At 56.9% G+C, this 57,671-nt stretch carries 38 protein-coding genes (1 of these 38 running past the window's edge); 12 read left to right on the plus strand and 26 right to left on the minus strand.

The window, feature by feature from the left end:
- The 3 genes from H8709_RS10185 to H8709_RS10195 all read right to left on the minus strand — a co-directional run.
- The coding region (locus H8709_RS10185; RefSeq protein WP_262398276.1) for a cadherin-like beta sandwich domain-containing protein at positions 1–2,240 on the minus strand (2,240 nt) is incomplete at its 3' end.
- Positions 2,156–4,195 carry a cadherin-like beta sandwich domain-containing protein gene (locus H8709_RS10190; RefSeq protein WP_262398277.1) on the minus strand — a complete coding sequence of 680 codons (2,040 nt, stop codon included), beginning with the start codon at positions 4,193–4,195 and terminating at the stop codon, positions 2,156–2,158. The genes H8709_RS10190 and H8709_RS10185, both read right to left, overlap by 85 nt.
- 93 nt (positions 4,196–4,288) lie before the next feature.
- Complete coding sequence (locus tag H8709_RS10195) at positions 4,289–9,256, minus strand: cadherin-like beta sandwich domain-containing protein (protein ID WP_262398278.1); 4,968 nt, start codon at positions 9,254–9,256, stop codon at positions 4,289–4,291.
- A 364-nt stretch (positions 9,257–9,620) separates the two neighbouring features.
- Between H8709_RS10195 and H8709_RS10200 the strand changes: the two genes are divergently transcribed.
- The 5 genes from H8709_RS10200 to gatB all read left to right on the plus strand — a co-directional run bounded on the left by H8709_RS10200 (position 9,621) and on the right by gatB (position 15,834).
- Positions 9,621–11,159: an FGGY-family carbohydrate kinase gene (locus H8709_RS10200; RefSeq protein ID WP_262398279.1), complete on the plus strand. Its 1,539-nt coding sequence runs from the start codon at positions 9,621–9,623 to the stop codon at positions 11,157–11,159.
- 27 nt (positions 11,160–11,186) lie between these two features.
- Positions 11,187–12,230: a 2-hydroxyacid dehydrogenase gene (locus H8709_RS10205; RefSeq protein WP_262398280.1), complete on the plus strand. Its 1,044-nt coding sequence runs from the start codon at positions 11,187–11,189 to the stop codon at positions 12,228–12,230.
- A 351-nt stretch (positions 12,231–12,581) separates the two neighbouring features.
- Positions 12,582–12,950, plus strand: a complete 369-nt coding sequence (gene gatC, locus H8709_RS10210; protein ID WP_262398281.1) for an Asp-tRNA(Asn)/Glu-tRNA(Gln) amidotransferase subunit GatC — start codon at positions 12,582–12,584, stop codon at positions 12,948–12,950.
- An 11-nt stretch (positions 12,951–12,961) separates the two neighbouring features.
- Positions 12,962–14,407: an Asp-tRNA(Asn)/Glu-tRNA(Gln) amidotransferase subunit GatA gene (gene gatA, locus H8709_RS10215; protein ID WP_262398282.1), complete on the plus strand. Its 1,446-nt coding sequence runs from the start codon at positions 12,962–12,964 to the stop codon at positions 14,405–14,407.
- Complete coding sequence (gatB, locus tag H8709_RS10220; protein WP_262398283.1) at positions 14,407–15,834, plus strand: Asp-tRNA(Asn)/Glu-tRNA(Gln) amidotransferase subunit GatB; 1,428 nt, start codon at positions 14,407–14,409, stop codon at positions 15,832–15,834. Before gatA ends, gatB begins: the two co-directional genes overlap by 1 nt.
- Before the next feature lie 519 nt (positions 15,835–16,353).
- Here gatB and tig read toward each other — a convergent pair.
- Positions 16,354–17,388 carry a trigger factor gene (gene tig, locus H8709_RS10225; protein WP_262398284.1) on the minus strand — a complete coding sequence of 345 codons (1,035 nt, stop codon included), beginning with the start codon at positions 17,386–17,388 and terminating at the stop codon, positions 16,354–16,356.
- Positions 17,389–17,718: 330 nt separating this feature from the next.
- Here tig and H8709_RS10230 point away from each other — a divergent pair, with 330 nt between their 5' ends.
- Together H8709_RS10230 and H8709_RS10235 are read left to right on the plus strand one after the other, a co-directional pair.
- A complete protein-coding gene (locus H8709_RS10230) occupies positions 17,719–18,951 on the plus strand; it encodes an immunoglobulin-like domain-containing protein (protein ID WP_262398285.1) in 1,233 nt (410 codons plus the stop codon).
- Positions 18,948–19,418: a DUF4358 domain-containing protein gene (locus H8709_RS10235; protein WP_262398286.1), complete on the plus strand. Its 471-nt coding sequence runs from the start codon at positions 18,948–18,950 to the stop codon at positions 19,416–19,418. Before H8709_RS10230 ends, H8709_RS10235 begins: the two co-directional genes overlap by 4 nt.
- Before the next feature lie 444 nt (positions 19,419–19,862).
- Here the strand turns inward: H8709_RS10235 and abc-f are convergent, their stop codons facing one another.
- Positions 19,863–21,329: a ribosomal protection-like ABC-F family protein gene (abc-f, locus tag H8709_RS10240; protein WP_262398287.1), complete on the minus strand. Its 1,467-nt coding sequence runs from the start codon at positions 21,327–21,329 to the stop codon at positions 19,863–19,865.
- A 406-nt stretch (positions 21,330–21,735) separates the two neighbouring features.
- Here abc-f and H8709_RS10245 point away from each other — a divergent pair, with 406 nt between their 5' ends.
- Positions 21,736–21,999: a hypothetical protein gene (locus H8709_RS10245; RefSeq protein WP_262398288.1), complete on the plus strand. Its 264-nt coding sequence runs from the start codon at positions 21,736–21,738 to the stop codon at positions 21,997–21,999.
- A gap of 148 nt (positions 22,000–22,147) precedes the next feature.
- Here the strand turns inward: H8709_RS10245 and H8709_RS10250 are convergent, their stop codons facing one another.
- Positions 22,148–24,679 (minus strand): AMP-binding protein, encoded by a 2,532-nt coding sequence (locus H8709_RS10250; protein ID WP_262398289.1) that lies wholly within the window; start codon positions 24,677–24,679, stop codon positions 22,148–22,150.
- Between the two features lie 229 nt (positions 24,680–24,908).
- Between H8709_RS10250 and H8709_RS10255 the strand changes: the two genes are divergently transcribed.
- Positions 24,909–25,331 (plus strand): hypothetical protein, encoded by a 423-nt coding sequence (locus H8709_RS10255; RefSeq protein WP_262398290.1) that lies wholly within the window; start codon positions 24,909–24,911, stop codon positions 25,329–25,331.
- Positions 25,332–25,543: 212 nt separating this feature from the next.
- Here the strand turns inward: H8709_RS10255 and H8709_RS10260 are convergent, their stop codons facing one another.
- The gene (locus tag H8709_RS10260; RefSeq protein ID WP_262398291.1) at positions 25,544–30,625 is read right to left on the minus strand and encodes a cadherin-like beta sandwich domain-containing protein; all 5,082 of its coding nucleotides are present in this window, start codon (positions 30,623–30,625) and stop codon (positions 25,544–25,546) included.
- Between the two features lie 429 nt (positions 30,626–31,054).
- Here H8709_RS10260 and H8709_RS10265 point away from each other — a divergent pair, with 429 nt between their 5' ends.
- On the plus strand, positions 31,055–31,825 hold the full coding sequence (locus H8709_RS10265) for a DeoR/GlpR family DNA-binding transcription regulator (protein ID WP_262398292.1): 771 nt from the start codon (positions 31,055–31,057) through the stop codon (positions 31,823–31,825).
- A gap of 129 nt (positions 31,826–31,954) precedes the next feature.
- Here the strand turns inward: H8709_RS10265 and H8709_RS10270 are convergent, their stop codons facing one another.
- Positions 31,955–33,571 (minus strand): recombinase family protein, encoded by a 1,617-nt coding sequence (locus H8709_RS10270; RefSeq protein ID WP_002596236.1) that lies wholly within the window; start codon positions 33,569–33,571, stop codon positions 31,955–31,957.
- 225 nt (positions 33,572–33,796) lie between these two features.
- On the opposite strand from H8709_RS10270, the gene H8709_RS10275 reads away from it, so the two are divergent.
- Positions 33,797–33,997, plus strand: coding sequence for a hypothetical protein (locus H8709_RS10275; RefSeq protein WP_002596235.1), 201 nt, complete (start codon positions 33,797–33,799; stop codon positions 33,995–33,997).
- Between the two features lie 64 nt (positions 33,998–34,061).
- Here the strand turns inward: H8709_RS10275 and H8709_RS10280 are convergent, their stop codons facing one another.
- The 10 genes from H8709_RS10280 to tet(W) all read right to left on the minus strand — a co-directional run bounded on the left by H8709_RS10280 (position 34,062) and on the right by tet(W) (position 42,382).
- Entirely contained in the window at positions 34,062–34,256 is a 195-nt protein-coding gene (locus H8709_RS10280; protein ID WP_002596234.1) for a transposon-encoded TnpW family protein, read from the minus strand.
- 14 nt (positions 34,257–34,270) lie between these two features.
- On the minus strand, positions 34,271–35,113 hold the full coding sequence (locus H8709_RS10285) for an ATP-binding protein (protein ID WP_002596233.1): 843 nt from the start codon (positions 35,111–35,113) through the stop codon (positions 34,271–34,273).
- Positions 35,110–35,961, minus strand: a complete 852-nt coding sequence (locus H8709_RS10290) for a replication initiator protein A (RefSeq protein ID WP_002596232.1) — start codon at positions 35,959–35,961, stop codon at positions 35,110–35,112. The genes H8709_RS10285 and H8709_RS10290 overlap by 4 nt, the downstream gene beginning before the upstream one ends.
- Positions 35,962–35,976: 15 nt before the next feature.
- On the minus strand, positions 35,977–36,363 hold the full coding sequence (locus tag H8709_RS10295; RefSeq protein ID WP_002596231.1) for a cysteine-rich VLP domain-containing protein: 387 nt from the start codon (positions 36,361–36,363) through the stop codon (positions 35,977–35,979).
- Positions 36,353–37,978, minus strand: a complete 1,626-nt coding sequence (locus H8709_RS10300; protein ID WP_002596230.1) for a relaxase/mobilization nuclease domain-containing protein — start codon at positions 37,976–37,978, stop codon at positions 36,353–36,355. The genes H8709_RS10295 and H8709_RS10300 overlap by 11 nt, the downstream gene beginning before the upstream one ends.
- On the minus strand, positions 37,950–38,348 hold the full coding sequence (locus H8709_RS10305; protein ID WP_002596229.1) for a plasmid mobilization protein: 399 nt from the start codon (positions 38,346–38,348) through the stop codon (positions 37,950–37,952). The genes H8709_RS10300 and H8709_RS10305 overlap by 29 nt, the downstream gene beginning before the upstream one ends.
- Before the next feature lie 497 nt (positions 38,349–38,845).
- On the minus strand, positions 38,846–39,058 hold the full coding sequence (locus tag H8709_RS10310) for a helix-turn-helix domain-containing protein (protein WP_002586615.1): 213 nt from the start codon (positions 39,056–39,058) through the stop codon (positions 38,846–38,848).
- Positions 39,051–39,473, minus strand: a complete 423-nt coding sequence (locus H8709_RS10315; protein WP_002586616.1) for a sigma-70 RNA polymerase sigma factor region 4 domain-containing protein — start codon at positions 39,471–39,473, stop codon at positions 39,051–39,053. The genes H8709_RS10310 and H8709_RS10315 overlap by 8 nt, the downstream gene beginning before the upstream one ends.
- A gap of 171 nt (positions 39,474–39,644) precedes the next feature.
- Positions 39,645–40,412, minus strand: coding sequence for a class I SAM-dependent methyltransferase (locus H8709_RS10320; RefSeq protein WP_002586626.1), 768 nt, complete (start codon positions 40,410–40,412; stop codon positions 39,645–39,647).
- Positions 40,413–40,462: 50 nt separating this feature from the next.
- A complete protein-coding gene (tet(W), locus tag H8709_RS10325) occupies positions 40,463–42,382 on the minus strand; it encodes a tetracycline resistance ribosomal protection protein Tet(W) (RefSeq protein ID WP_002586627.1) in 1,920 nt (639 codons plus the stop codon).
- 921 nt (positions 42,383–43,303) lie between these two features.
- On the opposite strand from tet(W), the gene H8709_RS10330 reads away from it, so the two are divergent.
- Positions 43,304–43,858: an SIS domain-containing protein gene (locus H8709_RS10330; protein WP_262398293.1), complete on the plus strand. Its 555-nt coding sequence runs from the start codon at positions 43,304–43,306 to the stop codon at positions 43,856–43,858.
- A 226-nt stretch (positions 43,859–44,084) separates the two neighbouring features.
- Here the strand turns inward: H8709_RS10330 and H8709_RS10335 are convergent, their stop codons facing one another.
- The 8 genes from H8709_RS10335 to deoC form a co-directional block, all read right to left on the minus strand.
- Positions 44,085–51,350 (minus strand): leucine-rich repeat protein, encoded by a 7,266-nt coding sequence (locus H8709_RS10335; RefSeq protein WP_262398294.1) that lies wholly within the window; start codon positions 51,348–51,350, stop codon positions 44,085–44,087.
- A gap of 31 nt (positions 51,351–51,381) precedes the next feature.
- Entirely contained in the window at positions 51,382–52,110 is a 729-nt protein-coding gene (locus tag H8709_RS10340) for a hypothetical protein (protein WP_262398295.1), read from the minus strand.
- Positions 52,111–52,196: 86 nt separating this feature from the next.
- Entirely contained in the window at positions 52,197–52,706 is a 510-nt protein-coding gene (locus tag H8709_RS10345; RefSeq protein ID WP_262398296.1) for a hypothetical protein, read from the minus strand.
- Entirely contained in the window at positions 52,703–53,218 is a 516-nt protein-coding gene (locus tag H8709_RS10350; RefSeq protein ID WP_262398297.1) for a signal peptidase I, read from the minus strand. Before H8709_RS10350 ends, H8709_RS10345 begins: the two co-directional genes overlap by 4 nt.
- Positions 53,215–55,365, minus strand: coding sequence for a translocation/assembly module TamB (locus H8709_RS10355; RefSeq protein WP_262398298.1), 2,151 nt, complete (start codon positions 55,363–55,365; stop codon positions 53,215–53,217). The genes H8709_RS10350 and H8709_RS10355 overlap by 4 nt, the downstream gene beginning before the upstream one ends.
- A 92-nt stretch (positions 55,366–55,457) precedes the next feature.
- Positions 55,458–56,027: a hypothetical protein gene (locus H8709_RS10360; RefSeq protein ID WP_262398299.1), complete on the minus strand. Its 570-nt coding sequence runs from the start codon at positions 56,025–56,027 to the stop codon at positions 55,458–55,460.
- 189 nt (positions 56,028–56,216) lie between these two features.
- Positions 56,217–56,849, minus strand: a complete 633-nt coding sequence (locus H8709_RS10365) for a signal peptidase I (RefSeq protein ID WP_262398300.1) — start codon at positions 56,847–56,849, stop codon at positions 56,217–56,219.
- 538 nt (positions 56,850–57,387) lie between these two features.
- A protein-coding gene (gene deoC / locus H8709_RS10370; RefSeq protein ID WP_262398301.1) for a deoxyribose-phosphate aldolase crosses the window boundary here: on the minus strand, positions 57,388–57,671 show its 3' portion. 427 nt of this gene lie beyond the right edge of the window; 284 of the gene's 711 nt are visible here — the last part of the coding sequence; its start codon lies off the right edge, out of view; its stop codon occupies positions 57,388–57,390.

Here is a 57,671-nt window from a genome sequence, read left to right on the forward strand (position 1 = left end):
ACAGTGACTGCCATCTCGCCGGAGTAGAAGGGTTTGACCTGGATGGAGTCCACACTATTTGTGACAGAGGCGCTGTAGGCGTTGACATCCTTGTCGAAGCTGGGCTGTAGGACGCCCTGAGAGAGTTCCAGGCCGTCCAGGAAGGGTTTCTCGGTAACAGGAGGTTTTTTGTCCTCTCTGGTAACCTTGATGGTGTAGGTCTTCTCGCCCGCGACAACGGTGATGGTGTTCTCGCCGACGCTCAGGGAGATATCGGCGGAGTAAGCGCCGGAAGCCACTTCCGTGCCGTTCACGGTGACGGCTGTATCGCCGGTGTAGGTGGGCAGAACTTTGATGGAGCCCACAGAGTTCGCCACGGTTGCCGTGTACTCAGTCACATCGGCGGAGAAGTTGGGGGTGAGGAGGGCCGAGGACAGGGTCAGGTCGGTGAGAACCGTGGGAACCGGAGCAGGCTCCTCTCTGGTAACCTTGATAGTGTAAGTCTTCTCGCCCGCGACAACGGTGATGGTGTTCTCGCCGACGCTCAAGGCAATATCGGCGGAGTAAGCGCCGGAAGCGACCTCGACACCGTTCACGGTGACGGCCGCGTCGCCGGTGTAGGTGGGCAGGACCTTAATGGAGTTCACGGAGTTTGCCACAGTGGCGGTGTACTCTGTCACATCGACGGAGAAGTTGGGGGTGAGGAGGGCCGAGGACAGGGTCAGGTCGGTGAGAACCGTCGGAACCGGCTGGGGCGACGGCTCCTTCCAGGAGGAATCCATGGCGTAGATATTCAGGGAATCGACGGTCACATCGCCGCCCTTCACGTAAAACTCCATGCCGGCGCTGGTGGGATCGGGGAAGTAGACGGAGCTGACTGCTGCAATGCCGTCGTTTCCGAAAGCCTCGATGGCGGTGGAGTCCACCAAGATGCGCAGCTTCACCTTGCCGTTCTCGGGCCTTAGCTCCATGGAGCTAATACCAGTGTAAGCTAACCCAGATTTACTTTTGTCCAGAGTGAGTTGTCCATTGGCGGCGTCATATTTGACCACCGTTTCCTGCGTCCCTCCCTGGCGCAGCTTAAAGCCGAACTCGGTGACCCCGGAGCCGAGTGTAAAAGTGCCCTCGATGTCCATCATGACGCCCTGTTTGCCGTCCAGAATGTTGGCACCGTCCGGGGATACCGGCACATCGGTGTCGGAGTAGATCAGATCGCCCCGCAGGCTATTGAGCTCCTTGGCCGGGTAGCTATACATGCGGATGCCGTCTTCGGTGGTGCGCAGGGTGGTTTCCAGGGGAACGGTCATGGTGCCGTTCCACATCTTGGAACCATCCAGCGCGCCCGCCGTCTCTCTGAGCCAGCTCACCGACAGGATTCTGTCGTCGGGCGCAGCATAGAAGGTCTGGGTGGCGTAGACAGCGTGATCGCCTTGGTTTTGTAGCCCGCTGATGTCGGCATTATACTGATGGGAGTCGCCGTTATAGAGAAGCGGCTCGCTTTCTGCCACGAAGGAGAGCATACCATCGGGGCCTTTGACGATGTCACCGATGAGATAGAAGGAGCCCGCGGCGTTATAGACCCACTTTTTGTTGGCGGGATTTCCGTCCACCGCGACTTCATACATGTCCGGGCACTCCCAGCTGACGGCGGTGCCGTTTTTGAGCTTCAAGGAGCTGTTGTAAGTCCAGTTTTTGAGGTCGGGGGAGGTGTAGAGTTTGGTTTCGCCGGAAGTCAGGAGCACCCAGGTGCCGCCGTTTTCCATGCTGGCGTCATCATACCAGAAGACCTTCGGGTCGGCGCACCAGCCGTCGGAGAGGACCGGCTTGCCGCCCTGATATTTTGTCCAGGTGACGCCGCCGTCCTCGGTGTAGGCAAGTCCCGTCGCGCCACCGCTACGGACGATGGCATAGGCAAGGACCATCCTTGCCGCCTCAGGTACGGACTCGTCATAGAAGCCGCCGGTGTTCTTGTAATCGATGAAGCCGCTGCCTGACCACATGTTGCCATAATCATCGGGGGAGAGGGCCAGGGGCAGCTCGGTCCAGTGGACCAGGTCTTTGGATACCGCATGGCCCCAGTGCTTATCATCGGTGGGGTTCAGGCTGTAAGGATAGGCCTGGTAGAAGAAATGATACTCCCCGGTGGCGGCGTTATAAAGCATGCCGTTAGGGTCGTTCATAAAAGCGTATTGGGGGGTGAAGTGGAACTGGGGGCGATATCCCCCGTCATAGATGGTGGATACATCCGGGTCCTTGCGCACCCGGAGGGTAAGGTGCGGGAAATGTGGCCCACCGGGTCCTCGACCTTGATGGCGATGCTGGTGTAGCCGATGTCGTTTAAGGGGACGGAAACCGCTTTGCCGCTTTCGGCGCTTTGCTTATTCACCGACAGGGCAAAGGCGGCGTCTGCGGTGAGGGTGATGCCGACCGCGTCCGCGTCTTTGTCCGCCACGGCCAGGTATTCGCCCTTGCCCTCCGCATAGGGCTCGGAGAGGGCGGCCCCGCTGAGGGACATGTCGGTGATGCGGGGATTCTTAGCTTTATAGTAGTTGACGTTATTAAAGGTGACGTCCCCGCCGTTGGTCATCACGCCAAAAGTACCGCCCGCAAAGTCGGACTCCACATAGGTGCCGATGAGGGAGCCGTCCAAATAGTAGTTGAGGGTGCCGCCCTCCAGCACTTCCAGGCGCAGGTGGTAGTCCTTCTTTTCAATTTCCGCCTGGGTGAGGCCCCGCTGTTTGTTCCAGATTTCGGTGCCTCCCATATTTTTGAGCATTTTCGCCTGGGTGCCCCAGCGTTTGCCCACGTTGATGCAATACCATTCGTCGGTGGGACTGTCGGGATTCTTGACACCGAAGACCAGGCCACCGATGCCATTGGAATTTTCTAAATGCATATCCCCTTCAAAGACGAAGGTTTCGCTGCCGTCCACCGTATCGGTGAACATGGCGTAGGCGTCCCCGAGGCCGGTATTGTTACCCCGATAGCCCCGGGTGGTGAGGCTCCAATTGCCGCTAACACTGTGAATACCGTTTAAGTTGGTGGTAAAGCCCACCGGGTCATTGTTATAAAAGCGAAGATTTTCAAATTTGGCGGTGCAGTTGTAGGTGGTGAGCCCCACATAACCGGCCACATACTCGTCGTACTGGACTGAAATGAGGGGATCGGCGCTGCCGCCGAGATAGACCTTGATGTTCCCATCCGCGTCCACATTCAGTTTCAGGTGGAATTTGCCGTCCACAATGGCGCCGTCTGGGATGGGTTTGCGCACGTCCAGCGCCGCCTGGTTCCCCTCGTCAAAGAGACGCAGTTGGGAGTAGGTGGCCTTGATGCCGATCCAATCGGTGCCCAGGTTGGTTCGGTTGACGGTGGAGAACAAAAATCCCGCGTCGCCGCCTTCCAAGAAGGAAATGTCCGCCTCCATAGTGAAGGCATTTGCCTTGGTTTCACTGAGCACATGGTTATTGCCTTGATTGTTTGTAACAGTGACGGCTCCGGTGTAGGGGTCCACCGTAGGGGAGCCGGTCCAACCGGTCAGTGGTTCTTCATTTTCCTGGGGAGGGAGTTCCGTGTTTTCCCGCAGGATGATGTTTTCAAATTTTGCCTGGCAGAAGTAGCCGGTGAATCCCAGATAACCGCCGTGGTAGGCGTCATACTGGTAGGAGAGGACGGCCTGGCCGTTTACATAAGCGCTGATGACATTGTCCTCGGTGACGGCCAGCTTGAAGTGCACCTTATAGTTGCCGTTATCAAAGGTGCCGGAGGGGACACTGCCGTACTGATTGAGATTGTAGGACCCATTGTCCGAAAACAGGCGGACCTGGCTGGGCCCGATCTTGATGGCGTACCAATCCACGCCCAGATTGTTCCGGTCGGTGGCGCCAAAGAGGAAGCCCGCGTCCAAGCCGTCCTCAAAGGTGATATCCGCTTCCAAGATGAACGCGTCGGCGGTAACTTCCGAGACGGCGTGGTTGTTGCCCTCGGTTTTGTTGAGGGTCAAACTGCCGGCATCTTGGTCCACCGTGTAATCGCCGGTAAATGCTCCGGCGAGCATGTTGTCCGTGACGGCGTAGGGGAGCGGCGAGCCGGGATTTTGCCCATTCCCGTCGGGAACATTGATGGCGGCGGACGGCAGGCAGGAGAATACCATCGCCAAACAGACAATAAGGGCCAATATGCGTCGTCTGAGGCGCTGGGGAGTAACGTTTCTTCTCATGTTTTTACCTCCTGATAAATTTTTGATGATGAAAATGGGAGCGGAAATCGCAATCAAAAGGGGGAAGGCCAGTTCCGCTCCCATGCAGTCCGTTTATTTCTTCCGCTTTCTGGAGAGGAAGACCGCTGTTCCAGCAGCGCCCGCCATGAGCAGCAGCGCTATCGGCAGCGCCGACGCGTCGCCCGACTGCGGGTTCTCTTTCCCAGTGCCAGGCTTTGCCGTCCCCTCCGGCCACTTCCAGTCGGAGCTGTGTCCGCCCGGGATAGAGGGCTTCGTGGTGGTAGGCTTCGTCGTGTCCGCGGGTTTTGCACGGGTGACGACAATCGTATAGATGTTCTCTTTCTCTCCCATGACGAGCTTCACTTGGATGGTGTTCTCTCCTACGTCGAGAGCGATGGCCTCGGAGAAGACGCCGCTTTCCACAGCCTTGCCGTTCACAGTGACTGCCATCTCGCCGGAGTAGAAGGGTTTGACCTGGATGGAGTCGATGGCGTTACCGACAGAGGCGGTGTAGGCGTTGACGTCCTTGTTAAAGTTGGGCTGTAGGACGCCCTGAGAAAGCTCCAGACCATCCAGGAAGGGAGTCTCGGTGACAGGAGGTTCCTTGTCCTCTCTGGTAACTTTGATGGTGTAGGTCTTCTCGCCCGCGACGACGGTGATGGTGTTCTCGCCGACGCTCAGGGAGATATCGGTGGAGTAAGCGCCGGAAGCCACTTCTGTGCCGTTCACGGTGACGGCTGTATCGCCGGTGTAGGTGGGGAGAACCTTGATGGAGTCCACGGAGTTCGCCACAGTAGCGGTGTACTCGGCCACACCGGCGGAGAAGTTGGGGGTGAGGAGGGCCGAGGACAGGGTCAGGTCGGTGAGAACCGTGGGTACCGGAGCTGGCTTCTCGCGGGTGACCTTAATGGTGTAGGTCTTCTCGCCCGCGATGACGGTGATGGTGTTCTCGCCAATGCTCAGGGAGATACCGGTGGAGTATTCACCGGAAGCGACCTCGACGCCGTTCACGGTGACGGCTGTATCGCCGGTGTAGGTGGACATCACCTTGATGGAGTCCACAGAGTTAGCCACGGTTGCCGTGTACTCAGTCACATCGGCGGAGAAGTTGGGGGTGAGGAGGGCCGAGGACAGGGTCAGGTCGGTGAGGGTGGTGGGAACCGGCTGAGGCGACGGCTCCTTCCAAGCGGAAGTCATGGCATAGATGTGTAGAGAATCGACGGTCACATCGCCGCCCTTTACGTAAAACTCCATGCCGTCGCTGGAGGCGTCGGGGAAAAACAGGGTGCTGACGGCGGCCTCGCCGTCGTTGCCGAAGGCCTCGATGACCGAGGTGTCCACCAGGATACGCATTTTTACCTTGCCGTCGGCCATGGGCGTCATCGCCATGGGACAGATGCCGCTGGTGGCCTTGCCGCCCTTGCTCTTGTCGACGATGAGCTTTTGTTCGCTGACACTGTATTTGACCACGGTCTGCTGATCGCCGCCCTTGCGCAGGACAAAGCCGAATTCATCGGCGCCTGCTGGGGTCAGCACCGCTTCGATATCGTAATAGATGCCCTTGACGCCGTCGAGCAGATTGGGGCTGTCCGGGGTCACGGCGGTGTCCTCAGTCTCATAGAGGACGTCCGAGCGCAGGGTATTGACCTCTGCCACAGGGTAGCTGATCAGCGACATCTGGCCGTTTACTGTTTTAAGCTCGGTGCGCAGCGGCAGGGTCTGGGCCCCGTTCCAGCACTTTTCCGCGCCCAGGGCGGCGGCGCTACCGTCGACCAGCCAGCTCATGGAGAGGCGGCGTCCCAAAGCGTCGTTATAATAGGTGGTGGTGGCGTAGTTTTGTCCCGTCACGGTGGCGCTGGCCCCCCGGGAGTCGCCGTTATAAATGAGTTCATCCGTCAGGGCCCGGTAGTGGAGCTTGCCGAACCCGTCCTTGGTCAGGTCGCCCACCACGTAGAACACGCCGCCGGCATTGATGACCCATTTAACGTTGCCCTCGTCCCCATCCAGCGGGAGGGGATAGAGGTCGGGACATTCAGTTTCCATGGTTTGGCCGTCCTTGTCCAGCGTCTCGCTGTTAAAGGTCCAGTGGAGCAGGTCGGTGGAGGTATAGAGCTTGCAGGTGCTCCCCTGTCCGCCGGTGATGGCCAGCCATATGCCGCCGTTTTCCATTGTATCGTCGGCGTACCACAGCACCTTGGGGTCAAAACAGCCCGGCGTCACGGCGGGGGTGTCCACCTTTTGGAGGGTGTAGCCGCCGTCGGTGGAATAGGCCACCCGCAGGCCGTTATAGAAGTAGACAAACCGGGATTCCGGCGGGACGGAGGCGTCGAAAAGGCCGGAAGAATTCTTGGTGTCCACCACGCCGCCGCCCGAGCAAATGTTGCCCGAGAGGACGATGCCGTAGTCGGTCCAGTGAAGGAGGTCCTTGGACACGGCGTGGCCCCAGTGCGGCGTCCCCCAGTTGAGGGACTCGGGGTTATACTGGTAATAGAGGTGGTATTCCCCGGTGGCCGCGTTATAGACCATGCCGTTGGGGTCGTTCATCCACATGGTCTGGGGGGTGAAGTGGAACTGGGGACGGTAATCCCCGGTATAGATGGTCTCCTCGTCCACCGCCCGGAGGACGCTGAGTTCTACGTTGAGGCTCAGCTTGGTCTGCGGGTCGCTGACGGTGACCTTGACGACGTTCTTGCCCACCCGCAGCGGAATTTCGGCGGACTCGACGCCGCTTTGCGCCGCAGCACCGTTGATTTGCAGGGCAAAACGATCCTTGACCGAGGCCTTGACCCGCACGGAATCGACGGAATTTTCCACGTCGGCGGTGTAGGCGGTGGCCGTGGGCGCAAAGTCTTCATTGAGCGTGGCGCCCGCAACTTCCAAAGAGATGAGCTGGGGGACGTCCTCGGCCAGATAGTAGTAGAGCTCGTCGAAGGTGACGTCGCCGTGATAGGTCATGACGCCGATGGTCCCGCCGTTAAAATCGGGGTCGCTTTGGGTGCCGATGAGGACCCCGTCCAGATAGTAGCTGAAGGTGCCGTCGATGCACTCGATGCGCAGATGGTAGTCCTTGGCGGCGATCTGGGCGGAAGTGAGGCTCCCATTGATGCTCCAGACATCCTTGCCGTTATTTTTAAAGAGCCTGGTGGAGTTCCCGCCGAATTTGTCCACATTGGCGCAGGTCCATGTCTCATAGGGGTTCTGGGGGTTCGGGGCGATGATGATACCGCCGCCGCCCTTCTCGTTTTCGATGTGCATATTGCCTTCCAGGATGAAGGACTTGCCTGCCGGGGTGACCACATCGGAGAAGGAGAAGACATTGCCGGCCTCGGCGTTGTTCCCCCGGTACCCCTTGTTGGTCAGGGCCCATTTGTCGTTCTCCACAAAGCCGGTCAGGTTGGTGTTGAAGACCGGCTCTTCACTTTCCACGTAGGTGATGTTTTGGAAAGTGGCGGCGCCGTTATAGGAGCAAAGCCCCAGATAACCGCCCGCGTAATCGTCGTAGGTGGTTTCCACCACCGGATCGGCCGCGTCGCCCACATACACGCGGATGATGTTCCCCGGGCTGACGGTGAGTTTGAGATGGATCGGCTTGTCCCGGGTGCCGGGCTCTAAGACGGCGTCCTTGTTGAGCTTATCCAGGCCCGGGACGTTAAAGACCCGAGCCTTGCCGTTGGCGTGGTAGTTGTTGATTTGCAGCGCGCACCAGTCGGCGCCGGGATTGCCCCGGTTGGGGACGCCGAAGAGGAAGCCGGCGGCCTCGCAGCCAGGATCCAGGGTCATGTCGGCCTCCATGGTGAAATATTTGGCAGAAGTGGAGGACATGACGAAGTTGTTGCCGCCGGTGTTTTTCATGCTCACCGGGTCGGCCCCCTCGCCGCCCTCGAAGCTGCCGCCGCTCCACCCGGTGAGGGCATTGCTGGGAACGGAGGGGTCGGAGTAGGAAATGGTGATATTTTGGAAGGTGGTGTCGGAATTAAAGGTCATGAGCGCCACCGTGCCGCCGGAGAAGGCGTCCCCAGCGTAGCTGTCCACCAAAGCGCCGTTTAAGAGGTAGTGGAAGACGCCGTCGGTGTACTCGATACGCAGGCGGTAGTCCTTGGCGGCGGTTTCCTCCGCCGTGAGCCCCCGGCCGATGCTCCAAAAGTCCCCGCCCGGCCAGTGGTTTTTAAACAGGCGGCTGGTGTTGCCCCACATCTTGTCGATGTTGGCGCAGTACCAGGTCTCGTTGGGGTCGGCTGGGTTGGGCACAATGGCGATGCCTGCCCCGCCGCCGCCTTCGGGTACCTCGATATGGAGGTTCCCTTCCAGGACAAAGTTTTTGCCGGTGGGGATGACTTCGGAGGAATAGGCGTAGTTATTGCCCAGGGTGGAATTGTTGGCCCGGTAACCGGCGTCGGTCATCGACCAGTCCCCGGAGGAGGCGTTCCAGCCCGACACATTGGAGACAAAGCCCACATGGGAAGCTTCTTCCACGGTGACGTTCTCGAACACGACGTCGCCCTTCCAGGAACAAAGCCCCAGATAGCCGCCCTCATAATCAGGGTAGCTGGCCGTGAGCGCGGGCTCGTCCGACTCGCCCAGATAGACTTTTAAATTCCCGGACGCGTCCATGGTGAGTTTTACATGGAGCTTATTTTGCCGCAGGGAGGCGTCGATGGGCGCCGCCTTGTCGAGCTTGTCCAGGTTCGGGACGTGGAAGACCCGGGCCGTGGCGGCGTGCAGGTGTAAAGCGCCCCAGGAGGAGCCGGGGTTATCCTTGTTCTTGACGGCGAAGAGGAAGCCCGCCGCGTCACATTGGGCGCCGACGGTCATGTCCGCTTCCATGGTAAAGGCGGTGACAGTTTTGTCGGAGACGACGAAGTTATTGTCTCCCGTGCTTTGCAGGGTCACTTTGCCGTCGTCGCCGGCGGTAAAGCTCTGGTGGGGGCTGGTCCAGCCGCTCAAGGGGAGGACGTCCGCCGCCGCTGCGGTGACGCCCGTGAGCAGGGATAGGATGAGGGATAGGGCGAGAAAACAGCTGCATAAGCGCCTTCTCAGCCGGTGATGGTAGGTTGATGACATCTTTTCCACTCCTTCTTCTTCTCGTTACGGCCAAGCTCCTCGGCCGCTCTTCTCCTGGCTGTCCGTCCGGCAAAAGACAGGTCCAGCACATAAAATAATTATAGTGGATTTATATATCATATGCTATAATATTAAACATATAAATTATATTTCGTAGGAATTGACAAGTGAATATGGGTCTATTGCCATTTCATGGGAGATGTGGCAATACCCATGGGCCAAGCGTACAGACAGCTGTCAAAGTGGTATGGACAAGTGGAGCGCCTTTGGCAAAAAGGGTCTTGTGGCTGGGATTTTCCTGTGCTACAATAAGGATATAAAAGTATGATACATTTACTACATAGTCGGGCGAGGAGGGTTGCAATTGAAACAAACGGAAGGCTATGTGCTGTGTCTGGACAAGGGCAGCACCAACATCAAGGCGGTGGCCTTTGACCTGGGCGGCAGGCAGCAAAAGGTGTCCAGCGAGCGCTGCCGCCAGTGGTCCACCCCGGCCATGGGCTGGATCGAGCAGGACATGGAGGAGATTTGGGGAGCGTCCTGCCGGGCCATTTCCGGCATTTTCGACGAGCGGATACGCCCGGACAACATCCTGGGGGTGGGCGTCACGGGGCAGGGCTCCAGCATTTTCCCTATCGACGCTTCGGGCAACCCGGTGCGCCCCGGCATCCTCTCCTCGGACGGCCGGGGCGCCGCCATCATGGACCGGTGGCAGGAAAGCGGCCAATTTGAGCGGGGCTGTGCCCTCTCCCATTTCCGCTTCTCCACGGGGAGCGCCATCACCCTGACCCGCTGGCTTAAGGAGCGGGAGCCGGAAAACTATGAAAAGATGGCGGCCGTCCTCTTTTCCAAGGACTGGATTCGCTACCGGCTCACCGGCGATATCTCCACCGACCCCACCGACGCCTGCGGCGGCCCCTGGCTCGACCTGGACACCTTTACCTATTCCAAGGACTTTTTGGACGTGTTCGATATGGGGGACCTGCTCCCCAAGCTGCCGCCCCTGCGGGCCTCCCACGCCATCGCGGGGCAGGTGACCGGGGAGGCCGCCCGGGTGACGGGTCTCAAAGCGGGGACGCCGGTCATTACCGGCATCCACGACATGGCCTCCTTCCCGCTGGGCGTGGGACGGCTGGGGGAAGACGAGATGGTGACGGCTCTGGGGACCTTCGGCTTCTCCGTCATGCACGGACGCCGGGGCGGGAGGGGCCCGGAGTCCCTCAACTACGCCTCCCCGGTGCCGGGGGAACTCTGGCGGGCCGAGGGGGACTGCAACACCGGGAGCTGTCTCGACCACATGGTGGCAGAACTTTGCCGGATGGAGCGGGAGGAGGCGGAGAAGCTGGGGATATCGGTGTTTCAGTACATCGACGAGAGGCTGGATTTAGAGCGGGTGAGCAGCCTCATTTTCCACCCCTTTTTGCTGGGGAGCCTCTCCGACGCCAAGGCCTGCGGCGGCTTTTACGGCCTGCGCAGCTGGCACGGCCGGGCGGATATGATCAAGGCCGTCTATGAGGGCATTGTGTTTTCCAATTATTCCAATATGCTGCGCATGGAGCGCTTCGACCGGGTGAAAAGATTGTGGCTCGTGGGCGGCGGCGCGAGAAGCGACCCCTATGGCCAGATTTTTGCCGACGTCACCGGCCTTCCGGTCCGGGTGCCGGAGGGCGGGGAGGTGACGGCCCGGGGCGTGGCGCTGGGCCTTCTGACCGCCCTTGGCGTCTGCGGGAGCTTTGACGCGGCCATGGACCTGCCGGTGGCCGTCCGCCGGGAGTTTGTCCCCGACCCCGGGCGGCATGCCCAGTACCAGAAAAAATTCGCCCTTTATGCCCGTTTGGAGCGGGAGATGAAGCCCCTTTGGCGGGAGTTTTACCGCCTGAGCGAGGAGCTCAGCGCCAATTGATAAGATATATACAAAGGAGACGAAACAATGGATCAGAAAAAGATTGTCATCATCTGCGACTGCTTTGTCAATTTCCAGGCGACGGCGCCTTTCCTTTCCATGGCCCAATACGGAGCCCAGGTGGCGCAGGTGGACGACCCCACCATGCAGACCACCGACACCCTCTTTACCATCATGAAAAAAACGGAGGAGGAGGGGGCCGACGCCTGTGAGGCATCCCCCCAGGCCATGGAGGCGGTGAAGGACGCCGACATCCTGGTGGTTCACATGTGCCCGGTCAACCGGAAGCTACTCGACAACGCGCCGAAACTCAAAAACGTCTTTGTGCTGCGGGGCGGCTGCAACAACGTGGACCTGGCTTTATGCAAGGAGCGGGGCATCGTAGTCACCAATTCCAACGGCAGAAGCTCCCCGGCGGTGGCCGACTACACCGTGGGCATGATTCTCAGCGCCGGGCGCAACATCGCCTTCGGCCACCACAACATCAAGGAGGGCCGTTGGGTCAAGGACTACCCCAACAAGGACTACTGTCTCAACCTGCGGGACCAGACGGTGGGCATTGTGGGCATCGGTTCCATCGGCGGGATGGTGGCCGAGCGTCTCCGCGGCTTCGGATGCCGGATTTTGGCCTATGACCCCTTCTTCGGCCCCGAGGAGGTGGCCAAACGGGGGGCGGAACCCAGGGAGCTTGACGACCTCTTGCGGGAGTCTGACTTTGTCACTGTCCATCTGCGCCACTCGGAGAAGACCGACGGCTTCTTCGGCGCAGAGCAGTTTGCGCTGATGAAACTCACCGCCGTCTTCATCAACACCGCCCGGCCGGGGCTTGTGGACGAAGAAGCCCTGATTGCAGCCCTCAAGGACGGGAAGATCGGCGGCGCGGCGCTCGATGTCTTTGGCACCGAGCCCTTACCGGCGGACAGCCCCTTCCTGGACCTCGACAACGTGGTGCTCACCCCCCACATCGCCGGACAGTCCAACGGCACCAGCAGCTTTGCGGTGGAAATCGCCGTACAGAATGTCAAACGCCTCTTGACAGGGGAAAGCCTCATCAATATCATGAACCCGTGACGAAAAGGGGGCCGCTGAAGGAATCAGCGGCCCCCTTTTTTCGGACAGTGGGGGTAAGCGGTGCAAAAACGGGGCCCAAGTTCCTCGACGGGGGCCTCGACCGGGCGCGGAGGCCTCGATCGGGTGCGGGGGCGTCGACCGGGTGCGGAGGTCTCGACCGGGCACGGAGGCCTCGACCGGGTGCGGAGGTCTCGACCGGGCACGGAGGCTTCGATCGGGCACGAGGGCCTCGACCGGATGCGGGGCCTCGAACTCCGGCGTCCCGGCCGCGTTTGCGCCTCCCCCGCATTCATGTTAGAATAGAAAGCGTTAGATCCACCCCGTCGGGGGAAAAGAACAGGGGGAATTGCGATGATGGAAAGGGATGGCGAGACTTTTGCGGAGGACCGGGCGGAACGGGCCGCGTACGCCACGGACCGGGCGGAGGCCGAGCGGAAGACGCGGGACATCGACGTGGACCATGTGGCGAATCTCTCCAAACTCCGGCTCACTCCCCGGGAGAAGGAGGAGATGAAGCGGGAGCTTTCTGCCATCATTGCCTTTGCGGACGAACTCTCCGCCATCGACACCGAGGGGGTGGAGCCCACCGCCCACGTGCTGCCCCTGCAAAACGTGTGGCGGGAAGACGAGGTACGCCCCGGCATCGAGCGGGAGACCCTATTAGAAAACGCGCCGGCGGTACGGGATGGCTGCATCCTGGTGCCCAAGGTGATGGAGTGAGGGGGAGCCAAATGAACATCACGGAAATGCCGGTGTGGGAGCTCTCCCGTGCCCTGCAAGGTAAGGAGCTCTCCGCAGTGGAGGCGGCGAGCGCCTATCTCGATGAAATTAGCGCCAAGGAAAAGGATATCGGCGCTTATCTGACGGTGACGGAGGAAGGGGCCCTGTCGACCGCCGCCCAGGTGGACAAAAAGCGGACCCAGGGCGAAAAGTTGCCGCCGCTCGCCGGGGTGCCGATGGGAATCAAAGACAACATCTGCGTCAGGGGCGTGCGAACCACCTGCGCCTCCAGGATGCTCGAAAACTTCGTCCCGCCCTATGACGCCCATGTGGTGGAGCGTCTGGCAGAGCATGACTATGTTTTGCTAGGAAAGACGAACCTGGACGAGTTTGCCATGGGTTCCTCCACCGAGAACAGCTTTTTCCAGCCCACCCACAACCCCCGGGACCTTTCCCGGGTGCCGGGGGGCAGCTCGGGCGGCAGCGCCGCCGCGGTGGCGGCGGGGGAAGCGGCCTATGCCCTGGGTTCGGATACCGGCGGCTCCATCCGCCAGCCCGCCGCCTTTTGCGGCGTGGTGGGGATGAAGCCCACCTACGGCGCCGTGTCCCGGTACGGCCTGGTGGCCTTTGCCTCCTCCTTTGACCAGATTGGGCCCCTGACCCGGGACGTGCGGGACAACGCTCTCGTCCTCTCGGCTATCGCGGGGTATGACCGCCGGGACTCCACCAGCGTGGACCGGGCCGGCGGAGACTTCCTATCCGGCATCGAGGCGGGGGTGCAGGGCAAAAAGATCGCCCTGCCCCGGGAGTACTTCGGGGAGGGCATCGACCCCCAGGTGGCCTTAGCCATCGAGGGAGCGGCCCGGCGCTTTGCGGGGCTGGGAGCCCAGGTGGAGGAAGTCTCCATGGAGAGCCTCCCCCACGCCCTGCCCGCCTATTACATCCTTTCGAGCGCCGAGGCTTCCTCCAACCTGGCCCGGTTCGATGGGGTCAAATACGGCTTCCGAGCCAAGGGCTGCCGGGGGGTGGAGGAACTCTATCTCCGCTCCCGCAGCGAGGGCTTTGGCAGGGAGGTCAAGCGGCGGATCATGCTGGGTTCCTTTGTGCTCAGCGCCGGGTACTACGACGCCTACTATAAGAAGGCCCAACAGGTGCGCACCCTCATTGTGGAGGACTTTAAACGGGTGTTCCGAGGCTATGATTTCATCCTCGGCCCGGTGGCGCCCACCACCGCCTACCGCATGGGAGAGAAGACCCGGGACCCCCTCTCCATGTATTTGGGGGACGTCTACACCGTGCCGGTCAACATCGCCGGGCTCCCGGCCCTCTCCCTGCCCTGTGGCGCGAATGAGGACGGCCTTCCCATCGGGATGCAGCTCATCGGACCGGCGTTTTCGGAAGGAATGCTCTATCAGGCGGGCTACGCCTTTGAAACTTCGGCAAAGGGGGATGCGTGATGAGCGGCAGCTACGAAATGGTCGTCGGCCTGGAAGTCCATGTGGAGCTCAGTACCAAGACCAAGATATTCTGCGGCTGTTCCACGGCCTTCGGTGCTGCGCCCAACACCCAGTGCTGTCCGGTGTGCATGGGCATGCCCGGCGCCCTACCGGTCCTCAATGAGCGGGTGGTGGAATACGCGGTGAAGGCGGGCCTTGCCACCCACTGCGCCATCGCACGGTTTTCCAAGCAGGATCGGAAAAACTACTTTTACCCCGATCTGCCCAAGGCCTATCAGATTTCCCAGTACGACCTGCCCCTATGCGAGCACGGCTGGCTGGATGTGCAGGTGAAAGCGGGGGAAAAGCGCATCGGCATCACCCGCATCCACATCGAGGAGGACGCGGGCAAGCTCATCCACACCGAGGACGGGGGAACCCTGTGCGACTATAACCGTTGCGGCGTCCCCCTCATCGAGATCGTGACCGAGCCCGACATCCGCTCGGCGGAGGAGGCGGTGGCTTTTGTGCGGAAGCTGCGCTCCATTTTGCGCTATGCCGGTATTTCCGACTGCAAGATGCAGGAGGGCTCCCTGCGGTGCGACGTCAACCTCTCGGTGCGAAAGCGGGGGGAGCAGACGATGGGCACCCGCACCGAGATGAAGAACCTCAACTCCTTCCAGTTTATCGCCAAGGCCATCACATATGAGTTTAAACGCCAGGTGGAGGCCGTCGAGTCCGGGGAAGCCATCGTCCAGGAGACGCGAAGATTCGACGAAAAGAGCGGCAAGACCTTCTCCATGCGCAAAAAGGAGGACGCCGACGACTACCGCTATTTTCCCGATCCGGACCTCGCGCCCATTGTCCTGAGCGACACCCTGCTTACCCGGTTGGAGCGTGAAATTCCCGTGCTGCCCGACGAGCGCAAGGCCCTGTATCGGGAGCGATACGGCCTCACGGACGCCGACGGGGAGGCGCTGGTAAGCGAGCGGGAGATCGCCGACTACTTCGAGGCGGCGGCCGCCTTCACCCGTGCGCCGGGGATCCTGGCGAACCTCATAACGTCGGAAGTGTTCCGCCTGCTTGCCCCGGGTGAGACTTGCATTCCCGTCGCCCCCGCCCATCTCGGCCAGATTGCCGACATGCTGGAGGAGGGGAAGATCAATTCCGGCACCGGCAAGAAGCTCATCGGCGCGCTGTGGCGGGAGGACCAGGACCCGGCGGCGCTGGCGGAGCGGGAGGGCCTGTGGCAGCTGAGCGACGAGAGTCTCCTGCGTCCCATCGCCCGGCAGGTGATAGGGGATAACGAGAAGTCGGCGGCCGATTACAGGCGTGGCAAGACCCAAGCCATCCAAACCCTCATCGGCCAGTGCATGCGTCAGACCAAGGGAAAGGGCAACCCTGTGCTGCTACGGAAGCTTTTGGAAGAACTGCTGCGCCAGGAATAAGAAGATGGAAAGAACCCCACCCCGTCCGCAGTGAGCGGATGGGGTGGGGTTCTTCTGGGTGAGGCGGTATGAAGAGGGAGGGGCGCGCCGGACGATAACAGATAGAGCCATAGCAGCCAGAGCCGCCCCCGCTCATCGGGCACAACCTACCCAGGCAGAGCCATAGCAGCTGGAGCCGCCCCCCGTTTTCCCGGCGGATCGCTGCTTGGCGAGCACCGTTTCGCGCCTTCGGCGAAGTGGCGCCGGACGCATCGCCGGCAGCCGGTTCTTCCCCAGGCCCTCCGTCTCTCAAGCGCAAAAGTAGCCTTGCCGCAAAATACTTGCGACAATTATCCCTTGCACCGATGGCAGAAAGCCAGCGCTGTGCGGTAATTCTTTTCCTGCGCGTAAATTTCCCGTCTTTTGCGGTGGACAGGCGCATATGTTAAAAGAGGACGGGCTTTTCTTTGCGGGAAGGGCCCGAGGCCCCCACGCAAAAATCCCCCGAAACCCAAGGCTTCGGGGGATGGGAAACAGGATTTAAGCGGCGACTTCCACGGCGTTGTCGGAGACAAACTCCATGACCTTGTCGGAAAGCATGTTTTTGCGCACTTCCTCTTCGCCGCCGTAATACTCGATAAACTTCTCTTCGCTTTCAAAGCCGAACTGTTCGCTATATTTGGCGCACAGCTCTTTGTATTCGTCGTCGCCGATGGTGATCTTTTCTTTTTCAGCAATGGCGTTGATGATCAGCTCCAGCCCCACATTCTGCTCGGCTGTTTTTTTGGCTTCCTCCTGGAACTCGGCCTCGGTCATCCCCATGTTCTGCTGCAAGAAATCGGCCAGAGATAGCTCCACCGAAGCGGCATAGTTGGTGTAGTAGTCGGTCATCTCTTTGATATAATCGTCTAAAGCGCCGTCGGGGTACTTGAGGATCTCGCACTTTTCAAAAAGGGTCTGGCGCAAGCTGGTGATTTTGTCTGATTCCACAGACTGCTTTTTCTGCTCTTCCAGGGAGGTGCGCAGAGCGTTTTTATAGTCGTCTACCGTCTTGTACTGATCGCCTAAAGTTTGGACAAAGGCGTCGTTAAATTCCGGGGTGACGGACTTTTTGATGCCGTTTACTTTGACGTTGAAAACGACGGCCTTGCCCGCCATATCGGGATTGTTTTTGTACGGGTCAGGGAAGGTGAGGTTGAGGGCCTTGGTCTCTCCGATGTTGGCGCCGATGAGGCCCGTTTCAAAGCCCTCGATGAAGGAGTTGGACCCGATGGTCAGATCTTGGCCCTCGGCACTGCCGCCCTCAAACGCTTCGCCGTCAAGTAGGCCTTCGTAATCGATGTTGACGATATCGCCGTCCTGGACCGGGCGGTCGGTGACCTCTTCGGTGGTGGCCTTATCCTGGAGCAGGCGCTGGATCTGTGTGTCCAACTCCGCGTCGGTCACCTCGTAGGACGCCACCTTGACCTCCAGGCCCTTATAATCGCCCAATTTGACATATTCATCTTTTTTCGCGCAGCCGCCGGCCACGATAGCCAGGCAGAGCAGCGCGGCACAAATCGCTCTTTTTTTCACAGTTCTTTCCCTTTCTTCTTTTCTCTAAAATTAGAATGATATGTGTTTATTTATAGCATAAATTTCGATAAAAATAAAGATTTCTTCCTAAAAATTCATGGAACCAACACATAATACTTTGCCGTGACCTTCCGTGCGGTAGACTTTTTCTCCCACAGGCTCCCAGTTTATTGGGGGGAAGGGGTAAAGATGAAAGTATTCGTGAATTGTTCAAAAATATCCATGGCAATATGACGACAAATATATTATAATATGGAAGTGATTTTAGATGGATGGTACAAGCGAGCGGATGACCCCAATCGGCCAGCTCCAATTTTGGAGGGGAGTAAGATGACAGAGATTCATCTCAAAAGCAAAGGTTCCTTATTGGCGCTCATCTGCGGGCTGCTTTTGATCTGTGGGACCGGCGTCTTTTTTTCCTACCACTTCCATCTCAACGGCAATCAAGAAATGACCATCGCCGTGGGGGAGCCCTACCGGGAAAAGGGGGCCTCCGCCCGCCTGTTGGGGATGTCCTTTGACGAGAGCATCCATAAGGAGGGCGCGGTGGACGACCAGGTGCCCGGCACCTACCGTTTGACCTACCGGCTGTGGATCCACACCCTCACCCGGACGGTGCATGTCAAAGATATTACGGTGCCAGCGCTTTCCTTAAGGGGGGAGGAGAGCATGGCCATCGAGGTGGGCGGCGCCTTTCAGGATCCGGGCGCCACGGCCACCGACAACTGCGACGGCGATTTGACGGACAAGGTGCGCTGCACGGGCGAGGTGGATACGTCCGCTCCCGGGGATTACACCTTGGAGTATGAGGTCACCGATGCCGCCGGCAACACGGCTACCGCCGAGCGGCGGGTCAAGGTGACGCCGGTATCCCCGCTGACCATGGATCTGTCCCATTTTTCCCTTGTCCCCTATTATTCCGACGTCGTCCTGCCCGAAGGCAATGACGCGGGGGAACCATATATGAAAGAAACGATCCTTTTGGGCGACAGCATCACCATCAACGCGGGAGTCCACAAAGCCGTCCCCTTCTCGAACATCTGGGGGGTGGAGGCGGTGGATCAAAAGAGCATTCTGACCACGCCTGTCAACACCTGGATGGACGGCCATCACCAAAAGGTGGATTTGCTGGAAGCTATGAAGCGGTGGCGCCCGAAACGGATCATCATCACCCTGGGGGCCAACTGCGCGGGACTGCGGGGGGAAGAGCAGATCGCCCAGGAATATGGGGAACTCATCGACGCGCTGCAGGAAGCGAGCCCAGACACCCAGCTCATCGTGTCCTCCCTCTACCCAGTGGACGGCCGTTATGACCGCAAGGCGGGAGGGTTGAGCAATGATAAATGCAATAAGATCAACTTTTACTTAGCGCAGATGTGCCGGAATAAGGGAATTTACCTCTTGGATGTGGCCGCCGCCCTGAAGGATGCAAATGGCCAGGGAAAGCCGGGATACTTCTATGAGAAGGACGGCATCCATCCCCGAAAAGAAACTTATCCCGTGATTATCACCTATATTCGCACCCACCCCAAATTGGACGATGCAGGAGGAAATGAAGGATGAAAAAATGGTTGCTGGGGCTCACAGCCCTGCTGTGCTGTCTGCTGCTTGCCGGGTGCGGCGGCGGGGAGGACACTTCGGGACAGCCGGACCTCGGCGAGGTCCGCACCAATGTGGCGGCCCTCACCTATGAGGGGGAGGCGCTATTCCCCGGCCTCCAGGAGCCGGGGGAGAAGGAGCTCCAGGACCTCTACGGCATCGACGCGTCCCTCTTTTCCGAATATGTCATCGGCGTGTCCGACCAGGGGGTCTATCTGGTGGTGGTCCCCAAGGAGGGGGAGGAAAACGCGGTGAAAAACGCCATTGCCAGCGCTATGAGCGACTTGGGGGAGCAAAACGCCCTCTATAACCCGGAACAAACGGCCCTCTTAGAAAACCGGATGGAGACCATCCGGGGCAGCGCCCTCATCTATATTGCCTCCCGGGACAACGCCGCGGTCCTCGACGCCATCGACAGCGCGGGCCAGTAAGCCTGCGAGGAAAGCATCGGCGGAGAAATACCGTGAGAATCAGCGGAAGAAATACCGCGAGAGTCCACGGGGAAAGCCAGCGAGAGCCGCAAAGAAAGCCTGCGAGAATCAGCGGGAAATACCGTGTGCGCTCCGCGCGCCAATATAAAGAAAAAGCCCTTGGCCTTTATTGGCTAAGGGCTTTTTTGACGAACCAGTGGGTGCGTTGGGCGGCGGTCTGGGAGGATCTGGCGGTATTGGATGTGGCTGCCGGTGAGCGTGAAGCGGCGCTGCTTTCCGCTGCCGGGAGGCGGCCATATCCGGCTTCGACAGGGAGATACCATCGCGCCTAGGGAAATTTGTTGATCCAATCTCCGCGCCGCTGGAACCAGCGGGCTTTGTTCTCGCCGATGGCGCTTTCAAGTTGTATCGGCGGTGCATTTGGCCTTGCGGCTCGTCAGTGCTTTAGAGCTCCACCACCTTGGTGGCCACCCGGGTCTCAAAGGCGCTGTCGTGTTCGACAAAGACCATGGTGGGCTCGCTATCTAAAATGAGCTCCTCGATCTGGATGCGGGAGAGGACGTCCACGAAATTGAGCGGCTCGTCCCAAAGGTAGAGGTGGGCCTTTTGGCAGAGGCTGCCGGCGAGGAGGACCTTTTTCTTTTGTCCGGCACTAAAGTTTTCCATATTTCCCAGGAACTGCTCTCTGGAAAAGTCCAGCTTGCGCAGGATCGCCTTGCAGAGGCTTTCGTCAATCTCCCGCTCCTGGCAGAAATCCCGCAGACTGCCCCGAAGAAAGGCGGTGTCCTGGGGGATATAGGAAATGATCAGGCCGTTTGCCAGTTGGATGCGCCCTGTGTGATCGATCATTTCCCCCAGCAGAAGTTTTAAGACGGAAGACTTCCCCGCCCCATTTTTGCCGTGAAGGGCAATCCGGTCGCCCCGCTCCACGGTGAAATTCAGCTGTTCCACCACCGCCCGGCCGTCGTAGAAGAGGGACAGATCGGAGGCCTCGACTAGCACCGGCTTTGGAAAGGGCAAATTTTGCAGCTTGAGGCTTTCGGCGGTGTCCACGTTGCGCATGAGCCCGCTGCGCTCCTCGATGGCCGCCTCCTGTCGCCGGGCGATGACCTTGGAGCGCTTCATCATCTTGGCTGATTTGTGGCCCACATAGCCCCGGTCCGCCACGCCGGCGCCGTATTTGGACGCCTCCACCTGATCCGACCAGCCACAGGTTCGCCTTGCGGCGGCGGAAAGGCGGCGGATGTCCTTTTGTAAGCGCTGGTTTTCCAGTGTCTCAAACTGATCCTGACGGCGTTTATTTTCCTGCCAGGTGGAAAAGTTCCCCCGCTGCACCTCAATATTGCACCGGTTGATGGAAAGAATGTGATCGATGCAGCTGTCGAGAAAGTCCCGGTCGTGGGAGACCAAGATGAAGCTCTCCTTTCCCCGCAGATACCGTCCCACCACCTGGCGGGCGTGCTGGTCCAGATGGTTGGTGGGCTCGTCGATGAGCAGGAAATGGTTTTCCCGCAAAAAGAGTGCCGCCAGCAATATTTTGGTCCGCTCTCCCTGGCTCAGGGTAGAGAAGGGCCGGTAGAGGACCTCGTCGTCCAGTTCCAACAGGGAAAGTTCCCGGCTCAGTTGCCAGGGCGCCATGTCCGGGGCCAGCTCCCCGGCAATTTCCTGGGTGGTGCGGTCCGGTTGCTGTACCCCAAAGGGGAAATAGTCAAAGTCGACGCTGTGGGAGATGGTCCCGGTATAGGGATATTCCCCCATCAGCAGCCGCAGGAAGGTGGTCTTTCCCCGCCCGTTGCGCCCGGTGAGGCCCAACTTCCAACGGGTGTCGATCTGAAAGCTGACATCCTCGAAGATATTGTCCAAGCTGCCGTCATAACCGAAAGTGAGATGGGATACTTGAATGAGCGACATGGGTATCGCCTCCTAAAAACAGAATAAGCCGCAAGAAAGCAGTGCTTCTTGCGACTTATCGGCTCCATAACGTATCCGGCGGGCTTGGTAGGAGCCCTTCGGATCATCAAGCGGAGAAAGGAAAAGCAGCATACGCTTTCTTGCAGATGGGCGCAAAAATATAGGCAATCAAGATTGCCAATAATGCGCCAAAAAATTCTAGCAAGAAAAAGTATACACGCTTTCAACTCCCTTCTGTTCGCTTTCATTATAGTGAAAAAAATACAAAATGTCAATTTTGACTGAAAAATTACTGAAAATGAACCGTTTTTTCCTTTTGGACTTTTTACCAATGATTGACAGTTATTAACAAATATAGTAATATATAGTAAACAACAAATGAATTTTTCACAAAGGAAGTAGTGCTATGCGAAGGTATGAGATTGTAGAAGAATCAGTGGTTAGTCCAGGAATAGGAAGTTACACGGCGCTTGATGTCGTCGTGGAGCAAGGGGATGAGCAATATCGTTTTTGTAATCTGAATTTGGCCAAACCCAAACTAGCAAAACTTGTGGACCTTTGTAACCGGCTGGATCTGTCGCCCATCCACTTTGACGAAGTTTTGGAGGACTTTATCAAGTTGGATTTGGAAGATCTGAAACCGGAAATTATTATATCCAAAGAATTGTGAAATTCTTGTCGAAAAAAGACAGGTAACCAGCGATTTTTTGAAGAAAATTCAAACAATAAAAGTACCTGCAGAGTGGTAGACTGCAGGTGCTTTTTTGCAATAAAAATGGAATGATTTGGTGAAAATATAGAATAATTGTGACAAAATCTTATGCCGTTTCGATGGCGTTGGCGGCTTGCAAACCCAGCTTTTCAACGGCCTGCTCCCGCATCTTGTATTTGAGGATTTTGCCGGCGGCGTTCATGGGGAAGGCGTCGACAAAGTCCACATAGGCGGGGGTTTTGTGCTTGGCCATGTGGGAGGCCACATATTCCTTGAGCTCCTCTTCGGTTAAGGTTTCGCCCTTTTTGAGGATGACGCAGGCCATGATGGCTTCGCCGTACTGCTTATCGGGCACGCCGATGACCTGGACGTCGTTGACCTTGGGATGGGTATAGATAAAGTCTTCGATCTCCTTGGGGTAGATGTTCTCGCCGCCCCGGATGATCATGTCCTTGATGCGGCCGGTGATCTTGTAGTAGCCGTTTTCATCCCGGCGGGCTAAGTCGCCGGTGTGGAGCCAACCGTTTTCGTCGATGGCCGCCGCGGTGGCCTGGGGCATCTTGTAGTAGCCCTTCATGATGTTGTAGCCGCGCGCCACAAACTCGCCGTCCACGTTGTCGGGCAGGTCTTCCCCGGTCTCCGGGTCCACGATCTTGCATTCCACGCCGTACATGGCCCCGCCCACCGTGTTGACGCGGGCCTCGATGGAGTCGGTGGTCTTGCTCATGGTGCAGCCCGGGGAGGCCTCGGTCTGGCCGTAGGTGATGCAGATTTCATCCATGTGCATCTTTTCGATGACGTCCTCCATCACCTTGATGGGACAGGGGCTGCCGGCCATGATGCCGGTGCGCATATGGCTGAAATCGGTGGAGGGGAAGTCCTTGTGGCCCAGCATGGCGATAAACATGGTGGGAACGCCGTGGAAACAGGTGATCTTCTCTTGGTTAATGCACTGAAGCCCCTTGCTGGGGGAGAAGGCGGGGATGGGGGACATGGTAACGCCGTGGGTCATGGAAGCGGTCATGGCCAGCACCATGCCGAAGCAGTGGAACATGGGCACCTGGATCATCATCCGGTCGGCGGTGGACAGGTCCATGCAGTCGCCGATGGCCTTGCCGTTGTTGACCACGTTATAGTGGGTGAGCATGACGCCCTTGGGGAAGCCGGTGGTGCCGGAGGTGTACTGCATGTTGCACACGTCGTGCTTATTGATGGCCGCGGCCCGGCGGTAGACCGCCTCCACCGGCACATGGTCGGCAAGCTCCAGCGCCTCGTCCCAGGTGTAGCAGCCCGGCTGCTTGGAATCGACGGTGACGATATTGTGCAAAAAGGGCAGGCGGCGGATATGTAACGGACGGCCCTTCTGGGCGGTTTCCAGCTCCGGGCACAGCTCCTTGATGATGCCCACGTAGTCGGAATCCTTGTAGCCGTCGATCATGACCAGGGTGTGGGTGTCCGACTGGCGCAGCAGGTATTCCGCCTCGTGGATTTTGTAGGCGGTGTTGACGGTGACGAGGACCGCGCCGATCTTGGTGGTGGCCCAGAAGGTGATGTACCACTGGGGCACGTTGGTGGCCCAGATGGCCACATGGTCGCCGGACTTGACGCCCATGGCGATGAGGGCCCGGGCGAACTGGTCCACGTCGTCCCGAAACTCAGCGTAGGTGCGGGTGTAATCCATGGTGGTGTAGCGAAAAGCGTACTGATCGGGGAATTCCTCCACCATCCGGTCCAGGACCTGGGGGAAGGTCAGGTCGATCAGGTGCTCCTTGGGCCAGACATATTGACCGGTGCCACGGTTATTGTCATAGAGGCGCCGGGACTCCACCGGGGAAGCCATATACTGGCTCATGAAGTTGGCGAAGTGGGGGAAGACGATGCCCGCGTCGCTGAGATCCGGCGCGTAGCGCTTGAGCCACTCCAAGGAGATATAGCCCTCGTAGTTAATCGAGCGCAGGGCCAGCATGATGTCGTCGATGGGCAGGTCGCCCTCGCCCATCATTCGGTAGCAGACCTTGCCGTCGACGAGGACCGAGTCCTTGATGTGGGTATATTTGATGTAGGCGCCCAGGTTCTGCACCGTCTGTTCCGGGGTCTCGCCGCCGAAGCGGTAGGGGTGGTGCATGTCCCACAGCGCGCCGATATTGTCGCTGTCGATTTGATCCAAAAGATCGCGCAGGCGGGCGGTGTCGGTATAGACGCCGTTGGTCTCCACCAAGAGCGTCACGTTTTTCTCTTCCGCGTAAGGGATCAGCCGCCGCAGGGAGGAGAGGATGAAATTGTCGTCCACCTCGCCGTGAATATCGGCGTGGCGGTCGGCCAGGATGCGGATATAAGGGGTGCCCAGTTTGGAGGCCAGATCAATGTAGGAAATTAGCTCCTCATAGGTTTCCTCCGCCTTGTCGGCGTAACGTAGGCTGCATCCGGAAGACAAACAGCAGATTTCCAGCCGCATTTTTTTCAGCTGGGCCACCGTCTTGGGTAGCTGATCTTCGCGGAAGGGTTTGGCGTTGACGGCAAAGATGTCGTCGCCGAGGCCGCGCATTTCAATTCCCTGGAAGCCGAAGTCTTTTGCCATGGAATAGATGTCTGACCAGTCAAAGTCGGGACAGCCCAATGTTGAAAAAGCTAATTTCACGACATATTCCTCCTTGCATTTTTTCTGCCGTTCTCTGCGCGGACGTACGGTCCGGGCCCGGCAGCATGCTTTATTTAAAAATAGATAGAATAAGCGTAGCAGTTTTTTTTCGCGCTGTCAAGAAAACCCGATAAGAATCCCATCAAGAAAAGGAAAGCGGCCCGGCGGTTGCATTTGCCGGCGAGGAAGAGTAGAATAAAAACAGTAATTATGGGGAAGGAGCAGTCAAATGAACCAAACAAAGAAATGGTGTGTCACTCTCCTGGCGGCGCTGTGCATCGGTTCCATGTTTTTGAGCTGGTTTGGCGGCGCGAGAGGCGTGCAGGAAATTTCAGGACTTCTCGTATTAAAAAATCCGGCGACGATTTTTGCCCTGGTTCTCCTCATCTTTGGCATATGGATGCCGCGAAACCCGCTTCGCTTTTTCATGACGGTGGCCGGCAGCGGCCTACTGCTGGTGATGGAGCTATTCTATTTCCTCACCTGGCATATCGAAACAATCAGCGGAGCATGGAGTATCGTCGAGAGCTTCGAGATGGCGTACCCTGAGTTTTATGTGGGATTCCTTTTGAGTGTGGCGCTGTTTGTCCTCAATTTGCTTTGGCAGAGAAAGGCGGGACAGCCAGCAGGAGAAAAGGCGCAGCCAGCGTAAAAGTTTTTTGCCGCGGCGGAATGTGTCCCGGCAATCAATAGCGATGAAAAAAGGACCGGCCCATGGGGCCGGTCCTTTTAATTTTGTCGCGTCAGTATTTCAGAGATACAGTCATTCGCGGGTTGGTAGCGGACGGCAATAATTCTACTGTCCCGCCGCAACCGAATGCGCTGAGGGGCGTGTGCTTTGCGCGCTGTGCTTTCTACGCGATATTATTTGCGCTTTTTGCGGGAGAAGACCACAACCCCTGCGGCGCCTGCGGTGAGCAGTGCCAGGGCGATGGGCAGCGCGGAAGTGTCGCCGGAGTTGGGGTTGACTTTGCCATCGTTCTTACCGGTGGAATCCGGCCATTTCCAATCGGAGCCGGAGCCGCCCGGGATGGAGGGCTTGCCGTCCGGTTTGGTGGTGGAGCCCGCTTCCTTGCGGGTGATGACGATGGTATAAACCGCTTCCTTGCCGATTGCATTTTTCACCTTCACGGTGACGGTATTCTCGCCCACGTTCAGGTTGATCGGGTCGGAATAAGCGCCGCTCTGGGCATCCTTGTCCTGAATGGTGGCGGTGAACTCGTCGGCAAAGAAGGCTTTGACCTTGACGGAGCTGACGGTGTTGTCCACGCTGGCGGTGTAGTTGAGGACACCGGAGGCGAAGGCCGGGGACAGAGTACCCTTGGAGAGCTCCAGTCCGGTGAGGGCCGGATCGTTGGGCTCGGGATCGGTGCCCTTTTCAGCGCGGATGACCGTTACGGTATAGGTATCGTTGGTATCCATAGCGCCGGTGAGGGAAATGGTGATTTTGTTTTCGCCGATATCCAGCGCGATGTTTTCGGAGGCCGCGCCACTTGCCACTTCCTTGCCGCCGATTACAGCTTTGACGCCGTCGGGCAGGGTGGGAGTGAGCTGGATGGAATCCACCGCGTTCTCCACATTGACGGTGTACTCCTTGACGTCCGGGCTAAAGACCGGGTTGAGAGAACCGGAAGAAACGCTCAGGTCGCTCATAGCGGCCGCGCTCTGATAATAGACATCCTGGAACGCGCCGGTGATGTCGCAGACGTTGAGACCGAACTTGCCGGAGAGGGAAGAGGCGTCGTTGACCTCGACAGCCAGCTCGCCGTTGATGTAAGCCTTGATGTTCTCGCCCTTGGCCTCGATTTTGACCTGGTAGGTGTGGTCGTCGGCGATGGGCAGGGTGTAGGCTTTGCCCAGGGTCACATCGGTGGAGGACCCGGTCTGGGGATTGCGGTTAAACTTGAGGATGCGGGCGTTATGGTTGCGCTCGCAGATGTCCAAAGAGTAATAGGTGGAATAGTCGTCGGTGGCCCTAAAGAGGAAGGCGCCGCCCACGTCGCTGTTCTTATAGGTAAAGGTGCCTTCGTAGACAAAGTCGGAGGCTTTGGTCTGGGAGAAGGTGGGGCCGTTGCCGCCGCTGGTTCCCTGATAGCCGTCGGCCGTGGTCTCCCAGCTGCCGCCCAGGACCACCCAGTCCTCCAGATTGGTTCTAAACTGCTTTTCAATGACGCTGACATTCATCGTGTCCGTCAATCCTCCAGCGTTGGCGGTAATCGCGTACTCGCCGGTCTGGAGCGCTTTGACCACGATGGATCTCTCGCCCTTGCTCACGATTTCCAGGTTGGACGGAATATCCCATGTAATTTCGCCCATATTTGCTCCTACCGGGGTGGGAACCGCGGTGATAGTGAATTGCTCGCCAACTTCCATGGCGTTCTTGGGAGTGGAAAGGGTGATGGCGGTGGCGTCGCCCACGGGCTTGCTGGCACCAAAGACGGTACCCAGCTCATAGATGTCCAGGGATTCGACGGTGGCGGTGCCGCCCTTGGCGTAAAATTCCATGCCCACGCTGTCGGGATCGGGGAAGATGAGGGCAGTGCCGCAAGCCTGTCCGCCCATGCCGAAGACTTCCAGAGAGGACCAGTCGAGGAACATGTGCAGATCAATCTTGCCGTCGACGGGCGCCACCTTGGTGGAATAGGCGCTGGCAAAGCGGTCGTTGGGGTTTTTGCCGGATTTGGAACGGTCGATGGTCAGATTCTGGGTGTTTACGTCATATTTGACCACCGTCTGCTGGCCGTTGCCGGTGCGCAGCTTAAAGCCCACTTCCGATGCGGTGCCAAGATCGATGACGGCGTCAAATTCACCTTTGTCCAGCTGGATGTCGCTGAGGATGTTGGGCGTCTCGGGGGAGACTTCCACATGGTTAAAGTTGTAGGACACATCGGTGCGCAGGGAATCCATCTCAGGAACGGCGTCCTGGACGATCCGCAGCTGGCTGTTGCCGATGTCGACGAGCTTGAGTTCATACGGGAGGGTCAGCGCGCCGTTCCAGGGGTCTGTGATATGGCCGGGATCGGATGCATATCCGATATTGGTCATCCACTGGACCATGATCCGGCGGTCGAGGTTATTGAAGGTGACGCCCGCGTAGATGTCGGGGGCGAAGCCAAAGCGATAACGCTCGTTGGTATCGGGGAAGAAGCCCCATCTGCCCTGATCGTCCTGCTTGAAATCGCCGATCATGTACCATTCACCGGCAGCGCTGTAAATCCATTTGTATTTACCGGGCTGGCCTTCGATGGGCATTTTGTAGAAGTCGGCGCATTCAGAGTAGATTTCGGGTGTGCCGGTCGGACGGTATTGCTCGTAACCGTTGCGATAACCGGTCTCAAACTTCCAGGTCTTAAGGTCCTTGGAGGAATAGAACCGGGCCGGGCCGCCGGCGATGATCATCATCCACTGGTTGCTCTCCTCATGCCAGAAGACCTTCGGGTCGCGGAAGTTGCCGTCGTTCAAAGGATCGTCGGCGGATTTGAGGAAGGGTTCGCCGTCCTGGTATTTGATCCAGGTGCGGCCGTTATCTTTGGAATAAGCCATGGACTGCTGCTGCCGCACACTCGGGTCCGTGCAGGTGTAGAAAGCAACCATGCCTTCTTCCTTGAGATTGCCGTTTTTGTCCCGGTTGCCGGTAAAGAAACCGGAGGTGTTGTTTTTATCCACCACACAGGAGCCGGACCAGATGTTGCCGTATTCGTCCGGGGAGAGGGCAACGGGAAGCTGTTCCCAGTGGACCAGGTCGGTGGAAACCACATGGGCCCAGTGTTTGACGTCGTGGGGGAACTTGGTGTCCGGGTTATACTGATAGAAAACGTGATATTCGCCGTCGTAGTAGACAAGGCCGTTGGGGTCGTTGAGCCAGTTGACCTCGGGAGTGATGTGGTACTGAGGACGGTAAGGCTCTTTGTAGTAATTTTCGGGGTTGATCTCCCTTTTGACAGTCAGGGTGGTGGTGATACCGCTCTTCCCGTCCTTTTCGGTGGAGATCTGCAGAGTGTTTTCGCCCTCCGCCAGAGAAACTTCCACCGCGCCGCTGACATTGTCGACGGAAAGGGTCTGCTCGCCGGTCTTCTTATTAAAGACAGCCATGGTCATGTTGACGCCGTCGGCGGCCGACGGGGTCACGGTGATTTTTTCGGTGGCATAGGGAACGGAGGCCGTGTAGGCATAAGTATTCGCGTCAAAAGTGGCGGGAATCATTTCCTTGACGCCGGTGACGGAAAGACCGCTCAGTTTTACAGTATTGGCGTCCACGGGGGTGTAGAGAACGTCCTGGAAGACGGAAGTGGAATTGCAGATGAGCAGTCCCAGCTTGCCGCTTGGGTAGGAGGTGTCCACACAGGTACCCGCCAGGGCCCCGTTGACATAGTAACTCATTTTACCGCCGATGGATTCGACCCGCAACGTGTACTCGCGCAGGCTGGGATCGGGCAGGGAGTAGTTGATAAGATCGATGGCGTTGCCGCCGACGAATTTAAAGATACGGGCATTCTTGCTGCTGCCCAGATCCACGTTGGCGATATAAGAGCCACCGCCGTTTCCCTTGGGGGCGTCTTTCGCGCCGAAGACCAGGGAAGCCGCGTCGCCGGATTTGACGTTGACCTTCGCCTCATAGATAAAGTCGGTGGCGGTGGTGTCGCTCATGGCGAAGCAGTCGCCGCTGCCCCGGCCTTTAAAGCCGTCGGCCACCTCAGTCCAGGTGCCGCCGATGCCGTGAAGGTTGGTCAGATTGGTGTTAAAGTTGCCGGATTCCGCGTCGGGGACCGGTTCACCGACGGTGAGCTTAATATTGGTAAACTTGACTTTGGCGTTCCAGGAGAGCAGGCCAATATAGCCGCCGGCCCAGTTGTCATCTTTGTACTGGATGACCTTTTCGCCGTCCAAATAGAAGCGGATTACTTTCTGGGAGTCCACCGTTACCTTGAGGTGGAATTTGTTGGAAGAAATTTGTTCCGCCGTCATGGGGATATGCTCATCGATGGCAAGAGGCTGGCCGGGCACCACTTTAAAGAGACGGGCCTCGCCGCCCCAGGGACTGCCGTTCCGGTTGGGGCAGATGCCGTACCAGGGGGCTGCCGTCGGATCTTCCCGGTTGGAGACGCCGAAGGTGAGCAACGGATTGGAACCATCCAGGATTTCCGCGTCCGCCTCGTAGGTGAAGGTCTCAGCCTGGACGCTGGAGGTGGCGTGGTTGTCGCCGCCGTCCCGTTTGGACAGGACGATGCCGCCGTCCTCTTCGGTGATGGTGCAGCCCGCGTTCTGGGCTTCTTTGCCCAGCAGATAGTCGCTCATCGAAATGTCCTTGTTATAGTCTTCAAACTCGATATTGTTGAAGACTACTTTGGCATTCCAGGAGAGCAGACCCACATAGCCGCCGTCCCAGGTGGGGTCTTGCACTTCCAACACCATTTCGTTGTCCAGATAGAACCGGATGGTCTTGGAAGCGTCGACGGTCACTTTATAATGGAAGGTCGTCTTGGCGCGCTGTTCGGGCGTGGTATCCGCTTTTTCGTTGATACCGCTGCCGTTGACGTCAAAGATGCGGATTTTGTATCCAAAATCACCGTCACGGTTGCGGTTGATGCAAACGCCGTACCATTTGCCGGCGCCCACATTGTCCCGGTTTTTGATACCGAAGGTCAAAAGGGCGTTGCCCTCGGGGTCGTCGGGGATGGTGACGTCGGCTTCCCAGCGAAACGCGATCGCTTGGGTATTGGAAACCGCGTGGTTGTCACCGTGGTCCGCCTTGGAAAGCTCGAAACCGCTGCCGGTGTCGGTGGGATTGCCCGTAAACTGGTCGATGGGAATATCGCTGACCGTTCCGGCCGCGAAAGCGGTAGTCACACCGGTGGTGGGAATCAGCCCGGTGATGACCAAAACAAAGACACAAAGAAGCGCAACCGCTTTTCTGCGCCATGTCTTTGGGTTAACATAGGTCGTCATGCTCAAAGTCCTCCAAATTCTTCTTTCTCTTCTCTTCTTTTTCCTTGTGATCCGTTGTCATTACGACTTCTTCTTCCTTAGAACGCCTCCCTCCAGAACAAAAATGCCTAAAAATTTTAATATACATCTCATATTATCATGAAAAACGAGGAGGGACAAGGCGTAATTCTCCACAAGTTTCCTGTAAAAAGTTTGGATTGATTGTCCTATTTGGTACGATTGGATAGGGGGACAGATCCGCCTTTGGCGGGTATGGCGGCGGGGTGGGTGCATTCGTCTTCCGATCAAAAAAAGGGCAAGAGTTACCGAAAAAGTGCCCTTTTTGAGAGGGAGAAAAGAAAAAATCAGGACATGGATTGACACTAAGGAAAGCCAATGTTAAAATAGGAAATAATATAAAATAAGGTTGGGAAAGGTTGGGAGGCTATCGTGTCGAATGCGTTAACTGCGGAGAGAAGGAACAAACTGGCCCAAATGCTGGTATTTGAGGGAAGCGTCCGGGTCGGGGAGCTGGCCGAAATGTTTGACGTTTCGACGGAGACGATACGCAAGGATCTGATTTATTTGGAAAATCAGGGCGTGGCCCGCAAGAGCCACGGCGGCGCCATCGCGGCCAGCGAGCTGCTGGAGCGGCCGCTCTCTGAAAAGTTCATGGAAAACATGGAGCTCAAATCCACGGTAGCTAAGGCTGCGCTGGAGATGATTGATGACAACAGCGTCATCATGCTCGATTCTGGCAGCACCACCTTTCAATTGGCCAAGCTTCTGACCATTAAAAAAGGTATCACCGTCATCACCAATTCCGCCAACCTGCCGCCGCTGCTCTCAGGGACCGACAATACCGTCCTCTCCTTAGGGGGCGAGATGCGTGGAACCAGCATGGCGCTGGTGGGGCTTTGGACTATGAACGCCTTAAGTTCGGTGCGGGTGGACCTGGCCATCTTGGGCTCGGATGGCTTTAGTCATCGCTGCGGCCCCTGTACCCCCTCTTACGCCGAGGCGGAGGTCAAAAAAGCCATGATGGAGCGCAGCAAACGCACCATCGTCATTTCGGACAGCAGTAAGTTCCAAAAAAGCGCCATTATGGAGTTTTGCGAATGGAAGGATATCGACTGCCTGATCACCGACGACGGCGCGCCGGAGGATCAATTGCAGGAAATCCGTGCCAATACACAGGTCAAGGTCGTACCGGTTAAATAGCGCCCGCAAGCCGTCTGATTGCGAACAGCCCTGAGAATTTGCTTATGTGTGATAAAGAAGCAATAGAAGTGCAAAAAATTTTGCCGTTCCTATCCGACACTTGGCCATTGTGTCGGATAGGTCGGGCGGTTATTCGGGCAAGTCAATCTTGCCGACAAAGCTGTAATAAATCTCAATGTCCTGCCTGCGGGTGCCGTTCTCATCATAGCTGCACTCATGCACCACAATTTTCTCGATCATTTCCCGCAAGAGAGTGGGGGTCAGTTCTTCAAAGGCAAGGTGCTTGCGGACAATGCCCATAAATTTCTCGGCGTTGACGGTAGCTGCCTGTGACTTGTCCAGTTCGGCTTGCAGGGCGGCGGCTCTCTTTTTCAGCTCCGCTTGCTCGGCTTCGTAGTCAGCCGACAGTTCCATGAAACGCTCATCGCTGATTTTGCCGTTTACATTGTCCTCATACAGCCGCTTGATAATGCGGCTGATTTCAGAAATGCGTTCCTGCGCCTGTTCAAGCTGCTTGATGGCTGCGGCGGTCTTTCGCTTGCCGCCGATCTCGTTCTGCTGGACAAGTAGTTTCACAAACCGGCTCTCATGCTTGGCTGCGTATTCGGTCACTTGCCGGAGATTTGCCAGGACACCAGCGGTCAACAGATCGGTGCGGATAAAGTGCGCCGTACAGTTGCGGGTGCGCTTCTTGTAGCTGCCGCAGATGTAGCAGTCCTGTTTGCGGTCTTTGTTCTGATACCGCTGCTGATACAGCACATGGCCGCAGTCGGCGCAGAACAAAATCCCGGAGAACAGCCCCACTTCATCGTAGCGGTTCGGGCGTTTGCGCTGTTTGCGTAACTCCTGCACCCGTTCCCATGTTTCCTTGTCGATGATCGGCTCATGGTGGTTCTCGAAAATGGCCTGCTTCTCGACGGGGTTCTCTATGCTGTGCTTGACCTTATAAGAAGGCTTTTCCGTTTTGAAGTTCACCAGACATCCGGTGTACTCTCGGTTTTCGAGGATATGAACGACGGTGTTGGTCGCCCATTTGCACTCATAGCCTGGGTGATAACGGCGGGTGCTGCCTGTCCGCTGATATTCCAGCGTCCCCGGCGTGGGGATTTGCTGCTCCGTCAGCATACGGGCAATCTTGGTCGGGCCGTTCCCGGCAAGGCAAAGCTGGTAAATCTGCTGCACCACCGGGGCGGCTTCCTCGTCTATAATAAAATTCTCGTCCTCGTCCATCACATAGCCGTAAACCGGCTTGCTGGTAACAGGCTTGCCGCTCATGCCTTTTGACTTTTTCACTGCCTTGATTTTCTTGCTCGTATCTCTCACCAGCCATTCATTGAACAGATTTCGCAGCGGGGTAAAATCGTTGTCCATGCCCTCGCTGGCACTGTCCACATTATCGTTGACAGCGATAAAACGCACACCCTTTTGAGGGAACAGCATTTCCGTGTAAAACCCTACCTGCAAGTAGTTTCGCCCTAACCGGCTCATGTCCTTGACGATGACCGTACCCACTTTCCCGGCTTCAATGTCCGCAAGCATGGCTTGAAATCCGGGCCGCTGGAAGTTCGCGCCGGAAAAACCGTCGTCGGTGTACCAGCGCAGATTGGTAAAGCCGTTCTGTTTTGCGTAGGTTTCGAGTATCCTTTTTTGGTTCGATATGGAATTACTCTCGCCTTGCAATTCATCCTCGTGGGACAATCTCGGATAAAGGGCGGTAATGAGGTTTTGGGTGGCTTGTCTTAACATAAAATCCTCCGTTTCCGACAGCCAGCCCCACTATTCCGTGGTTTCATTGTACCACGGAACGGCGGGGGCTGTACAGCGGCAAAAGCGTTAAATTTGCTTCTTTACAGCTTTTCAATTTTCCGATTTTTATGGTATGGGTTGTCGTCCCATATTTGCAGTAGAAAAGTTCATAACTCCGTGGTATACTCTGATTTAACAAAAAAATCAGAAGTTAAAGGAGAAAACATGAAGTATACAATAGATGAATTAACCGCGGCCAAAAGGCAAATTGATTCAACTCTGCACAAGCTAAGAGAAACAGTAAAAACATTTGAATCAAAGGATAATTCCGAGCGTTATAAATCACAAATCACATTGGCAAAGAGAAGAATAAAAGCCTTTGAAATTGCAAATTATTTTATAGAGAATGAGATTAAGAATTGCTAAAGCACTTCCGATTTTCGTTCCAGCGGTCATGCTCCCTGGCATGGCCGCTTTTCCATGCCCCGGTTCACGCCGGATAAGTCGGCTCCTGTGTAGCAGCGGCTTCCGCTTCCAGTACCCGCGCCATTTTGTCGGCGGCTGTGGTTGTGGTGTCTTTCTTGAAATAGCCGGACACGACAAGGACGGAATTGCCCATGCGGATTTCCGTCACACAGTCAGGGCGGCGGGTGGTGCGGGTGTCGTGCTGCTTGTTATCTGCCATAGGCAATACTCCTTTCAGTCGGTAATCAGTTTCTTCATGCTCTCCATTTTCCGCTTGGCGGTTTCCTGCCGGAAGTTGTCGCCGGTAAAGCGTACCGGGACGCACATGGAAAGCAGGCGGTCATAAATCCGGGAATGGGCGGTGTCCTCCGGGTTGTGCAGGTCGTCCAGCGTAAGGTTGGTCGTGACGATCAGCGGCTTGCCGCTGCGGTAACGGCTGTCAATCACATTGAACACCTGTTCCAGCCCGTATTCCGTCCCGCGTTCCATGCCGAAGTCGTCAAGGATCAGCAGCGGATAACGACAAAGGCGGGAAATGTACTCGTTGCGCCCCTCAAAGCTGGCGGCAAGGTCATTGAGGATAAGAGCAAAGTTCGTCATGCGGACGGGGATTTCTTTCTCCATGAGGGCGTTTGCGATACAGCCTGCAAGGTAGCTTTTGCCGGTGCCTACGCCGCCCCAGAACAGGCAGCCGATATTGTCTGTCCGCATATCTTCCCAATGCTCCACATACCGGCGGGCAAGCCCGGTCTGCGGGTTCCTGCCGTTGTCGTTCTCGAAAGTCCAGTCCCGCATGGTGGGGTCGGTAAAGCCCCGGCGTTTCAGTTCTTCCACGGTGTCAAGGTGTCTGCGCCGCTTTTCGGCGGCTTCCCGTTCCTCGCGGGCGGTTCTCTGGCAGTCGCACTCTGCCGGGTGGCGGTCGCGCCCGAAGATAGCGGCCTTATCCGGCGCAAAATAGGCTTCTTTCGGCTTGCGGCACTTGCCGCAGTACAGTAAACCGTCCTCGCCGGTGTAGTCCTCCGGCTCCGGGATGGTGGTCGTCATATTCTCCAAAACCGCGTTGATTTCATTCTTCATAAACTCTCGCCCTCCTTGCATGAGTAGTCTGGTATGCCCTTTTTAGGGGCTTCCTTTTTGTCGTTCCCCGCCCATATCCGCAGGGCGGCGGCATAGTTCTGGTAGCTTTTCCCGTTGGCGGCAAGGTAGCGGCTCATTTCCTCGATGAACCGTTCCAGCCTGTCAGGGTACTCTGCCTGCAACTCGTCGTATTCGGTCTGTGACAGAAAAATATTTCCATATCGGCCATAGGGCGCGGACGGCCCCCCACTCACTCCCTTTGTTTGGCTCTCTGTAAGGTTGTTTATAGTAGTTTGGTTAGGGGACGGTTTTCCGACCATCATAAGGTCGGTTTTCTGACCATCAGTAGGACGGTTTTCCGGCTCTATGAGGGGCGGACTTCCGGCCATCAGTTGGTCTGAAAACTGTACCTGTGGCACTGGCGGTACTTTGACATAAAGCCGGTTCGGTGCGGAGAAGCCGCCCCGTTCCCGTTCCAACAGCCCCGCCGTGTCCAGTTCATTAAGCGCCCCCTTGATGGTGGTGCTGCCTTTATCCAGTATTTCTGCTATCTCCGCGATGGGATAGATAATATAAATCCTGCCCTCGTCGTCCAGCCACTTGTTTTTCTGGGAGAGGGTGGAACGGTCTAACAGCAGCGAATACAGCAGCTTGGCGGTCTGTGAAATCTCCATTTTCAGCAGGAAACGGGGATACGGCAGATAGGCGGGCAGCCGCGTGTCTGCCCTGATATAATCAGCGATAGGATCACCTCCCTGTGTTCGGGTTGATTTTGGCGTATTGTCACGCATTAAAACGCCGTTTCCGGGGGAAAAGGATAAATGTATCGCGTACCCTTTGACACCCACGAAAAAAGCCTTGATTTATGCGGGTTTGAAAGGCTCTAAAGCGTGACATCTCTGCCTTTGTTTCCGCTTTCTCTCGGCGGCTTTGATTTTCTTCATGCGCCCGGCGCAGTCGGGGCAGTATTTTCCCCGGTTGGATTTGGGGACAAAGGCCGCCCCGCAGACGGCACACCGTTTCCGGCTTCCCCGGCACAAGAGGGCTGCGGCCAGCTCCCCGTCAAGGGGCAGGACAGCCACACGGAACCAGTGGCACATGAGGGAAAAGGAAATGCTCTGGACGCACACGCAAGGCTCCCCGTCGTCCAATAGCAGGCAGTTCCCCTCATCGTAGTTACAGCACTCATGTACCAGCCGCCGCGCCCGCCGGTGCTGGCGGTAGTCCATGTGGGGCAGGTTATCGCTCATGGCTCTGCTCCTTTCTGCGGTGCGGCTCGTCCCGGCGCAAAATCTGGTCGATGTTCCGCTTGACGGTCTGCAACTCCTTGAACCGCTGTTTCTGTTCGTGATAGGTGTTATACAGGCCGTCTTTCTCGGAGATAAGCTGCTCGATCTCGGCCTGCAACGCTTTCCGGGCGGGCAGCTTGGTAATGCCATGCGCCTTGAAATACCGGGCTGCTGCGTCGGCTATGATAAAATCGCTCTCATGGGCCTGCCGGTATGCGGCGCGGGCTTTCTCGGATTTCTGTGCCCGCAGCCCGTCGCGGGCGGCCTTGGTCTGGGCGTAGGCCAACACCTGCCGCTGCAACTTCTTTTTCCCTTGCAGCTTCGTTTCCAGTGCTTTCAGTTCGCCGCTGGTCTGGCGCATTTTCTGATAGGCGGTGTCAACGGCGGCTTCTAACTGCTCCGGGGAAGTAAAGCCGTATTGCTGGTAGACGGACAGCGTTTTGGCGGCCTGCTTCAGATTGTGTATCTTCGCCCAGCGTTCATAGCCCCGGCCTTTGCCCTCGGCCATTTTCTGCTCAATGTCCACAAGCCGCTGCACTCCGTCCTGTTTCGGGGCGGCTATCTCGGCTCTGGCAACCTGCAAGCGGTCTTTTATGGTGCGTGGGGGATCGGGGGATCTGGCTGGCGCTTCGGCTGCTCTGGCGGCGTTTTGCTCTAAAACGGCAAAGACAGCGGCGCGGTCAAAATCGTCGCCCAGCTTCCGGGCGGTAATTGGCTTTGTCCTGTCCGGCGTGAGGTAGGAAAGCCGCCCCCGGCTCTCCTTGACGGTCACACCCTCCTGCAGCAACAGAGAGGAAAACTCGTCAAAGCTGGCGGCGGTGGCAAGGGCTTTCCGTAGGGTCTGCCGCAGCTTCTCCTTGTTCGTTTCAAACTTGGTCTGCCGGGGCGTGATACTATCGGCAATCATGGGGGCGTTCTGCTTGTCCAGCGCGGCCTGTCCCTTTTTCTGCGCCCAATACTCCCGGTCGGTGACGCGGTTCTTGCTGCCGTTCAAGAGGTCGATTTGATAAAGCCCCTCCCGGTGGCACATCTCCATGACTTCGGATTTGAAGTAGCGCAGGGCAGCGTCGGTACATCGGTGCTTGCAGCCGACTTTCGTATCGGCCGGCCTGTCCATGTAGGGCAGGAACGGCACTTCCTCAATCCGCAGGCTGTTTATGACGATATGCACATGAATGTTGCCGCTGTGGTTATGCCCGTCCGGGTGGGTGCAGACAAGGGCCTGGTGGCCGGGAAAATGCTCTTTACAGAATTGTTCCCCCAACGCCTGCGCCCGGTCTACGGTCAGGCCGTTGTCCGGCCCGTCCCGCGGGTCAAAGCTGATGATGTAGTGGTGGCTTTTCACATCTTCCCGCCGCTGGTTTTTCTGATAGCGGAGATTGGCCCGCATACACGCAACGGCAAAATCCTCCCCGTCGCAGTTCAGCGTGGACAGCCGGTAGTCCTCGCGGGGGATAAGCCTGCCGGTTTCATCAAGGACGGGCTTCATGGTAAACTCGTCATGCTCAAAGAGAAGATATTGCTCGGCGGCTCCGTAGTCGGCGTTTTTAGAGTTGATATGCTTGAGTGTTGCCAACCGCGTCACCTACTTTCTTGAGGACTTCATACTTGAGGACGGCAAGGTCGGATATGGCGGCGCGTACCTCGCCGGAAAGGGTGTTGTAGGGTACGCCGTATTCGTTCAGATACCGGGCAATCTGATTGAGGTTGCCGCCGATCCTGCCGTACTCGGCTGTCAGCTTCCCGACAGCGGAAAGCAACTCGTCATTGACCGACGACACATGGACAACCGGGCGTATGGTCGCCCGCCGTATCGCCTGCCGGAGAAATTCGGACTGGCTGATACCATAGGGCGCAAGCCGCGCTGTGAAGTCGGCATACTCATCTTCGGACAGCCGGGTTTTCACAACGCGGCTGCGGTGGGGCGTGTTGTATTTCTTTCGCATGGTGTGACCTCCTTTCTCGCCCGTAAGGGCGCATGAGCAGGGTTTGGGGAAGGCACTCCCCAACAAGTTTCCCGCGAGGGGCAAAACTGCAGAATTGCGGATTTTGGCACCGTGGTAGAAACTTGCTCTCCGTGACTGCAAACTTTCTCTCACTTCCGTCCGCCACTTTTTTGGAAAACTGCAACCACAAAAGTTTGTTTCTCTTTTTCTGCTACTACTAATCCTGTAAAGGGCATTCCTGCCCGCTTTCGCTAAAATGACACCGGACGCAGTGGTTTCTACCCGGTGTTGGAGAAATCCTTTCTCTTTGCCCTCTACTACGGGTAAATGCTCCAAATGCCAAACACCAGGGCAGAAAAATTCCCTCCTCGCTTACTACTACAACCGGCAGGGGGCAAAATGGCCGGGAGCGGAGCCGGACAACAAAAAAAGCAGTAAATCTTTTTCAAGACTTACTGCTTTCGCTGGCCGCGTCGGTGGCGGCTGGTATTCAGTTTTTATGACTTGTCCGGTGGTTCGTCAAGCCGGAACTTGAATTGACAGTCAATTAACCGCTGCTTTACATAGTCCTCCACCTCGGCGTTGACCTGCCCGTTCACTTTTGAGAAATAGCGGATATATCCGGCGTAGTGGAGCAGGACAGCGTTCACGGCTTCTGGGTCGCCCTCACGGGCTTTGAGGATTGTTTCATAGGGGAGAAGTCTACTCATACCGGCTCACCCCCATTTCTTCGCGTAGCCGCTGCAAGGCAAGCTGGATATGCCGCCCCGCTGTGCTGCGTGACCGGCCAATACACGCGCCGATCACGCGCTGCGGCTGGCGCAGAAAGTAATAGCGCAGGATTTCTTCCCGCGTCTGCTCCGGCAAAACAGAGATCGCGTCGGCAAGGGCGGCGTTGCAGAGCAGGACGGTCTGACCGCAGACGGTAAATGGGTATTCCTCGTCCGGCTCCGACGCGGCAAACTGGACAAACTTCTCGTTCATCAGATAGTCAAGGGAAACTTGCCGTTCCCATTGCCGTTTAAGCTTCAAAATCTTGTCCAAGGCGGCACAGCGGATAACAGTCTTGCAAAAGGCGTTGTACCTGCGCTGGATATATTCTTGATAGGCTATCTGGTCGGTCATGGAAATTCCCCTTTCTGAATAATAGTGCGGGGCGGTGGCACTTCTTGCTGTCGCCCCTTGATTGCCTACCAGCAAAGGCGGGCGGGGCTGTCAACGGCTGCGCATATGCGCCGTTCATCTTGACCGTTGACTGGCTCGGCTGGGTTTGCTATTTACCCGACAAACTTGAATTTATTTTAAGCTATCACGTTTTACCTTCTTAAGCCTTACTATCATTACCATAGGAATTTCTTTGTTGGTTTTAAAACATTCTTCATAAAATCCATCAATGACAAATCCAGCTCTAAAACAAAGGTTAAAAATATCTTGTATGGAACGATGATAATAAATCTGCTCTTTCGGTTGCCCTTCAATCGCTATATCATAGTAACTGTGCGGTGTCATATATTTTTCAGTCAACGTGACAAAACAAGGGTGTTGCGTTGCAAAGACAAAAATTCCGCTTTCCTGCAACAGTTCATAAACAGCCATAAGAAGTGGTTCAATATCCGTAATATCCATAATTGCCATATTAGAAACTGCTTTCGTAAAGGCTCGATTTCTTTTTAATTCTAATATACTTTTTCTATCGGTCGCATCCGCCACACAAAATTCAATTTGTTTTGCATATTGTGATTGCCGTCTTTTAGCCAATTCTATCATTTTTTTGCTGTAATCAAAAGCGACAACCGAAGCGCCTCTTTGTGCAAGATACGAAGAATAATTTCCATTGCCACACGCAATATCCAAAATGTAATCCGCAGGATTAGGAGATAGAAGTTCCGTTACTTTGGGACGCACTACCTCTCTGTGAAATTCATTAGATTCGTCACCCATTGCATTATCCCAAAATTGTGCGTTCTCCTCCCAGATTTTTTTACTTTCCTCTGTTCCCATGTTCTCTCCCACTCCCCAAATTTGCTTTTTTGCTTCCATTAAATCTTCCTTACTATATTCCATTGTTACCCTCCATAACTTCTGATTGTTGCCGTCTTGACGATTATGTATCTTTACATTACCTTCTGAAACATATGGCGCACCTTGTCCAGGCGGCTGTTTGGACGGCGGGGCTGGATGACCGGCTGACCGACAGCGGCCTGATATCCTTTCAGCTCTGTAAGGCATACGCTCCGCCCGTTGGTGTAAAAGGCCAGATCAGTACGGTATGCCTGTATACAGCGGGCGGGAATCTCGCCAGTAAAGACAACTTCATCCTTTTTTACCTGGGCCGTTTCGATGGTGGCACAGTATTTCGGTGCATCATGATAAGCCCTGGAAAGGTATTCCTGGGGCGCATAGAGGATGAAGGAGAGATAAGGTTCCAGCAGCTGCGTCCCCGATTCCTTCAATGCCTGTTCCAATACAATCGGGGCCAATGAGCGGAAGTCCGCCGGCGTGCTGACCGGACTGTAATAAAGCCCGTATTCAAAGCAAATCTTACAGTCCGTTACGTTCCAGCCGAACAAGCCCTGCTCCAGCCCGTAACGGATACCATCCCTGACAGCGTTTTGAAAACTCTGGTTCAAGTATCCCAGCGAAACCCGGCTCTCGTATTGTACACCGGAGCCAAGCGAGAGTGGTGTAACAGACAGTCCTATGGATGCCCAAAACGGGTTGGGCGGCACCTCGATATGGATGGTGTGGCTGGCTGCTTTGAGCGGCCGCTCCATATAAATGACGGAGGGTTCCTTTACCACTGTTTCAAGCTTGTATTTTTCCGACAGCAAAGCGGAAACAACCTCCAACTGCACCCGGCCCAAAAAAGAAAGAATGATCTCATGGGTGATGGAATCCACTTCGCAACGCAAAAGCGGGTCAGTATCCGCAAGTTGCGTAAGAGCGTCCAGCAGCCGTTCTCTTTGCGCTGCCGTTTTCGGCGCAATCGTCGTCCGCAGCATGGGGAGGGGGTCCTCGCGCCACCTTTTACGAGGGAGCCGGGTTTGGTCCCCTAATACATCGTTTAACCTCACGCTGTCGCTGGGAAGGATAACAATTTCACCCTGATAAGCGGTGTCTGTCCGAACAATTTCCCCTTTGGATGGAATACGCATCTCTGTGATTTTCAGCTTTTCTCTCCCGGCCAGGGCCACCGTATCCCGCAGGCGCAGCGTTCCGCTGTATAACCGTAGATAGACACGCCGCTGGCCGCAATCGGTGTACTCAACCTTGAAAACGCTGCCGCATAGGGCGGCGCCCCCCTGTTCCCCAATCGGTTGGAACAGCCCTGTCACCGCATCCATCAACGGTTGAATGCCAAGGCCATTTTTGGCGCTGCCATGATAGACTGGGAACAGGGAGGCGTCTTGAACCCGCTGCTGTTCCTCCCGCGCAAGTTTTTCCCGGCTGATTGGTTCTCCTGCGATATACTTTTCCAATAATTCATCGTTATTTTCGATGACCGCATCCCATGCTTCTATGTCGGTATTTTCCTCCAGGACTATTTCCGGGGACAGCGACACCGTCTGCTTGATGATAATATCGGCGGAGAGCTTATCCCGAACAGACTGAACCACGCTCTGCAAATCAACGCCAGCCTGGTCGATCTTGTTGATAAAGATAACGGTGGGAATGTTCATTTTCCGCAGGGCATGGAACAGAATACGGGTCTGGGCCTGCACGCCATCTTTAGCGGAGATCACCAAGATGGCCCCATCTAAAACAGCCAAAGAGCGGTACACCTCCGCCAAAAAATCCATGTGGCCGGGCGTATCCACAATGTTAACTTTACATCTGTGCCACTGGAAGGAAGTGACTGCCGCTTGAATGGTAATCCCACGCTGCCGCTCCAAAAACATGGTGTCCGTCCTCGTTGTCCCTTTTTCGACGCTCCCCGGTTCTGAAATGGCTCCGCTGGCATATAGCAGGCTCTCCGTCAAGGTCGTCTTTCCAGCGTCTACATGGGCAAGAATTCCAATATTGATTATTTTCATGTGATTGTCCTCCCTTTACAGCCCCAAAGGGCATAAAAATCCCCAGCAGTAAAATACTTTTACCACTGGGGATTATAAGTTGCGGACATACACATATACAGCATACACCTGTTTGTGATTGCTGTTTTTGGGGATATGTCAAAATTGATAAGGCAAAAGTATTCTTAAATTGGGTACAAAAAACTAAGCCCCTACAAAAGGAGCTATCATAATCCTTTGTTCCCACTATTTGATTATAGTTTTATTTAAGAATACCTTGCCGCATATTTTTTACTCCTTTTCTGGATTAAATCATTGTATCACATCAGTTTTAGGAAAGCAAGTACCTAAAAGAAATTTTTCTTCCCCTTATATGTAACAATCATACCGGCTTCCTAGCGTTCAGAATGTTTTCTGCTGTCTGCTGTGGTGTTTGGTTGGAATTGTCCAACCAAAAGCCGATCCGTGGTGTTGTCTGCATTTTACTAAATACAAATTCAATGTATACAGAAAGATATAAGGAGTGGGAGGGATTCCGCCGTAGTTGGCATTGTAGGAAAATCCAAAAGTTTAGATTTTCCCACAATGCTTATCTTTTGGTCTTTGGTTCGGAATAGTGTAGTGCTGGCGGTCTATCTCTTGTTTTCGGTTGCTTGCTTCCTTACCGTACATGAGCATTCTTCTCAGGGCTGTTTTTGTGCCCGGCGGCAAACTAGGGGGGGATCCGAAGCGCGATATATGACCGGGACGGGCGAGGGCACGGGGGATAAAGCTACCAATGGGGCGGCGCATTGGCGGGGGACAACCATCCAAACCAGGGGAACGCCGGTTTTGAAATCCGCCTCGGTCATAGGGGGAAAGACGGCTCCCAGCCGTTGACAGGAGGGCGGCAAAGGCATACAATGGAGAAAATGTTAGGACAATCTGGGAGGAGGAAACGGCATGTTTGATCGATTAAAAAAGCTGACGCTCGACGAGCTGACACAGGTGTTCGACCGGATGACGGAGGAGGATGTACGGCCGCTTTTGGAGGCCATCAAGGCGGCCAAGCGGGTCTTTTTGGTAGGCGCCGGCCGGGAGGGGCTGTCTACCAAGACCTTTGCCATGCGTTTGACCCATCTGGGTAAAACCAGCTACTGGATTTGGGACGACACCACCCCCGGTATTGGATCGGGGGACCTGCTGCTTTGCGCCAACGGACGGGCGGATATTACGATTATCAATGTGGTAGTGGAGAAGGCAAAGGCTGCCGGGGCCACCATCGCCATGGTGACTGCCGCCCAATCGGGGTATCTCTACGAATATGCCGACGTGGTCACCCGGGTCCCGGCGGAAGCCTTTTTGGCCAAGGGGGACTTTGTCAAGTCCAAACAGCTCATGGGCAACCTCTTTGAGCAGAGCCTGTTCTTGCTCTACGACATGCTGGCCATGCAGTTGCAGCACGAGATGGGCGTCACCCCTGAGGAGATGGAATCCCGCCACCGCAATGTGGAATAGGCGTCTTTGCCAGCGCATCGGGGACGCGCCCTGGTGCGTTTCGCTTGACTATCGTCCATGGCCCATTTGTTTTGCGCCATTTTCTGAAACGAAGATCAAAAAGGGACGGAGAAACTAGAGTTTCTCCGTCCCTTTTTTTGTTCTTTACGATGGTACGCGCTATTTATATTGGAAAGGCGCCGGTTGGATGGGCGCTGCGCCACTATAACAGCCGGTTTTTAAGCAATCATTCCACGATAATATTATAGGGAACGCGGATGCTTTCGCCGCCGGCGGTCATGGTAAACACAATGCGATAAGTTTGCCCGGAGGTGACGCCTGCCGGTATGGTGACAACTGCGGTGCAAGCGGACCCGCTCACAGAAAAGGTGGGATCGGTCTTCCATGGAGTGGCGGTACTGGCATAATCGCTGGTGCCGGTGCCGGTTTTTGCGTACAGCTGCGCGCCAAACGCCGGAGTACTGCCGCCCGCATAATAACCCAGGGAGAATGTCAGTGGATCGCCGGCTTTTACCAGCCGTTCACCGCCGGTCTGCGTCACGGTAAACGTGTAGCTCGGCGGCGCCGAAACAACAAGTGCGGAGGCGGTTGTATCGCTCCCACGGCTTCCCTGCATGGGGTAGTTGACCTCGCTGTCCGCAACGATGCAGATATCGGCTTGGATCTTGTAGCTGCCCGCCGCGACACCTGTCATAGTCAGTGTGTAATTCTGATGGCTCAAATCCCCTGTCCCCAGCTGGAAGACAGCGAAATTCCCCCGTATGAGGAGCGGGGAAGCGTCGCCGAGTTTGATATTGACGCCGTTTGCCAGGGCCTTTGCAGTATCATTATTGTCAAACAGGGAAAACGCCAGGACTTTGTTCCCTGTACCAGTGGCGGATACGGTGACCGGCACGGTGAGGGTTTCCACACCGGCGGCGGCCCCGTTGATTATTACATCGCCGTCAGATGACGCGGGGGAGGCAAAGGAAATATTGACAGTGGAGTTGGGGATGTCGGCGCCTCCTTGTTGCAGAGTGATGGTCAGCGGTGAGGTGTCGGCAGCGTCAGGGGGAAGCTCCACGCAAAGCTGATATTGCACCACCTGGGCCACAGAGGATTGATCGTTCTCGTAGCTTCCCGCCGTGCCCGCTCCCATTTGCAAAAAGGAGGTGGAAGCAATGCTGTTGAGGCCTCCTGCCCCAACGATGGAGTAGAAATAGCGCGGTACATTGTGATGGCTATCGCAGACGTCCAGTACGGTCAGCTTGGTGCCTTTGGGCAAAGAGCGGGAAAACGCCATGGTCAGCGGATGGTTGGCAATGTCGGGGATATAGGAGAAATTATAGAGGATGGTGAACGCCCCATTTGCCGGAACAGAGGAAAGAGTCGGGGAAATTGTTGCGCCGGACAAGCCGCTCAGCTTTTCAAGGACCCGGCCCTGCTTGGTGTAAATTGCCGTGGATTCAATGCAAAAACGCACCGGCTCGGAAATGAGTTCATCATAATTGTCCGTCGCCGCAACCGTAGCCCTGACATAGTAAGTGCCGGGAGCCGTGGGTTGGGTTTTTCCGTAGGTGCCGTCTTTTGTATCACAGTAGGTATACTGGACGGCGTCGTTTCCCCACTTGGAAACGGCACTGGGGTTGGGGGACTGCCCCTGCTGGATGCTGGGACAGGTCAGCGCTATGATCCATCTGTTGACGCCCTTGGTGACTGCGAAAGTGTTGGAACCCGTGACATCCGGATATCCGGCGGCTGTAATTTTCCAGGTAACCGTTTGGACGCCGACATCCGTAAGGGTGGGAGCATCCGGCGAGAAGGTCGCGCCGTTGTCCGTGCTGTACTGGATTGTCGCGCCGGTAGCCGGTACTGTGACGGCAATGGTATGAAAGACATGGGGCTCCCCCGTATATGCGGCCGAATAATCGCCTTGGGTATAGGCGATTTGACCGTTGGTGGTCGTCACAAGCAGGTTGCCATGGGCGGCGCCGGCGGTGATTGTGAGGGTATGGTCCTGCAAGGTGTAGTCGGTATCCTTCACCAATGCCGTGCCGCCCCGCGATACGGTACAATCGGTGATACTGCCGTCCAGCGAAATGTCCAGCGCGCCGTTGAGAACGGAGCTTGACGGCGTCGGCATACCGGCTGAGAGCACATAGCGCACACCGCAAGAAATAAAGGTGGTCCCCGCCGCGCAGGTGTGGGCGGTGTCGGGGGCATAAAGCTGGGTGGTTCCGCTGTAATTGCTGCTGTACCCTGCCAGTGTGCCTTCCGCCAACGCCAAGGAGTAGGGAAGGGCTTCGCCCGACAGAGCGGATGTGGTATAGGTAAAGCTTCCGGCGATGATTTGCTTTGCGCCGCTGCCCGGGGTCAGCATTAGGATGCCGCCGGTCCTATCGATATTGACAGCGCCCGCTCCGCCGATGGCGGGACAACCGGGGGCGGAGGAGATGATTCTCAGCGATTCCCCCGAATTACTGGCGTTCAAGTTGAGCGTCCCACCGGCATGGACAACGATGGGGGAACTGCCAGTGGAGGTGATGGAGTCGTTAAATGAGGAAGTGGTAAGGCTCAACGTACCGCCCTCCACGTCAATAACGGTACCGGCGGTGCTGGCGACAAGCTGGTCGATTTGCACCTTGGGACTGCCGGACTTGACAGTAAGGGTATAGGAAGTGGGGAGGCCAGAGGAGGTGAGCAGGAAATCGCCCACAAAATTATCCACCACATAGCCGCCAACGGTCACCTTAAAGCCGCCGGGATAAGTTCCCTGGTCGCTGCCCAGCTCGATGATGGCGTTGCCGCTGGAAAGATCCATGGTGGTGACGGGACGCTCCCCCGCCTTATTGGTGACAAACCACAATTCGGAATCCGAGTTGACGGTAAAGATGTAATGATAGAGCCCCGTGGAAGCATTGGAATCACTTTGGAGCGTGATCGCTTCCATGTCGTGGCCGGTTCCGGATTTGTAAGCCGCGACGCTGTAATATTGGGAAGCGTCATACTTTTTCGCCTGCACCCAGAATTCCAGCGAGCTGCCCGATTGGACGGTCAGAAGGCCCGAGAAAGCTTCGGAACATTCTTTGTCCGAATAGAAGGTCAGCTGATCGCTGTAGGGAAAGCGCACGGAATAGTAGTTGCGGGAACAGTTGTATTTGAGAATACCGATAGCCTTGGCAGCCACGCTTCCGGTGTAAGCGGTTCCGCCGCCGTCGGCCGCCGTGAGTTCCGCGTCGGCCGGCAGCCAGAGGTAAAGCCGCCCGGCGCTGTCGGTTTTCATGTCGCGCGTGCCGTAATAGGCGGCGTTTTGCGCGGTGATGGAGGAGACCGCCAGGTTCGGCGTCACCGTGTCGGTGTTATACAGGGTGACACGGGTCAGATAGACGGGGTCGGCGCCGTTGGTGGGCACGGCGGAGGTGGAGCAATCGAGACTGCCGCCGGTGATGGTGACGGCCGCGTCCCGGTACCCTGTGGCGCCGAGCCCCCCGCCGATATTGCCGCAGGAGATGGTGCCGCCGGAAACGACGACCTGGGCGTCGCCGCCCGCCGCCTGCGCGCTGTTGCCGCCGCCGATGGCGTTGCCTGCCGCGCTGGTGGCGGTCACATAGCCGCCGCTAATTTCGATGTTGGCGGTGTTGCCCTTGACAGCGTCGGTGGTGCCGCCGCCGATGGCGACGCCATTTCCCTGATTGGACGCATGGATGGTGCCGCCGGTGATGATTACCTTGGCGCCGCCGCCATAGGATACGGAGCCGCCTCCGCCGCCGATGGTCGCCGCGTTTCCGTTATTGGTGGCCGTGATATGACCGCCGGTGATGGTAATCTCCCCATAGCCGTTGCTGCCCGCGCCGATGGCGCAGTCGCTGCCAGCGCTGATATGGTTGGCGATGATTGTTCCGCCCGCGATGGTGAGGCCGGTCATTCCGGATGGGGTGCCCTCCGCCCCGATGCAGGCATACCGGTCCGCTTCGGTGTTGATCATCAGCGTCCCGTCGGTCTCGCCGTCGCCCAAGGCGCTGGTGATTTTCAGCGTCGACGCCGCGTGTTTGCTGGGATTGTAGGTCGGGTACCCATCTTCATTACAAGTGTAGTAGGTAAGGCTCCCCAGATGGTTTTCACCGCTCAGGCGCAGGGTGACGTGCTTGACATTGCCCACGGAGGCCGGGATATAAACACTGCCCAGGACCGTGGTGTTGACCCCGTCCAGCGTCAGGTCGCAGACAAGGTCGTTGCCGGAGAGAATGACCTGATTGGCGCAGGGGGTGGCAGCGTAATCAGTCTGCCGGATGATATAGCGGTTTTGAGAGCTGTGGACGCCGGTGACATCCGGGCCGCCCGACGTCCAGCTTGCCGAATAGCCGGCATAGCCTTCCGGACCGATGGTCACATTGCCCTTGGACAAATCGAAGACGAGCTCCGGGCCGCCGAAGGAGAAATCCCCCTCCGTCCCGGACGCAACATTTCCGGCATAGGTTTCACCTGCGATGAGAATGGACGTGACGCTGACCGCGTCGGGAAGCCAGAGATAGAGCTTTCCGGCGCGGTCGGTGTACAGGTCGCTAGTTCCGTAGCTTCCGCCGGAGAGGGTGAGCGCATCGACTGCGGCGTCTGCCAGAGGCGCGCCGTTTTTCGTCAAGGTAATGACCGTGCGTTTGAGAGAACCGGATGCGGTCTCCCCTGCCACAAGGCCGTTACAACTGCCGCCGGTCATGGAGAAGCTGGTGGCGCTGAAGGTGCCCACAGCCGTGTCCTCGCCGCCGGAGATGCCCCGCGGGCCGATGGCGGTGACGGTGCCGCCGGTGATGGCGACATCGACGCCTCCCATCGAGATGCTCCCGGAGCCGGATTCGTCGATACCGCCGCCGCCGATGGGTACGCCGTTACCGTTGTTGATGGCGGTGACAATGCCGCCGCTGATCTTGACGGTCGCGCCGCCGCCCACCTGGCTGCCGGAGCCGCCGCCAATGGCGGCCGCAGTTCCGTTGATTGTCGCGGTGACCCGGCCGCCGGTGATTGCAATATCGGCATAGCCGTTGCTGCCGCCGCCGATGGCCGCGTCAGAGAAGTTTTGCTGGTTGGCCGTGATGGTTCCGCCCGCGATGATCAGTCCCGTGGCGCTGGACTGGTTGCCGGTGCCGCCGATGCAGGTATATCGATTGGTGTTGGTGTTGATCGTCAGCATCCCGTCCATCTCACCGTCACCCTGGGCGCTGGTGATTTTGAGCGTCGACGGCGCATGTTTGTTGGAATCATAGACCGGAAGCAAATCCTCATCAAAAGTATAGTAGGTGAGGCTGTGAATTTGATTTTCGCCGCGCAGACGCAGGGTGACGTGCTTGACATTGCCGAGATACGCCGGGATCAAAAGACTCGATGGGCTGGAAATATTGACCCCGTCCAGCGTCACGTCGAAATGGAGCTCCGAGCCCTCAAAGCTGACTGTATTGGCGGTGGCCGTCCCGCTGTCCGACTGACGGATGATATAAAGATTGCTGTCGGCATGGGTCCCGGTGACCGCCCCGCCGGCCGTGTTCTTGCCGGAGTAGCTGGCGCCCAGGATCACAGGGCCCTGGGCCAAATCGAAGACGATGAGATTCCCCGCCGGGCCTACCGGCGCGGACGTATATTCAGTCCCGTTGTCGACGACTTCGACGCACAGATACTTTCCCTCGTCTTCCGGCGCGATGGTGTAGCTGGCGCTCACCGCGCCCGCAATATTCGTATAGCTGCCGTCCGCCGCATCGCAGCGCATCCACTGGTAGGTCTGGCTACCGGATAGGCCGGCGGTCTGTGCGGTGAGTGCCGCGCCGATGGCGGCTTTGCCGTCTGCGTTGTTGGAGGTGATGGAAACCCCGGTAACGGGGATGGTCACCGTGCAGCCGGACTTGATGCTGCTGAGCTTGTATTGATCGGTTTCACTTGCCAAGGTGGCGTTCACCGCAGAAGCGGCGCCCAGGGTAAAGCCTGGGTTTGCCGTGGCTCTAAACCAAATGGTGGTATAGGAGGAGCAGTCCACCGCTTCCTCCTTCAGCTTCACGAAATTGATCCCATCCACGCTGTATTCAATTTCATAGCCGGGTGACTGGGCAAAGGAGACGTTCCGGCCTCCGGCGGCGGTGATCATGTAGACCGAAAAGCTGTCGGCGGTAAACTCCACCCCCGCTTCGCTGACGCTGGCAACCGGGGTGGACTCGACGACGGCGCTACCGGTCGCCCCATCCTCCACCACATGGAAAACGGAAATTTCCTCCGGAGCATCGACCTGGATGTCGGAAACGCTGACGGAGACGCTTTCGCCGTACTGGGAGGGCTGATATTTGACGCCGTCCACCAGGATGGCGATGTCCAGCGCATAGAGCACGGTGTTGCCGCTGTCCGCGCCGAGCTGTGCGTCCAGGATATCCTGTGCTGTCTGAACGGGAACAACCTCCGCAGAGGCTACGGCGTTTTCGGGCAGGGTGCCCGCGATGAAAACCGCCAGTTTGGCGCCGTCGGGCATGGTGGCGGTGGCGCTGATCTTCTGGTTCTCCAAGCGGCGCACCTGTTTCTCCCATGCCGCCGTAAAGCGGGATGCATTTTGACCCAGGAAGGTGTGCGCCCCGCAGACCGTGCCGTCTTCCAGCTCCCAGCCGAGGAAGCGGGACTGCACATGGGATTCATCGGGCCGGGAAAGCCCGGTGGACGCGAAATCCGGCAGGAAAACGCCACGCTCCGTAACGGGTACGGAAATGGCTTTTTCCACGCCGTATCCATCGGTGAAGACGGCGTCCGTATATCCCGTGATTTTTCCATAGCCGGCATTTTCCGCCGCCATGCGAAAGCTCTTGTTTTGTTCTGTACAGTCGAAAACGCCTACCTGTCCGGGGAAGAAAACGCCTTCTCCGATTTCCTGCTGGGTGACGGTTTCGATGGTGCGCTGGGGCTGGGAGACGCTTTGCTCCGGCTGGGAGACGCTTTGCTCCAGCTGGGAGGCGCTCTCCGCTAAGGAATTGCCGTCCCCGTCTTCGGTGGTGGCGGGGGGCTCGGATGGGATGTCCATGGGAGTCTCCGCCGCGACGTCGGAAGCGGCTTGCGTTTCGACGACGATTTCCGCTTGGGTAAACCGATTGCTCAGATGGCGCAGCTTGGGAGCGCGCTCCAAAGAGCTGCCGGAAAAGGCGAAATCGCCGAGGGAAACCACAGTGGAGGGAAGGGTGAGCGCCCCTGTGAGGTTTTCGCACTCGTAGAAAAGACAAGCGCCGATGGAGGTGATTCCCGCATCAATTTCAACGGAAAGGATATCAGCCCGCTGCCCATAGAACGGCGCACGCATACCGTCCACGGCGGCATAGTCATAGGTGCTTCCTGTGCCCGACAGGCGCAGCAAGCCGTTATCATACAAAGTGGCCGTGACATCTTCTCCCACTTGGTATTTGGCGGTGCTGGACGAGGCGTAGGAAACAAGAAATTCCGCACCGAGGCTGGACAGTGTCAGCGCCAGCACTAAAACGAGCGCCAACAGCCTGTTCATTCCTTTGTTTTTTTGCATTGCGTGCATGTTGTTACCTCCTTGGGGGATGATCGGCATCACATCTGGTTGGAATTGTTATGCTGTCAGTAAACGGAATTTCTCCGGTGGTCTCGCCCGAACTTGTGCTTTCAAAAAAGAGGAGGGAGTAGGTGGCATTGGCGGCAAGATTTAAGGTGTGGCTGTCGCCGCCAGTCCAAGCGCTCATCAAGTCATTCGTATTGTCCGGCAAAAAACCGGCGTGGTTGACGGTCAGATTGGCGACAGGGTACGCGCCTGTCTTGATGGTCAAAATACCGTAGCCCTCTTTGACCTCGTATTTATAAAAATTGGCGGTCCCGGCCTCTTTGAGGTGAAAGGTAGCGGTCAGCGGTTTATTATAGGGTGTGGTCGTTACGCTGACGGTGACGGAGGTCCCGGCCCCGCCGGTGGGATTGATTGTCAATACGGCGGTCCCGTTTTCCGCGGTGAGCGTGCCGTTTGCCGAGCTGGCGCTGCCCCCGCTGGCCGTGACGGAATAGCCGATATCCACGGCGGAGGCGTTCCCGTGTTCGTGATTATATAGTTCCACGGTAAAGCCGTTGGTCCAATCATAAATGTCATAGGCCGCCTTTTCCGATGCGGGCGCGAGATAGTTGCTGTCAAAATAAAACCCCGCGGCGACCGCCATCGCATTTTGTTTGCTTTCCAAAACATAGCGGGAAAGGGTGAAGGTGCCCGCACCCAGCGCGGCCACCAGCACGACAATCAGCAGGATATCCACGGCAGAGACGCGCTTGCCTTTTTTTCGTTTCCTGAAGAAAAATTTGATATTCGACACGATGGGTCACCGTCCTTCCGATTGAATTTTTATCCAGCAGGCGTGGCCTGCTCCGCCCGGACCGTCACGGTAATGAGGTCGATTTCATCCGCAAGCGCCGCCGCGTTGTTTTCTTGCGGCCATGTCACCGTCAGGGTATAGGAATGGGTGGTCGCCGCCGTATGGGGGAGTAAGCCGCCAGACCAGGTGGAACTGCCGGCGTCCTTCAACAAGGCATAGCCGTCGCCGGCGGCTCCGGCGCCGGAAAGGTCAAAATGCAGCGGCAGGTTTCCGCTGGTCGTCACGGTGACGGTATAGTCTTGCGTTACATCGCTGACATTAGTGCCGGTAAAGTTGACGACATCAAAAGAAAAAGTTTTGCTTCCTCCCGGCTTTAATTCCCCCGAGGAAAAATTGAGGGAGGTCGCTTTCATATCCACAGTGGAGATACTCGCCGTGCCGGTTCCGGACACGGAGGTCATATAGCGGGAGAGCGTCACGGTGGAGGCGAGCGCTACAATCAAAACCAGAAACAAAAGCCAACGGATTTTCACCTTCATCGTTTTTCCTCCCTTTTGTTTTTTTTCAGTTTCGCGGTTATTTGGGGGCCTTCGATCAGCGCAAAGCCGGTCAGGATGAGGATCAACAATCCAAGCGGGGTGCGCAGGAAGGAGATAACGCCGCCCACCCACGGAATGATGGCTACCATGGCGCCTTCAATCTGCTTGGGGTCCAGGATATCCTGATCCTTGGCATTGTTGGCGTCCCCCTGGGTGATGAAGCCGCCCTCGGCGGTACCAACGATGCGGTGGGTGACAAAAGAGCCGCCCTGCCGGAAGATGACCACGTCTTGCATCTCATATTGTTCCCGCTTTTTAAAGACCACCATGTCTCCCACCGAGAAGGTCGGCTCCATACTACCGGAAACGACGATGGCCTGGGAATATCCGAAAAGCTTGGGTAGGTCCTGCCGCAAAAGAAAGCGCGCGGCCAGCAGCCAAAGGTTTACCAGTAAGACGAGGCACAGCAGGACAATGACAAGGCCCCGTAGAATTTTAAGAAACTTCTTCATACCTTCTGCTCCGCATGGATGGTGATGGTGATATGGTGGCTGCGGTCGGAATGGGAGCCGATGGCAGTATCCAGCGCGTCGTTGCCGCTTTGATAAGGCCAACGCCACTCCAGCGTATAACCGATGCTGCCGTCGGCGGGAAGCTCCACGGCTATAGCTTCGAGTTGTGCCGGTGTGAGCCATGTCGTCGCGTTCCCCGCCACATAGACTCCGCCGTCGGTCAGTTTTAACCGGTATACAAAGGGAATCTGCCCCGCGCTGTGGGCCGTCTCCGCGATGGTCATGTCGAACACAACGCCAAAGGCATTGGGATTTTTAATATTAAACTGATAGCTCCCGCTGACGCCCGGGTAGATTTTACCCTTGACGGCGCTGTCGTTCGCGGCAAAAAGATTGATGGTGGTCAGCTGGGTCCATGCGGTATGGTCCGCATCCGAGACAACCGGCGCGTTTCCACTGGGGAAGGGCTCGTCCGAGGACGTTGTGATGTCCGGCGTCGAAGTGGTGGTAGTGGAAGTAGTCCCCGACGTGGAGGTGGTGCCGGACGTGGAAGTGGTGCCCGACGTGGAGGTGGTACCAGGCGTCGGCTTGGAATCGGGGGACGGTCTTGTGCCCGTGGTTGGCGTAGTGACGGAGGTCGGGGTGGTGGCTGGCGCCGGCCTGGAACCTGTCGTCGGGGTGGTGCCCGTGACGGGCGGCGTGACGGGGTCCGGTACAGTATTCGTACCGCCGCTAATGGGACGCGCGGTGTCGCCGCCGATCAAATAACCTCCGTCTTCCACCGGCGGCCGTACGGCTGTGCCGTCGGACGTGGTAATCTCGCCGCCGTCAATCGTTGTGCCGTCGGGCAAGGTGACGATGCCGTCTTTTACCGTCGTGCCATCGGGAAGGGTGACCGTTCCGTTGGCGCCGGGGCGAAGGGGAGTGCCGTCTGGAGTTTTGACGGTGCCGTCGGCGGTGATGGTGGTGCCGTCGGGCAGCGTTGTGAGGCCATCGGCGTCCACGACGGCGCCGTCGGGCGTGATGACCATATTGTTCTCATTGTCGATCACCATGCCGTCGGGCAGGCTGATGGTGTTGTCGGGGTGGATGACGGTGTGGTCCGGCAGGGTAATCTCGCTTTTATCAAGGTCGACGACTGTGCCGTCTGTAAAGGTGAGGGTCGAATTGTCCGCCGCGATTACGGCGCCGTCCGGTAGGGTCACGGTATTGTCCGCCCCAACGGAGGTGCCGTCGGGCAGGATGATGGTGCCGTCTTTGGAAATGGTGATGCCGTCGGGCGGGGCGGTCTCTTTGCTGGGGGAGACGATTGTGCCGTTTTGGGTCGTGACGGTGCCGTCCGGGGACACAAAGGTGCCGTCAGGCAAGACCGCGCTGCCGTCCATGGAGACAAAGGTGCCGTCGGACAAAATGACGCCGTTATCCGGGACGACGATGGCGCCGCCGGGAAGCACCGTCGCTCCGAAGGGGGTCAGGATTGCGCCGTCGGCGCTATTGGCGGCGCCTTTGGGCGTAGTCACATGACCGTTTCCCGTCACGGTGGTGATCTTGTCGGGATTGATATGAATTTTTCCATTATGCTGGTTGATTTCAACCTCGACCTCTAAAAGCGCGATCTGCGTGGACAAGGTCAGGCTGTACCCTTCGCCGTCCGCATCCAGGAGTTTGGCACTATTTGTCTTGCCGTACGCCACCGTCAGTTTAACCGAGGCCACGACATTGCCGTCGGCGTCCACGGCGGAGATGGTGTGTTCGGCGGGCTGAACATTGTGAAAGAAAAACGCGCCCTTGCTGTCAGTCACGACCTCCCGCGGCTCGCTTTGCAAGCGGATGGTTCCGTTTTCATACGGCGTCCCATCGGTGTAAACCGCGCGGCCGGAAAAGGACACCGGCAGGGCCGCGGCGGGATTGCCGTTGGGATTGAGCACAATGGTGTCCACATGCTGGCCCTCGTCCGGATCGACGGCCCGCTGCCTAAGAATATAGCCTACGATACAGGTAGTGGTGACGAGTACGAGACAAAGCACCAAAAGCAGGGGGAGAAGCCACCTGCGATTCTTCTTTTTTTCAGTTGTCTGGGGAGCCGGTACGGTGTTTTGGCTCATAATCTGCCTCCTCGCCTGATGGTGGTGGATCTCCTTCAGCATTCGGCAAAAGACACGCCGCCGTGTCCTTTGCCGAGGGCTGAAAGCCCCCGGGAATCCCCGCCCGGCACAGTCGGGCGGGGAGAAAGCCGCGGTTATGCAAGCTGTTGCTCCGCGGTAAGGGTAATCGTAAAGGTTAAATCGGCTGCCGCCTTACCGGCGGTCGTGTCGTTGGCGTTATTGGTTTCTCCGCCTTCCCAGCGCCAATAAATGGACTTGGACACGGGCGTTCCCACGCTGGCGAGCGCAACGGTCTGATCGGCTACATCAGTCCAGGCCGTTGTAAACGACGCATCGGAATAGAACTTGATATTGCCGGCAGTTTCAGTGAAATTGTCGGTGTTCAGAGCGATGGAGTACTGATACGCTACCTCTGAACCGGTTCCGTCGATCTCAATGTCAATTTTGCCCTTGTCGCCGGGGGCAATGGTACCGTCATTGACCAGGGCGTTGGTTTCTTTGGTGTCTTTGAGATTGAAGGTGTAATCGGTTGTCTGCGCGGTACCGCCTTGATTGAGCGCAATGGCCCATTTGGCAACATTGGCTGTACCCGTTCCGGTGATCTCCGTGGTGTATCTGGCCAAAGTCCCGCTGAGCAGGCAGGTCGTCACCAGGCACAGAGCAAACGCCAGTAAACCAAGACGTCCCAGTATGCTTTTCTTCATAATTGGTATCCCCCTGTTTTGATCATTTTGAGAACCGTGCGTCGTCCGCGGAGCACGGTTCTCAGGCTTCTCCACGGTACGCATGCTTTTTGCCGGGTCTCCGGCCGAAGGATCCACCGGTTTCCCGGCTCTATGTAAGCGCTGCCCCGGCGTTCTGTGCCCGCCGGTTACACGCAAATACATACTGACTCATCGCTTGACGGAAAGATCCGTCTCCTCCGCCTGGCTCTCACGGAGCTTGGCAAGTTCCACTTCCAGTTGGGCCGTTCTGGCTTTTTCCCTTTTGCTCTCCTGGGTTCTGCGGAAAATATCCCAAGCCAAATAGAGCAGGATGGGCAGAACAATAAAGAGAATCATGCCGGTGGTGGACTGCATGAACATAGCAAAGCCTCCGAGCCCCGCGATATGTCCGATATATACGCCCTCCACCTGTTGGGGGCTGACCGCCAGCCGGTCGGAGGTGTTGTTGGCGTCTCCCTTGGTGATATAACGGGTTTGCCCGTCCTGGGTTACCACCTCTTCGATGCGGTGGGTGATGGCGGCGCCGTCAGAGAGGTAACAGATGATATCGCCGGCTTTGAGCGCCGCCGTATCCGTCTGTTTGACAAAGATGAGGGAGTTTGTATCAAACTCCGGCGCCATAGAGCCGGATAGAACGATGACCGGCTTGATGCCGAATATGCCGGGAATGTGTGCGGGCTGGGTGTAGGTTTTTACAATCATGACGGTATTGATCAAGATCACCGGGACGAATAGCACGCAAAGAATGATGCTGATGATCATACTCGCCCGTCCCGTGGTTTTGTCCTTTTTCTTGTCCATGTTTCCATCCTCCGTTTGTGTTTGCCGCCCCTTCCACGGGGAAAACCGGCGAAACCATCATTAAAGCGCTCAAAATGTAAAATGGGTAGGCCCTCATGTTGAGGTCTACCCGTAAGATGTATATGCAGATGTAAATCACGGGCGCCGCTATACTAAACGACCCCGTTGTAAGAAATAAAAAGGACACTTTCTGTTCGCGGAAAGTGTCACGCTTCAACCTGCTTGAAAGGGGCGGTTTTTTATTTTAAACGGATGTCAACCTCCGAAAAACCTGTACTTTTTGTTACAATATAACAATTTTATTCTTACTTACTCCATATTTTACAGAATTTCTTATAAAATTGCAAGGGAACAACCGTAATTACAGTGTCTTTTCGGTAATATTGTGTCGATTGATAAAGAGTTCTGTGACGGACATGAACAAGGGCCGGGATGAAAACATGAAAAGGGACACTGTCTTAAACAGTGTCCCTTTGGTGCCTATTATCTTACCTACCCATGGGCCTTCCTTTTTCCAGAATGGAGGAGAGGCGCGCAGCTATTTGTCCAGACCCAGCACGATGGGGGTGGAGCGGTAGCCGATACCCATCCGGTCGATGCCCATATCGATCAGCTCCAGGAAATGCTCCCGCGTGCGGATGCAGCCCGAGCCCTTGACCTTGCAACGGCCCTTGGCGGCCTCCATCATGGTCTTGACCACCTCGACAGTGGCGCCCTTCTGCTCGCCGCCGGTATAGAAGCCGGTGGAGCTCTTGACAAAATCGGCTCCCGCCTCACAGGCTACGTCGGTGGCTTTGGCCACTTCGTCCAGGGTCAGGGCGT

Source organism: Zongyangia hominis (assembly GCF_014385095.1).
Taxonomy (GTDB): domain Bacteria; phylum Bacillota; class Clostridia; order Oscillospirales; family Ruminococcaceae; genus Zongyangia; species Zongyangia hominis.

Excerpts from the sequence above, each read along its gene's own strand:
- H8709_RS10190 (WP_262398277.1), bottom strand. The coding sequence starts at position 4,195 with ATGAGAAGAAACGTTACTCCCCAGCGCCTCAGACGACGCATATTGGCC.
- H8709_RS10195 (WP_262398278.1), bottom strand. The coding sequence starts at position 9,256 with ATGTCATCAACCTACCATCACCGGCTGAGAAGGCGCTTATGCAGCTGT.
- H8709_RS10205 (WP_262398280.1), top strand. The coding sequence starts at position 11,187 with ATGGATCAGAAAAAGATTGTCATCATCTGCGACTGCTTTGTCAATTTC.
- gatC (WP_262398281.1), top strand. The coding sequence starts at position 12,582 with ATGATGGAAAGGGATGGCGAGACTTTTGCGGAGGACCGGGCGGAACGG.
- gatA (WP_262398282.1), top strand. The coding sequence starts at position 12,962 with ATGAACATCACGGAAATGCCGGTGTGGGAGCTCTCCCGTGCCCTGCAA.
- gatB (WP_262398283.1), top strand. The coding sequence starts at position 14,407 with ATGAGCGGCAGCTACGAAATGGTCGTCGGCCTGGAAGTCCATGTGGAG.
- H8709_RS10230 (WP_262398285.1), top strand. The coding sequence starts at position 17,719 with ATGACAGAGATTCATCTCAAAAGCAAAGGTTCCTTATTGGCGCTCATC.
- H8709_RS10235 (WP_262398286.1), top strand. The coding sequence starts at position 18,948 with ATGAAAAAATGGTTGCTGGGGCTCACAGCCCTGCTGTGCTGTCTGCTG.
- abc-f (WP_262398287.1), bottom strand. The coding sequence starts at position 21,329 with ATGTCGCTCATTCAAGTATCCCATCTCACTTTCGGTTATGACGGCAGC.
- H8709_RS10245 (WP_262398288.1), top strand. The coding sequence starts at position 21,736 with ATGCGAAGGTATGAGATTGTAGAAGAATCAGTGGTTAGTCCAGGAATA.
- H8709_RS10255 (WP_262398290.1), top strand. The coding sequence starts at position 24,909 with ATGAACCAAACAAAGAAATGGTGTGTCACTCTCCTGGCGGCGCTGTGC.
- H8709_RS10260 (WP_262398291.1), bottom strand. The coding sequence starts at position 30,625 with ATGACGACCTATGTTAACCCAAAGACATGGCGCAGAAAAGCGGTTGCG.
- H8709_RS10270 (WP_002596236.1), bottom strand. The coding sequence starts at position 33,571 with ATGTTAAGACAAGCCACCCAAAACCTCATTACCGCCCTTTATCCGAGA.
- H8709_RS10275 (WP_002596235.1), top strand. The coding sequence starts at position 33,797 with ATGAAGTATACAATAGATGAATTAACCGCGGCCAAAAGGCAAATTGAT.
- H8709_RS10280 (WP_002596234.1), bottom strand. The coding sequence starts at position 34,256 with ATGGCAGATAACAAGCAGCACGACACCCGCACCACCCGCCGCCCTGAC.
- H8709_RS10285 (WP_002596233.1), bottom strand. The coding sequence starts at position 35,113 with ATGAAGAATGAAATCAACGCGGTTTTGGAGAATATGACGACCACCATC.
- H8709_RS10295 (WP_002596231.1), bottom strand. The coding sequence starts at position 36,363 with ATGAGCGATAACCTGCCCCACATGGACTACCGCCAGCACCGGCGGGCG.
- H8709_RS10305 (WP_002596229.1), bottom strand. The coding sequence starts at position 38,348 with ATGCGAAAGAAATACAACACGCCCCACCGCAGCCGCGTTGTGAAAACC.
- H8709_RS10310 (WP_002586615.1), bottom strand. The coding sequence starts at position 39,058 with ATGAGTAGACTTCTCCCCTATGAAACAATCCTCAAAGCCCGTGAGGGC.
- H8709_RS10315 (WP_002586616.1), bottom strand. The coding sequence starts at position 39,473 with ATGACCGACCAGATAGCCTATCAAGAATATATCCAGCGCAGGTACAAC.
- H8709_RS10320 (WP_002586626.1), bottom strand. The coding sequence starts at position 40,412 with ATGGAATATAGTAAGGAAGATTTAATGGAAGCAAAAAAGCAAATTTGG.
- H8709_RS10330 (WP_262398293.1), top strand. The coding sequence starts at position 43,304 with ATGTTTGATCGATTAAAAAAGCTGACGCTCGACGAGCTGACACAGGTG.
- H8709_RS10335 (WP_262398294.1), bottom strand. The coding sequence starts at position 51,350 with ATGAACAGGCTGTTGGCGCTCGTTTTAGTGCTGGCGCTGACACTGTCC.
- H8709_RS10345 (WP_262398296.1), bottom strand. The coding sequence starts at position 52,706 with ATGAAGGTGAAAATCCGTTGGCTTTTGTTTCTGGTTTTGATTGTAGCG.
- H8709_RS10350 (WP_262398297.1), bottom strand. The coding sequence starts at position 53,218 with ATGAAGAAGTTTCTTAAAATTCTACGGGGCCTTGTCATTGTCCTGCTG.
- H8709_RS10355 (WP_262398298.1), bottom strand. The coding sequence starts at position 55,365 with ATGCTGAAGGAGATCCACCACCATCAGGCGAGGAGGCAGATTATGAGC.
- H8709_RS10360 (WP_262398299.1), bottom strand. The coding sequence starts at position 56,027 with ATGAAGAAAAGCATACTGGGACGTCTTGGTTTACTGGCGTTTGCTCTG.
- H8709_RS10365 (WP_262398300.1), bottom strand. The coding sequence starts at position 56,849 with ATGGACAAGAAAAAGGACAAAACCACGGGACGGGCGAGTATGATCATC.